Origin of the sequence: Bradyrhizobium centrolobii (assembly GCF_001641635.1) — a bacterium.
Taxonomy (GTDB): domain Bacteria; phylum Pseudomonadota; class Alphaproteobacteria; order Rhizobiales; family Xanthobacteraceae; genus Bradyrhizobium; species Bradyrhizobium centrolobii.
Map to the genome: position 1 here is coordinate 226,227 of NZ_LUUB01000054.1, position 57,671 is coordinate 283,897.

51 protein-coding genes (1 of these 51 only partly in view) are annotated in these 57,671 nt (G+C 62.2%); 22 read left to right on the forward strand and 29 right to left on the reverse strand.

The window, feature by feature from the left end; all coding sequences use genetic code 11:
• A partial coding sequence (locus AYJ54_RS50720) for a type 2 periplasmic-binding domain-containing protein (protein WP_488226332.1) occupies positions 1-369 on the forward strand: 369 nt, incomplete at its 5' end.
• Between the two features lie 301 nt (positions 370-670).
• Positions 671-1,972 carry a hypothetical protein gene (locus AYJ54_RS16825; protein WP_063700213.1) on the forward strand — a complete coding sequence of 434 codons (1,302 nt, stop codon included), beginning with the start codon at positions 671-673 and terminating at the stop codon, positions 1,970-1,972.
• Positions 1,973-3,062: 1,090 nt separating this feature from the next.
• Here AYJ54_RS16825 and AYJ54_RS16830 read toward each other — a convergent pair.
• Positions 3,063-4,874 carry an adenylate/guanylate cyclase domain-containing protein gene (locus tag AYJ54_RS16830; protein WP_063700548.1) on the reverse strand — a complete coding sequence of 604 codons (1,812 nt, stop codon included), beginning with the start codon at positions 4,872-4,874 and terminating at the stop codon, positions 3,063-3,065.
• Between the two features lie 489 nt (positions 4,875-5,363).
• Between AYJ54_RS16830 and AYJ54_RS16835 the strand changes: the two genes are divergently transcribed.
• On the forward strand, positions 5,364-5,789 hold the full coding sequence (locus AYJ54_RS16835) for a YybH family protein (protein ID WP_063700550.1): 426 nt from the start codon (positions 5,364-5,366) through the stop codon (positions 5,787-5,789).
• Positions 5,790-5,954: 165 nt separating this feature from the next.
• Here AYJ54_RS16835 and AYJ54_RS16840 read toward each other — a convergent pair whose 3' ends face one another.
• Positions 5,955-6,569: a 3-keto-disaccharide hydrolase gene (locus tag AYJ54_RS16840; RefSeq protein WP_245329041.1), complete on the reverse strand. Its 615-nt coding sequence runs from the start codon at positions 6,567-6,569 to the stop codon at positions 5,955-5,957.
• Between the two features lie 289 nt (positions 6,570-6,858).
• Here AYJ54_RS16840 and AYJ54_RS16845 point away from each other — a divergent pair, with 289 nt between their 5' ends.
• The 4 genes from AYJ54_RS16845 (at position 6,859) to AYJ54_RS16860 (ending at position 12,387) form a co-directional block, all read left to right on the forward strand.
• Positions 6,859-8,319, forward strand: a complete 1,461-nt coding sequence (locus AYJ54_RS16845; protein ID WP_245329042.1) for a hypothetical protein — start codon at positions 6,859-6,861, stop codon at positions 8,317-8,319.
• Positions 8,320-8,581: 262 nt separating this feature from the next.
• Complete coding sequence (locus AYJ54_RS16850; RefSeq protein WP_063700217.1) at positions 8,582-9,040, forward strand: hypothetical protein; 459 nt, start codon at positions 8,582-8,584, stop codon at positions 9,038-9,040.
• A 141-nt stretch (positions 9,041-9,181) separates the two neighbouring features.
• The gene (locus AYJ54_RS16855; protein WP_063700553.1) at positions 9,182-10,918 is read left to right on the forward strand and encodes a type I secretion system permease/ATPase; all 1,737 of its coding nucleotides are present in this window, start codon (positions 9,182-9,184) and stop codon (positions 10,916-10,918) included.
• A complete protein-coding gene (locus AYJ54_RS16860) occupies positions 10,915-12,387 on the forward strand; it encodes an HlyD family type I secretion periplasmic adaptor subunit (RefSeq protein ID WP_063700218.1) in 1,473 nt (490 codons plus the stop codon). The genes AYJ54_RS16855 and AYJ54_RS16860 overlap by 4 nt, the downstream gene beginning before the upstream one ends.
• Positions 12,388-12,393: 6 nt before the next feature.
• Here the strand turns inward: AYJ54_RS16860 and AYJ54_RS16865 are convergent, their stop codons facing one another.
• The 5 genes from AYJ54_RS16865 to AYJ54_RS16885 form a co-directional block, all read right to left on the reverse strand.
• The gene (locus tag AYJ54_RS16865) at positions 12,394-13,188 is read right to left on the reverse strand and encodes a helix-turn-helix transcriptional regulator (protein WP_063700221.1); all 795 of its coding nucleotides are present in this window, start codon (positions 13,186-13,188) and stop codon (positions 12,394-12,396) included.
• A gap of 212 nt (positions 13,189-13,400) precedes the next feature.
• Positions 13,401-13,985, reverse strand: coding sequence for a hypothetical protein (locus tag AYJ54_RS52395; RefSeq protein ID WP_245329044.1), 585 nt, complete (start codon positions 13,983-13,985; stop codon positions 13,401-13,403).
• 313 nt (positions 13,986-14,298) lie between these two features.
• Entirely contained in the window at positions 14,299-15,291 is a 993-nt protein-coding gene (locus tag AYJ54_RS16875) for an alpha/beta hydrolase family protein (RefSeq protein ID WP_063700224.1), read from the reverse strand.
• Between the two features lie 193 nt (positions 15,292-15,484).
• The gene (locus AYJ54_RS16880; RefSeq protein WP_063700225.1) at positions 15,485-16,330 is read right to left on the reverse strand and encodes a hypothetical protein; all 846 of its coding nucleotides are present in this window, start codon (positions 16,328-16,330) and stop codon (positions 15,485-15,487) included.
• 223 nt (positions 16,331-16,553) lie between these two features.
• Positions 16,554-17,156, reverse strand: a complete 603-nt coding sequence (locus tag AYJ54_RS16885) for a hypothetical protein (protein ID WP_245329045.1) — start codon at positions 17,154-17,156, stop codon at positions 16,554-16,556.
• Between the two features lie 794 nt (positions 17,157-17,950).
• On the opposite strand from AYJ54_RS16885, the gene AYJ54_RS16890 reads away from it, so the two are divergent.
• Both AYJ54_RS16890 and AYJ54_RS16895 read left to right on the forward strand, forming a co-directional pair.
• Positions 17,951-19,276, forward strand: a complete 1,326-nt coding sequence (locus AYJ54_RS16890) for an ABC transporter substrate-binding protein (RefSeq protein ID WP_245329046.1) — start codon at positions 17,951-17,953, stop codon at positions 19,274-19,276.
• Positions 19,277-19,541: 265 nt separating this feature from the next.
• Positions 19,542-20,945: an adenylate/guanylate cyclase domain-containing protein gene (locus tag AYJ54_RS16895; protein ID WP_063700228.1), complete on the forward strand. Its 1,404-nt coding sequence runs from the start codon at positions 19,542-19,544 to the stop codon at positions 20,943-20,945.
• Positions 20,946-21,319: 374 nt separating this feature from the next.
• On the opposite strand, the gene AYJ54_RS16900 is transcribed toward AYJ54_RS16895, so the two are convergent.
• The 3 genes from AYJ54_RS16900 to AYJ54_RS50725 all read right to left on the reverse strand — a co-directional run bounded on the left by AYJ54_RS16900 (position 21,320) and on the right by AYJ54_RS50725 (position 25,459).
• Complete coding sequence (locus AYJ54_RS16900; protein WP_063700229.1) at positions 21,320-22,684, reverse strand: SagB/ThcOx family dehydrogenase; 1,365 nt, start codon at positions 22,682-22,684, stop codon at positions 21,320-21,322.
• A 94-nt stretch (positions 22,685-22,778) separates the two neighbouring features.
• Positions 22,779-25,025: a TOMM precursor leader peptide-binding protein gene (locus tag AYJ54_RS16905; RefSeq protein WP_063700231.1), complete on the reverse strand. Its 2,247-nt coding sequence runs from the start codon at positions 25,023-25,025 to the stop codon at positions 22,779-22,781.
• A gap of 281 nt (positions 25,026-25,306) precedes the next feature.
• A complete protein-coding gene (locus tag AYJ54_RS50725) occupies positions 25,307-25,459 on the reverse strand; it encodes a hypothetical protein (RefSeq protein ID WP_161491871.1) in 153 nt (50 codons plus the stop codon).
• Positions 25,460-25,488: 29 nt separating this feature from the next.
• Between AYJ54_RS50725 and AYJ54_RS50730 the strand changes: the two genes are divergently transcribed.
• Together AYJ54_RS50730 and AYJ54_RS16910 are read left to right on the forward strand one after the other, a co-directional pair.
• Positions 25,489-25,887: a hypothetical protein gene (locus AYJ54_RS50730; RefSeq protein ID WP_161491872.1), complete on the forward strand. Its 399-nt coding sequence runs from the start codon at positions 25,489-25,491 to the stop codon at positions 25,885-25,887.
• Between the two features lie 42 nt (positions 25,888-25,929).
• Complete coding sequence (locus AYJ54_RS16910; RefSeq protein WP_082905686.1) at positions 25,930-26,799, forward strand: VOC family protein; 870 nt, start codon at positions 25,930-25,932, stop codon at positions 26,797-26,799.
• Here the strand turns inward: AYJ54_RS16910 and AYJ54_RS16915 are convergent.
• The gene (locus AYJ54_RS16915; RefSeq protein WP_082905687.1) at positions 26,796-28,088 is read right to left on the reverse strand and encodes an OpgC family protein; all 1,293 of its coding nucleotides are present in this window, start codon (positions 28,086-28,088) and stop codon (positions 26,796-26,798) included. The two genes, AYJ54_RS16910 and AYJ54_RS16915, sit on opposite strands and share 4 nt — an antisense overlap.
• Positions 28,089-28,213: 125 nt before the next feature.
• Complete coding sequence (locus tag AYJ54_RS16920) at positions 28,214-28,402, reverse strand: hypothetical protein (RefSeq protein WP_063700235.1); 189 nt, start codon at positions 28,400-28,402, stop codon at positions 28,214-28,216.
• Positions 28,403-28,969: 567 nt separating this feature from the next.
• Here AYJ54_RS16920 and AYJ54_RS16925 point away from each other — a divergent pair.
• A complete protein-coding gene (locus AYJ54_RS16925; protein WP_063700237.1) occupies positions 28,970-29,962 on the forward strand; it encodes an AraC family transcriptional regulator in 993 nt (330 codons plus the stop codon).
• Between the two features lie 152 nt (positions 29,963-30,114).
• Here the strand turns inward: AYJ54_RS16925 and AYJ54_RS16930 are convergent, their stop codons facing one another.
• From AYJ54_RS16930 to AYJ54_RS16940, 3 genes are all read right to left on the reverse strand, one after another.
• Positions 30,115-30,414 carry a hypothetical protein gene (locus tag AYJ54_RS16930; protein WP_063700239.1) on the reverse strand — a complete coding sequence of 100 codons (300 nt, stop codon included), beginning with the start codon at positions 30,412-30,414 and terminating at the stop codon, positions 30,115-30,117.
• A 422-nt stretch (positions 30,415-30,836) separates the two neighbouring features.
• The gene (locus AYJ54_RS16935; protein ID WP_063700241.1) at positions 30,837-32,396 is read right to left on the reverse strand and encodes an acyl-CoA carboxylase subunit beta; all 1,560 of its coding nucleotides are present in this window, start codon (positions 32,394-32,396) and stop codon (positions 30,837-30,839) included.
• On the reverse strand, positions 32,326-33,300 hold the full coding sequence (locus AYJ54_RS16940; RefSeq protein ID WP_063700243.1) for an IclR family transcriptional regulator: 975 nt from the start codon (positions 33,298-33,300) through the stop codon (positions 32,326-32,328). The genes AYJ54_RS16935 and AYJ54_RS16940 overlap by 71 nt, the downstream gene beginning before the upstream one ends.
• On the opposite strand from AYJ54_RS16940, the gene AYJ54_RS16945 reads away from it, so the two are divergent.
• From AYJ54_RS16945 to glsA, 4 genes are all read left to right on the forward strand, one after another.
• Positions 33,299-33,619, forward strand: coding sequence for an acyl-CoA carboxylase biotin carboxyl carrier protein subunit (locus AYJ54_RS16945; protein ID WP_136623741.1), 321 nt, complete (start codon positions 33,299-33,301; stop codon positions 33,617-33,619). The genes AYJ54_RS16940 and AYJ54_RS16945 overlap by 2 nt on opposite strands.
• Positions 33,620-33,766: 147 nt before the next feature.
• Positions 33,767-34,930: a TAXI family TRAP transporter solute-binding subunit gene (locus tag AYJ54_RS16950; protein WP_063700245.1), complete on the forward strand. Its 1,164-nt coding sequence runs from the start codon at positions 33,767-33,769 to the stop codon at positions 34,928-34,930.
• A 41-nt stretch (positions 34,931-34,971) separates the two neighbouring features.
• Complete coding sequence (locus tag AYJ54_RS16955; RefSeq protein ID WP_063700247.1) at positions 34,972-37,170, forward strand: TRAP transporter permease; 2,199 nt, start codon at positions 34,972-34,974, stop codon at positions 37,168-37,170.
• Positions 37,171-37,192: 22 nt separating this feature from the next.
• A complete protein-coding gene (glsA, locus tag AYJ54_RS16960; protein ID WP_063700249.1) occupies positions 37,193-39,040 on the forward strand; it encodes a glutaminase A in 1,848 nt (615 codons plus the stop codon).
• Between the two features lie 62 nt (positions 39,041-39,102).
• Here glsA and AYJ54_RS16965 read toward each other — a convergent pair whose 3' ends face one another.
• Together AYJ54_RS16965 and AYJ54_RS16970 are read right to left on the reverse strand one after the other, a co-directional pair.
• Complete coding sequence (locus AYJ54_RS16965; protein ID WP_063700251.1) at positions 39,103-39,405, reverse strand: nucleoside triphosphate pyrophosphohydrolase family protein; 303 nt, start codon at positions 39,403-39,405, stop codon at positions 39,103-39,105.
• Positions 39,406-39,434: 29 nt separating this feature from the next.
• The gene (locus AYJ54_RS16970; RefSeq protein ID WP_063700253.1) at positions 39,435-39,962 is read right to left on the reverse strand and encodes a carboxymuconolactone decarboxylase family protein; all 528 of its coding nucleotides are present in this window, start codon (positions 39,960-39,962) and stop codon (positions 39,435-39,437) included.
• Here AYJ54_RS16970 and AYJ54_RS49375 point away from each other — a divergent pair.
• Positions 39,948-40,217, forward strand: coding sequence for a hypothetical protein (locus AYJ54_RS49375; RefSeq protein WP_136623743.1), 270 nt, complete (start codon positions 39,948-39,950; stop codon positions 40,215-40,217). The genes AYJ54_RS16970 and AYJ54_RS49375 overlap by 15 nt on opposite strands.
• Before the next feature lie 246 nt (positions 40,218-40,463).
• On the opposite strand, the gene AYJ54_RS16975 is transcribed toward AYJ54_RS49375, so the two are convergent.
• The 12 genes from AYJ54_RS16975 to AYJ54_RS17030 all read right to left on the reverse strand — a co-directional run bounded on the left by AYJ54_RS16975 (position 40,464) and on the right by AYJ54_RS17030 (position 52,013).
• Entirely contained in the window at positions 40,464-40,829 is a 366-nt protein-coding gene (locus AYJ54_RS16975; protein WP_063700255.1) for a Zn-ribbon domain-containing OB-fold protein, read from the reverse strand.
• Positions 40,826-41,962, reverse strand: coding sequence for a thiolase family protein (locus tag AYJ54_RS16980; protein WP_063700257.1), 1,137 nt, complete (start codon positions 41,960-41,962; stop codon positions 40,826-40,828). The genes AYJ54_RS16975 and AYJ54_RS16980 overlap by 4 nt, the downstream gene beginning before the upstream one ends.
• Positions 41,963-42,087: 125 nt before the next feature.
• Complete coding sequence (locus tag AYJ54_RS16985) at positions 42,088-43,287, reverse strand: CaiB/BaiF CoA transferase family protein (protein ID WP_063700259.1); 1,200 nt, start codon at positions 43,285-43,287, stop codon at positions 42,088-42,090.
• A gap of 123 nt (positions 43,288-43,410) precedes the next feature.
• Positions 43,411-43,611: a hypothetical protein gene (locus AYJ54_RS16990; RefSeq protein WP_063700261.1), complete on the reverse strand. Its 201-nt coding sequence runs from the start codon at positions 43,609-43,611 to the stop codon at positions 43,411-43,413.
• Positions 43,612-43,735: 124 nt separating this feature from the next.
• Positions 43,736-44,905 carry an acetyl-CoA acetyltransferase gene (locus AYJ54_RS16995; protein ID WP_063700264.1) on the reverse strand — a complete coding sequence of 390 codons (1,170 nt, stop codon included), beginning with the start codon at positions 44,903-44,905 and terminating at the stop codon, positions 43,736-43,738.
• Between the two features lie 57 nt (positions 44,906-44,962).
• The gene (gene eda, locus AYJ54_RS17000; protein ID WP_063700266.1) at positions 44,963-45,613 is read right to left on the reverse strand and encodes a bifunctional 4-hydroxy-2-oxoglutarate aldolase/2-dehydro-3-deoxy-phosphogluconate aldolase; all 651 of its coding nucleotides are present in this window, start codon (positions 45,611-45,613) and stop codon (positions 44,963-44,965) included.
• 22 nt (positions 45,614-45,635) lie between these two features.
• Positions 45,636-46,604: a sugar kinase gene (locus AYJ54_RS17005; RefSeq protein ID WP_063700268.1), complete on the reverse strand. Its 969-nt coding sequence runs from the start codon at positions 46,602-46,604 to the stop codon at positions 45,636-45,638.
• A gap of 30 nt (positions 46,605-46,634) precedes the next feature.
• On the reverse strand, positions 46,635-47,621 hold the full coding sequence (gene denD / locus AYJ54_RS17010) for a D-erythronate dehydrogenase (protein WP_063700270.1): 987 nt from the start codon (positions 47,619-47,621) through the stop codon (positions 46,635-46,637).
• An 80-nt stretch (positions 47,622-47,701) separates the two neighbouring features.
• A complete protein-coding gene (locus tag AYJ54_RS17015) occupies positions 47,702-48,577 on the reverse strand; it encodes a carbohydrate ABC transporter permease (RefSeq protein WP_063700275.1) in 876 nt (291 codons plus the stop codon).
• 2 nt (positions 48,578-48,579) lie between these two features.
• Positions 48,580-49,524 carry a carbohydrate ABC transporter permease gene (locus tag AYJ54_RS17020; RefSeq protein ID WP_063700277.1) on the reverse strand — a complete coding sequence of 315 codons (945 nt, stop codon included), beginning with the start codon at positions 49,522-49,524 and terminating at the stop codon, positions 48,580-48,582.
• Positions 49,525-49,590: 66 nt separating this feature from the next.
• Positions 49,591-50,904, reverse strand: coding sequence for an ABC transporter substrate-binding protein (locus tag AYJ54_RS17025; protein WP_063700279.1), 1,314 nt, complete (start codon positions 50,902-50,904; stop codon positions 49,591-49,593).
• A 47-nt stretch (positions 50,905-50,951) separates the two neighbouring features.
• Entirely contained in the window at positions 50,952-52,013 is a 1,062-nt protein-coding gene (locus AYJ54_RS17030; RefSeq protein ID WP_063700280.1) for an ABC transporter ATP-binding protein, read from the reverse strand.
• A 202-nt stretch (positions 52,014-52,215) separates the two neighbouring features.
• Between AYJ54_RS17030 and gntR the strand changes: the two genes are divergently transcribed.
• From gntR to AYJ54_RS17055, 5 genes are all read left to right on the forward strand, one after another.
• A complete protein-coding gene (gene gntR / locus AYJ54_RS17035; protein ID WP_063700284.1) occupies positions 52,216-53,316 on the forward strand; it encodes an HTH-type transcriptional regulator GntR in 1,101 nt (366 codons plus the stop codon).
• A gap of 122 nt (positions 53,317-53,438) precedes the next feature.
• The gene (locus AYJ54_RS17040) at positions 53,439-55,268 is read left to right on the forward strand and encodes an IlvD/Edd family dehydratase (RefSeq protein ID WP_063700287.1); all 1,830 of its coding nucleotides are present in this window, start codon (positions 53,439-53,441) and stop codon (positions 55,266-55,268) included.
• Positions 55,269-55,490: 222 nt separating this feature from the next.
• Complete coding sequence (locus tag AYJ54_RS17045; RefSeq protein WP_063700289.1) at positions 55,491-56,222, forward strand: SDR family oxidoreductase; 732 nt, start codon at positions 55,491-55,493, stop codon at positions 56,220-56,222.
• Between the two features lie 122 nt (positions 56,223-56,344).
• Positions 56,345-57,091 carry an SDR family NAD(P)-dependent oxidoreductase gene (locus AYJ54_RS17050; protein WP_063700292.1) on the forward strand — a complete coding sequence of 249 codons (747 nt, stop codon included), beginning with the start codon at positions 56,345-56,347 and terminating at the stop codon, positions 57,089-57,091.
• Between the two features lie 38 nt (positions 57,092-57,129).
• Positions 57,130-57,671, forward strand: the beginning of a protein-coding gene (locus AYJ54_RS17055; RefSeq protein ID WP_063700293.1) for a serine hydrolase domain-containing protein. It continues 616 nt past the right edge of the window; 542 of the gene's 1,158 nt are visible here — the first part of the coding sequence; the start codon lies at positions 57,130-57,132; its stop codon lies beyond the right edge, outside the window.

Genomic DNA, 57,671 nt, shown 5'->3' on the forward strand with positions numbered 1-57,671 from the left:
CTCGTTTGGGTTGGCGCAAAAGGCGGCGATGCCCATAAGCGCGATCCATTGCCAATTGCGCTCGGGCAGGAAAGCTGCGGCTTCCGCGCTGCGGCCGTGCAGGCGTTGACGAAGGCAGGAATCGAATGGCGGGCGATATGTCAGGTGGGTAGCCTGGAGCCAGTCTTTGCCACACTTGAAGCGGATATGGCGATTGCGCCGTTTCTGTCGAAGACGGTCCCTGAACGACTTGCCGTGTTTACGGGTTCCCATCTGCCGAAGTTGCCATCGCAGTTCATCAACATGAGGCTCCCCTCAACGGGCATCAGTCCCCTCACAACGAAACTCGCGCGATATATTCACGAGGGTTTTCGCAAGCATCACAGCTGACATTCCGGTACGGCTGACGCTGAGCTCCGGTGAGGTTCTGGGTGCGCGTCAATGACTTCGCGCCTGGGAGGCGCAATTTGCGGCAACCGTCCGTTAACCACGCCTCTCATTCGGTTGCGGAATTTGAATTGCGCAACCAACATTTACTCGACCTTAGAGCTCACCCCTTAATCGCTGTGATCATACTTGGTGACCATTCTCGCAACGTGCGTGCGTGACGCTCATCCAGAGCGAGGGTTTTTCCATGGGCGAAAGAAGTTCCTGGACGCACTCGCTCGCCCGACGGCCATCCGGCATTTGGATGACATGCTTGATCGGTCTCGTCGCCGCATTGCTCTTTGGGAGCCTCGTCTCCGACGCCAAAACAGATGCAAAGTACGGCTGGGACACTCAGGTCAACTGCGCGGCCGTCGATGCGCATGTCGCAGGCCTGGATCCGTACTACGTCAAGAATCTAAAGGATACGAACTATTCCTATCCCTATCTGCCGGTGACGCTCGATGTCCTCCGACCGATCTGCGCAGGCGGCCTCCTTCTGCCTCACTACAGAGGACTGTTCCTCGCCATAGCGCTTCTCTGCGGCCTGCTCTTGCCGGGGATCGATGCAGGTCGTTCGACTCTTCGGGATGTGGCTTTGAGAGTCCTTTTCACTGTTGGCGGCTTCCTCGGCTTCGAATGGACATTGGCTTCCGGCAATTTCGTCATCTTCACCGGGCTCCTGACCGCGGTATCGCTTGCACTCCTCCTGCCCTCCGGACTTCCTGCAGCGCAGAACGAGCTCGCGTTCCCGCCCCGCATGATCGGCGCGGCGCTGCTGGGGTTGCTCTTGTCGTTCAAGCTCATCTTTTTTCCAATCGTGGCTTCCCTTTACCTGCTGCCGTTGCCTCGTCCCAGGAAGATCACCTTGATCGCGATTGCTGCGGCAATGTTCGCGCTTCCGATTCTTGTCTCCATGACCTTCTACGCTGATCTGTTCCATAGCTGGCTGAGCGCGATCTCGGGTCAAATAGCCGGGCAACACAGCGTTGCCTTCGACGAGAGGACTCCTTCCTTCTTCGTGCTGTCTTTGGATCTGGCGAAGCGTCTCGGGCCAGCCGATGCGCGCCCCCTCGCCTTCGCCCTCTACGCAGTCTGCGTATTGGGCATCCTCACACCTCTCATCATGACAGTGGTGCGATCGATGGGGGGATACGGGACGTCCTCCCGTATGTCGTTCCCGATGCGGCTCGATTGCTGGCTGATCGAACACCCGCGTGAGGCAACGCGGCTTACGGCGATCTCGATGTACGCCCTCTATTTATGTTCGCCACGCCTGAAGGAATACGCCTTCTTCGAACTGGCGATTTACGCCGCAGTGCTGATTGCCGGTCTTCGATCGGCGGCGATCGCGATTATTCTGGTCTGTGCCATCGGCCTTCCTGCGATAGCATCGATACTCGGAAACGCTTTCATGGATGGCTTCGGCCCCCTGAGTGCAGCCATCATCTTCTTCGGCACCGTGCTGCTTGATTTCGGCGCTCTCAAAAACCCGGGTTATGGCGACGAAGGTGAGCCGGCATCCCTGGTAGAACCGCACGACAAGGCCTGCCTCTCGCAAGGGTAGCCCGCGCATCCTGAGTGATTTCTACCCTCTCAGGCAGACGCATACGCGCGAAAAGGCTCGCCGCCACCGAAGGCAGGCGGCGAGCCCATCACTTCAAATCGACGTCCCGCGTGGGCTGACGACCGTGTAACCTCGCAATGAACGGGCGTGCATTCGTGTTGTGTGCCCGCCCGAGTTGGCGTCATAGGCCATCCAGATATCTCCTCCGAGGTGCTGCTCCAGGACGAAGACGTGCCCGCGTCGCGCCGCAACCATTCCCGGCGCTGGCGATGTACGGGGAAAACGTAGCCAGTTGGCCGCGAGATTTAGTTCGGGCACGACGCGACCAAACACGCGTAAGGCCGCGCCGCAACCGCAGAAGGACGACGGGCACCCGGCTGGTCGACCGCCGACGACCCGGGCGCCAGAGACATCCACCGCCGAGGCGGCGCTACCAACCGCGGCTACCGTGAGTTGTTTTGAGCGATACTTTTGTAACGAGTACCGCGAATCTCGCTCGCTGCGCGTTTGCGAATACGAGAAGTCGCAGGGCATGCTAACATTGCATTCCGGTGCTTGATTAATGCGGTAGGGTCGTGCTTCCGAAGTGATCGCGAAGGCTATCAAAAAAAGAGACGCCGAAAGGACTCTCTTGAGCATTGCAGGACTCCGAATGAATGGTCCTGCCCCGGGAAATGAGAAACCAATAACAGTTTGGCTGAAATGGGGCCTAAAGCACGGCCGAAAATGGCCGCGCTTGCGCGCCATTTCTCTTAAATGCTCACAAGCTTCACGTTGCGTCCGAATCTATTAACTTGCAGATACGAACACATGCCTTCAGCGCTCCCAGCACTTCAGACAAACGACCAAGTCCGCCTTGCGCCAACGGTCACTATGCGTGGCACAACCAAAAGTGTTGGCGGACATCAATCGTCCCAGGTTGTAGACGCGCTAAGATACAGGTCGGTTCGAGCCAGTCTTCAGCGACTCACGACAACAGAGCGTTACGGTCTACGTCTGAGGTCGCCTCACCTGTGCGACCTCCCGACCTCCTTAGATGCTGCACTCAAACGTCCGGCTGTTCGCTAAAGGCCGACGTCTCGACGAGGTCCTATTTCCGAACTTTGTGGACATCACCCTCTGGCACTCCCGCCAGAACCAGCCCCTGCACAAGGCGCTTGCTCCCGGCACGACAAATCGGGTCGTCAGAGAGCCAAACATTCTTGAAGCGACGGATGGCGAAAGTTGGATCAAGCGCGAGTCCCTCCATTGCAGCGGCCCGCGCTTCCTCCATTTTCCCCAGAAGCGCGAACGCCGCCGCGCATATGAAATGCGCCACGGGATAATTTGGGTTAGCCTTCAGACTTCGGGATAGCCACTCAATTGCTTCGGCATCGGCACCGAGGTGCAACTTGGCGAGGCCGACATAGCCCAACCAGCGATGCATGCCCTCATCGCGAGGCGACAAACGCAGCGCTTCTCTTACGTGAGCCTCGGTCTCTTCGGGGCGACCGAGCAGTAGTTTGGCGATGCCGAAGAGGGAATGGGCTTCGGCCATGTTTCGGTTCAAAGCCAGTGCGTGCTCGCATTCAGCAACTCCCTGCGCGACGCGTCTCGTGCACAATTGGACGACGCCCAGAGCCATGTGAGCAGCGGCGTTCTGCGGATCCAGGAAAAGCGCCTTGATGGAAGCAGCTTCGGCCGCCGCGAAATGCTTGTAGGGATCATCAGCGAACACGATGCTGCCGATGGCCGCATCGACCATCGCGATGGCGACCAGAGCTTCAACGTTGTCAGGTTCGAGCTCCAGGGCCCGCTCGAAGAAACTGCGTGCCTGGTTCATATGGACGGGAGTCCAGCTCTTGTTCCAGCGAGCCATTCCCTGGAAATACAGGTCCAACGCACTCGGGTCCGATGAGCGCTCTGCCCGCCTCGCCTCGGCGGCAATAAGCTGGGCGTTCAGCGTATTGGCCAATCGCGACACGATCTCATCCTGCATCTCAAAGAGATCAGAGATTGGTTTGTCAAAGCGGTCAGCCCAAAGGTGACTTCCTGTTTCGGTATCGATCAATTGCACGTTCACCCGAAAGCGGTTGCCGCCGCGCTGCACCGAACCCTCGAGCACATAGCAGACGTTCAAATCCTGCCCGACCCGCTTGAGATCAATCGCCTTGTCTCTGTAGCTGAATGCGGTGTGGCGACCGATCACGAACGAGCCCCTGATACGTGACAGGTCGGTGGTCAGGCTCTCAGTCACGCCGTCGACGAAGTAATCCTGCGCAGGGTCTCCGCTGAGATTGGCGAGGGGCAGCACGACAATGGAGAGACGGGGTCGATAGCGCGTGGACGTCCCGACGCCGCCGGCGCGTGTCGCCGGGCGATGACTGTTCGGGGACGCCGCATAGGCCCGGACCGGAAGAGCGATATTCTTGAGGTTCTGCTCTCCCAGATCGACGAACTCAATGCCGACCTTGTCACGGATATGGTCATAAGCGGATGAGGAGATGCAGATTCCGCCGGGCTCTGCGATGCTCTCAAGCCGTGCCGCAATATTCACGCTGTCGCCAAACACGTCATGCGGCTCCACGATAACATCGCCGACATTGATGCCGACGCGGAAGGCAATGCGCTGTTGATCCTCGTCGGCGGCTGTAAGCTCTTTCGTGCGGACTTGAAATTGCACAGCGGCCCGAACCGCCTCTATGGCGCTCGGAAATTCCGCCAGGAACCCGTCACCGGTATTCTTGACGATGCGGCCACCGTGTTCGGAGATCGCCGGCGCGACGCTGTTGGCGAGAAGAGATGTCAGCTTGGCATGCGTAGCCTCTTCGTCACGATGCATGAGCCGGGAATAACCCGCAACATCAGCGGCCAATATCGCCGCCAACCGACGTTCAATCCGGACTGGCCGCTCTTGCACCATGACGCCCGCCATCCACTCGGCGGATTTGTACGACGGATCGGGCGGCCACGCCAAACCCGCGATGGACGATGCTGATATCCATCATCGTTAGGTTGAAATGTCAGCACGACTGACCGGATTTGGATGGATTACGAGGAGATCTGGCATTAATCGCGGGCTCGCCGGCCTCAAAGCCCGATTTGCGAGATGGCTGGGACACTCTCCAAGCTTTCACTTTTAGCAATCGGCGAATCCGTTCGGGTCGCGGCTGAGACTTATTGCCTCAGGGGGCGAGGCCCAGGCACCGGCGACCACTCATCCGCCAACTTTGGCTTCGCGATGTACCTGGCCAGGTCGGCGCGTTGCTCAGCTTCGTCAATGTCGCTGACGGTAATTCCCCGGAATTGCTGTCGCACCTGCCCCGGTCTGGGATGCGGCTTTCAACGCATCCACTTCGAGTCAAGACCACCGCCACCGCATTCGCATCGTATATTGGGTCTGGAGATGATCATGCGCAGCATAGCATTGGTGATTGCAATCGTGATCTCGTTGAGCGCGCCGGCTTTGGCTCAGAAGGCCGAGATTGAAGCGATCAATGCGAAATGGATCGAGTTTTTCAACAAGGACGATTTCTCCGGCATTGCGTCCCTCTACAGCGCTGATGCGACCGCATTCCCGCCCGGTTCGGCGATGGTGCACGGCCGAGCAGCCATCGAGGCAATGTGGAAAAGCATGGCTGAACAAGTTACCGATCCGAAGCTCACAACGGTTGATGTCAGACCGCTTGGCTCTTCGGCGGCACGCGAGATCGGCACGTTCGTTCTGAAGACCAAGGGACCGGCACCGCAGGAAGTGGCTGGAAAGTATGTCGTTGTTTGGGAGAAGGTCGGAGATGAGTGGAAGCTCACCACCGACATATGGAACGACGGCAAGTAGCCGTCTTACGTTCGTAGGACCGCCTTGCGCCAATTGCTGCCTCCCACATCAACTCGCGCTTTAACCTGAAGGGGACTAAGCCGCTGATATGCGAATTGTCCCCTTCACGCGAGTGCGTCGCGCATCCGATTCGGAGAGCGACATATTGCTGGCGCGGAATCAATCTTATAGAGGCTTTATCTGCACCTTGCGGAATTTGATCGTTCCCGCCCCGTGTTGCAGGGCGATCGAGCCTTCATCGAACATTCCGTTCCGCAGTTCGGCGGTTTTCTCTCCGTTGAGCACGACTGTGATGTCGCGCCCCTTCGCCGTAATCTCGAAGGTGTTCCACTTGCCAGCGGCCTTCGGCATCGGATTGATCTCGACGTAACGCGTAATCGCGCCTGTGCCGTAACTCGGATCGGGACGTTGGTCAAAGATGTTTGCTTCATAGCAGGTACGGTCAGTGATCTTCTTGGCATCGAGGCAGCGGAAATAAATGCCGCTGTTTGCATCATCGCTCGGCCAGAATTCGACACGCACCACGAAGTCCTTGTATGGCTTCTTGCTGACAAGATACCCGGCCTCTTTGCCTTCCATCTTGTCGGCCGTCACCGCGCCGTCAGCCAGATGCCAGTTGGATTGGCCGACCTGATCCCATTGATCGAGGTCCTTGCCGTCGAACAGCGTGATCCAGCCGGCTTCCTCGGCTCTAGTCTGCTGCAGCATCTGGCTCACGGCGAAACCCGAGGCGACGAGAGCAAGAGCGAACTGCAAAGAACGTCTCAACGTCATTGGCATAATTAACTCCTCCTCCTCGTCTGGCCCTTGTTTCTCTGGGCAGTGACCTCAATCATAGGACCCCGCGCAAAATGTGGCTAGACACCTCGGTCTTGCGTGCGCTGCACTGCCGATCGCCAGCTTCCCGGCTCCGAGCATGGACCCGCGCAAAGTTACAAAGGCTGTAGCCGCATCCGAACGGATATAGCCGATGTTACGGCTATCCCACGAAGCGCTATATCCGAACTGACGACTGGGCTTTTGGCCTTCCCAGGATGACATTCGGTCCGGAGTGCAGGAACCCGTCCGATTGCGCGGCGCGATTGCGATGAGGGAGGCCAGGATGGATTTTTCGCGGATGTCGGATGGAATCCGGCTGCATCACGCCTCACATCGCCACGATGGGTACGATGGTGATGACGAGCCGGGTCCAGCACCGGGCGGCCTGTTGATGACGGATGCGGGCAGTGGTGGCGTCCCGATCCACGGCCCCGGCCCGTTTGCAGGCCCTGATGCACACCAATCGAGCGTAAATTCCCCGCCCCATGACTCCCGCCCAGCTCAATCCGAACATTCCGCCACATCGGAGTTCGGCACCGACGGCCACGTCGGCACCCACACCCCCGTAGGCGTGGCTCCCTCGGCCACCAAGCCCGCTTCCGGTGCATCCCATCCCGGGATCAACGTCGCTACCGTCGAGAGCGGGGCGAACACGGCCGGGAACGGCGGCGATGGCTATTTTTACGGAGGCATCATTCATGCGTCCCTGCTGATCTATGAACCGATCAATATCTCGGTGAGTTCGGGATACGGTTCGGTCGCCCTGGCGAGCCAGTCCAACGATCTGAATGTCGATCAATCCGGCTTTCAGATGGCCGGCGTCGGCGGACATGGCGGAAATGACAACATTGCATCGGGAGGGAGCGTCAGTACCTCCTCAGGCTTCGACATGATCGCGACCGGCGACAACAGCGCCGGAAATGGAGGCACCGGCTATTTCTCGGGTGCGTTGGTCAACGCTCCCGTGGTGATCTATCACCCGATCAATATTGCCATGGCGAGCTCAGGCGGCACTGCGCATGCAAGTCAATCGAACACGGTCGACATCGATCAATCCGCCACTCAGATCGCGGGCGTTGGCGGAAATGGCGGACATGGCAATGTGGCCGCCGGCGGCAGCATCATCACGCTCGACCCCAGTTGGGGATCAAGCAACGGAGCGAGCGCCTGGGACGTTCATACCGGCGGAAGCCAGGCCGGCAATGGCGGCGACGGCGCGTTCTACGGGGAACTCGTCCATACCTCGTTCGTACTATACGACCCGATCAACATCGCAGTCGCGGGCTATGGCTCCACCGTTTACGCGGTCCAGACGAATGACGCCTCCGTGGATCAATCCACTGTCCAGATCGCCGGCATTGGCGGGCACGGCGGGAACGGCAACGCCGCAGCGGGCGGCCACGCAAGCCTTCTCTCCCACGACGTTTGGGGCTCCGACACGATCGCGACCGGTTCGAACGGTGCAGGCAATGGCGGCAACGGCCATGTTGCGGGAAGCCTGATCGACGTCAGCGTCGCGATCTATGCTCCCATCAACATAGCGATCGCGGGTCCGCATTCGACGGCCGTGGCCGATCAGGTCAACAACGTGCACATCGACCAGAGTGCGGTCCAGATCGCCGGCGTTGGCGGGGACGGCGGCTACGGCAACCTCGCGCTGGGCGGCGATCTTTCCGCGCATCTTTTGCCAGACCTTCACCTGGTGGGATAGCGAAACGTCGCACCGCTCGCACGACGGCGGGCTCGCGCCGTCGACACTCCTCGCATGCATCCTCACGAAGGCGCCCTCCCCTGACGCTTGAGCTCTGATGTTGCGCGACGACTGTCGTACTTTCGTACGTAGGCCCACCATACCGGATGGTGTCCGATTTGACATCTATCGCCCTCGCGCCTGGGTGGATCAGACTTGCCGCGCGCGTCCGCCTGATTGGGACGGATGATGCACGACAGCCAACAAACGACGGAGGCCTCAAATGATGCCAAAGGCAAACAACATCGCGGATACGATCGCATTCAAATCGATCAACACCGGTGGTCAAAGTGCCGGAAATGGCGGCGACGGTACTTTCAAGGGAGCCATTATCAGCAAGCCGACAGTCAACTACGATCCAACCAACAAGGCAGACGGTGCCGACGTGCATGTGAAGACCGGCGATCACGTCAGTCAGACGGCAGATTGGGACGCCGGCGGCGCAAACGCGAAGGCCTCGTGGTTTTCGAAGGCCCACGGCGGCGACGCCGAGTCGAACGGAAGCCAGAAATCCTACAGCGGCTACGATACCTCCAAGGTATACGCCAATACGGATGCCACTCAGATCAACAAGGTCACGGTGGACCAGCACCAGGACGTCATGGCCGGCATCGGCGGGCATGGCGGAGACGGCAACTTCGCGTGGGGTGGCGGAGTGAGCTTCAATCTCGATACACTCTGACCAGTGTCTCGTCCGACTGGCGGGACCGACGGCTACTGCCGCCGGTCCCGGATTTCAACCGAATGACCAGCCGATGCCGTTACCGGATTGCATTGGCCGCCGGGCAAATGCGCCGGACCTCAATTTCAGGCGGTGACGATCATGCTGATGCCGCCCATTCGATGGCCCATCCTGCCGCAGATCCGGACGCCGCTGCACGCAGCCCTTTGGTGCTGTGCGGGACCACTTGGTCTCGTATTCGCGTATAGTTGCAGCTACAACCTGCTTCTGTTTGCGCCCTCCATCTACCTTCTTCAGATCTACGACAGGGTATTGTCGAGCCGGAGCGGCGACACGCTGCTCCTGCTCACGCTCATTGTCGCGACCACGGTCGTGGTCGGCGGCGTGTTCGATGCATTGCGGCGCGCCGTCCTGGGCCGCCTTGGCGCCTGGCTCGACGATCGGCTTCGTCCTTGCGTGCTTTCGGCCAGCCTGGAATCCGCGTTTCGCAGCGACTGGACGCGGGCGTCTGATGCATATCGGGATCTCACCGCTCTGCGCCAGTTCGTCGAGTCCGGCGCGTGTCCGATGCTGTTCGACGCGCTCTGGGCGCCCTTGTTCCTCCTCGTCCTCTTTCTCATCCATCCCCTGCTTGGCGTGGTGGGCGCCTGCTGCGTGGCCTCCCTGTTCGCTCTCACGGTTGTCGGAGATCTGGTCACGGAAGACGTTCTGCTCAAATCCGGCGCCGCACTGTCCAGAAGCTACGGCCGCCTTCAGGCTGCCGCAGGCAACATCCACATGATCCGCGCCATGGGAATGTCCGATAGCGCCGCGCGCATGATCTACCATGACGCGCAGGACGCACGCAGAGGGCACGATGTGGCACTCCGGCGAGGCGAGATCATCATGCTGGCCACCAAGCCGGTCCGCGCGCTGTCGCAAGTCCTGATCATGGGGGCAGCCGCTTGGCTTGTCCTCGATCACGGGAAGAGTCCGGCGATCATCTTTGCGTCCACACTGATGTTCAGCCGGGCGCTCGCGCCAGTCGAAAGCGCGATCGCAGGCTGGAAATCACTCGTGACGACCGTGAGCGCCTGTCAGCGGCTCGGTGCACTCCTCGCCGCATTCCCCGCCGCCGGACGCCAGGATACGGAGATTTCGCCGCAGCAAGCGCGGAGCGGTCTCGTCGTCGACAATGTTGGCGTGAGGTTACCGGGGAGCAACCATTTTCTGCTGAAAGGTGTCTCGTTCGAGCTCGCGCCCGGAGAGTGCCTTGGCATTATCGGTCCGTCCGGGTCTGGCAAGTCCTTGCTTGGCCAAGTGATCGCCGGGCTGTCGATGCCGACGCATGGCGGTGTCCTCCTCGACAGCACCGATGTCTCGCTGCTTCGCGAGGGGCGAAGCGGCCACCGTCTCGGATATCTCCCCCAGGACATCAACCTGCTCGGCGACACGATAAAGGACATCATCGCACGGCTTGACGATGCCGATCGGCGGAAGGTTGTCGAAGCCGCCAAGCTCGCCGGAATCCACGAGGCGATCATGCGCCTGCCGCTGGGGTACGACACGGTGGTTCACAGCGAAAACGCCTTCTCGCGCGGATATCGGCAGCGCCTCGGTCTTGCCCGGGCCTTTTTCGGCAGTCCTCGCCTCATTGTTCTCGACGAGCCGAACGCCAGCCTCGACTACGGAGGCGAGCGAATGCTGCTGGACGCCATCGAGCGCATGAAGCTCGCAAATGTCATCATGGTCGTCGTCACTCACCGGATGGGTCTCCTCGCCGCCACGGACAAGATTGCCATCATGGAAGACGGCGCGGTCGTCGCGTTCGGCGAAAGCGAGGAAATCTTTGAACAGCACCTGAGCCGGCCCCAGGTTACGTCGCAAGTTGCGCCATGATCCGAAATGTTCTCACCACCTGGAAGCTTCCCGCGGTCTCGCGACTTCCCATGATCTGGGACCAGATCACGCGAACGCCGGCAAGCCCCCCGCTCGCCGGGCGACTTGGAGGCGTGGTTACCGCAATCGACGATTTCGAGCCTCTCGAATTTTCATGGTGCTCGACCCCGACGCCGATCTCTCCGCGCACCAGGCTTCGCGGTGTCACGCTCGCGGGCAATCTGCTGGTACTTGGCTTCATGCTGGGGCTTGGCACATGGGCGAGCTTCGCACCTCTCGAGAGCGCCGCGATCGCTTCCGGCGTCGTGGAGTCGGAATCAAGCCGTAAGACGATTCAGCATCTGGAAGGCGGTATCGTCAGGAAGATCCTGGTTTCGGATGGTGATATCGTGCGAAGCGGACAAACGTTGATCGCGCTGGACGACACCCGGGCGGATTCGGAGGTGCAAAGCCTTCAAGGCCAGTTGTGGGATGCAATTGCTCGTGCCGCACGGCTTCAGGCCGAGCAGCAGCGATTTGAGAAGATCGCAATCCCGAGCACGCTCGAGCAGGACAGCGAGCAGAATGGAGTGGCCGCCGCTGCTGTATCGGCGCAGCAGTTCATTTTTCAGGCACGCCGGCAGGTTCACGAATCGCAGCTTGCGGTCATTCGCGAACGGAGGCACCAGGTCGAGAAGGAGATCGAAGGTCTCAAGGCTCAGGAGAGCGCCACCGGGCAGCGAAGCGACATCGTCCGGGAAGAGCTGGACATGGTCACCACCCTTGTCAACAAGGGACTGGAACGGCGGCCACGCCTTCTGAACCTGCAGCGCGAGCTGGCCGACGTCGAGGGTCGCCGCGGCGAGATCGCAGCGCAGATTTCCCGTGCCGGACAAGTCATCAACGAGTCGCAGGCCAACTTGTTCAAGCTCGAGAGCGACAGGCAGAACGAGATCGCACAGTCGCTTCGCGAAGCACAGAGCCAGGTATTCCAACTCCGCGAACGGTTGCTTGCGGCCAGGGATCAGCTATCCCGAACGGAGGTCAAGGCGCCCGAGGACGGCGTGATAACCGACCTGCGGATTCATACACCCGGCGGTGTGATCGGTGCGGGTGTTCCGCTCATGGACCTGGTGCCTCGGCAGGGCCGCCTTATCGTGACCGCGCGCCTGAGGCCCGAGGACATTGATGTGGTTCATCCCGGCCTCAATGCCGAGGTGCACCTCGTGCCGTACAATCAGCGTCGCGTGCCGCGCCTGAAGGGAACCGTCGTGCACGTATCCGCAGACCGGCTCCTCGACAAGCGTACCGACCAGCCTTACTACGCGACCAAAATCCGGCTCGACGACACGCAGGTCGTCGCAAACGACATCCAGATCGTCCCGGGTATGCCGGTTCAAGTGTTCATCACGACGGGGCGCGGCACCGTTGCGCTTTACGCGCTGAGGCCCCTGCTCGACAGCTTCCGCGGTGCATTCAGAGAGGATTGATCCTGGTCAGGGTGACTTGGTCTCGGACATTGGAGCGGCGCCGCCTGGGGCGTGATCGCGGCTCTGCGCCGGCAACCGGCCGCGCCAGCGGAGGACCGCTTCCGTGCGGTTGTGGGCATCACATTTCCTCATGATATGCTGAATGTGCATTTTGACAGTGCTTTCCGCGAGGTTCAGTTTCGCGGCAATCAGCTTGTTGGGCAGGCCAAGCTCCAATTCCGCCAGAACTTGCTGCTCTCGCGGCGTGAAATCGGACACACTCCTGTCGATAGCCGCCCGAGCTCGCTCGTTCATCAGGTATGCGGACGCGAACCCGCGCGCATCTGGCGGCTCGAAATCCGGCATCCTGCTCATCCCGGGGACGGGCAACGGCCTGTAAACGCCGCCGACAAGAACAAGGCGCAGGCCGGCTACCGCGACCTCGATTGGTAGCGAGGTGGGAAGAAAGCCGCGCACGCCCCGGCGCATCGCGGCCTGCGCAGTCGGCTCGTCGTCATGGTTTGAAAGGATCGCAACGGCGGCGCTGGGACAGCACTCCGCAACGAAGGCGAGGTCGTCCTCAACCGCTGGATCGCCGATGGGCTTGTCCGCGATGCTCAGCACCACCAGACGAACATCGAGGGCTGACGTGCAGTCCAGGCTCTGGACCGTTGCCATGTCGCGGATCTCGAACTCGGCTAATTCCCGCCTGAGGACGTTCAGAATACATGTGCGAGGCAACAGGAGCGGCTCGATAATCACCAGAACCGGCAAGTCAAGCGAGCCATTGAGCCGTTTTGAGGAGTTGGTTATGTCGTCCATGATTTCCTCGAGATGAAAAGAATTTCCGCGACAGTGCCATCGATCGGTATTGCGCATTCCCTGCTGCGGCATTCATCCTGAATGCATCATCAGCAACACAGCGCCAGCATCAGGGCCGTATCCACTGCGGGATAGCCTGGCGCCTGGATGGAAATTCTTTCCGCTCAAATCATCTGGGCGCACGCCGCGCCGCCGCGCGGCCGACGCATTCCCTAATTGCAGATATTTCGATACGCGGTTGACGCCGCCGACCATGTCTTGCCGTCGACGACATATGCTTCATCCTCCTTCACGAGATACAGAAACGGCCTCTCCCCAGTCTCTCCGCCTGACGCGATTCTTCCCTTCACACGCCCGCAAATCGTATCCACGGGGCGTCCAAGCATGTTCTTTCGCATTGCGCGCTTCATATCGCTGAACTCGACCGACCCTGGATCCTCCATCTTCGCTGCGACCGTGACCTTTGCCTTGTCGACGACAGGATCTGATATGTCCGCGGAAGGGTCGGTTGACGGGACGTTGATCCTCGTCGACGGGGGCGCCGCTTTGGCGAGGTCGGTCGATCCGCGCTTCTTCGGGGGTGATTTCTTGCCCGACCTTGCAGGGGGTGCAGAATTCGATTTGACGATCGCAGGCGCTGGCGCCAATGCCGCCGGCGTTGGCTCCGCGGGTCGGGCCACTGCAACCCTGTCGAAGCAGGGTCGTGACGCGCACCCAAGGAAATACCCTCGGGACGGCGCAAACCAGCCAAAGCCGATCAGGATTCCTGCCAGCACTCCAACAAAAAGCAGTCCCATCCGATTCCCCTCCCCGGGAGCTCGGTTCGCACTCGTGACTAGGACATTCCGCGCTGGTGATCTATCTGTTGCGCAAAAGCGTTAAACGCTCATTAAGCGCAGGCGTTTGCGCGGCATTGCCGCACGGCGCCAATCGATCATGGCCAAATAGGTCCGCTTCGGTCCACTGCTGACCTGCGCTCAGAACGCCGCAATGTCTGCTTCTGGGAGATGAGCCCGACCAACGTCATGCAGACTGCGAGATCAGCTTGTGGTCCAAGAAGAGACATCCGCACTTCAAATCCGCAAGACGGCCGCGGCCATTCAGGGCTGATCAGTTCTTGCCGAAATGCTTGCCGAAGAAGGCCAATACGGCGACGTCGAACTCCGCATGAAAGGCGGCCCGGTCGAACCCAGGTCGGTCGGTACATATTCTGGGAAGCTTATTCGCCAAATCCGGCGTGCAGGGCGCAAGGAAGGCAAAATGACCGGCACCCGGTACGAGATGGTAGTCGGGCTTGACCGGCAGGCCGCGACCAATTGCCGAAACGTAGTCCGGTGTGACCTCGCCGCCCGTTCTGTCTTCTCCACTCAGCTCCGACTCCCAAAGTTGAATCGGGATTTTGACGTTCTTCAATCCGTCCGGGTCGAACAATGGACCGAAGGCCGGATCGGCAATGACAAGCGCTTTTATGCGCTCGTTGTGGACGAATGTTTCTGTCGGCATCCCGTTTCTTCGCAGTTGCGCGCAGATGGGGTGCGGAGAACCTTCCGGGCAGAACGCGATGGCCTTTCGGAAATCGGGACTGCCGCCGGCGACAACCAAGCCTGCGTAGCCGCCCCTCGAAAAACCGAAGAACCCTATATTTTCGGGGTCGAGTTTCCCACGATCAGGCCATGCACTGAGCATGTAGTTGATCACTCTCGTGATGTCGGCCGGGCGCTCGGTCAGCGCGGCGAGGGTGTCCGCACGGCTCATATCGCTCCCCCCTGCGTCGACCGGATGATTGAGCGCGACAACAACGAACCCGCCATCCGCGAGTACCTCGGCCGTGTCATGGTGGCCGGCGAAAGATCCTCCATACCCATGCGAGATCACGATCAATGGCAGCTTCTCGCCGGACACAGCACAGTCCTGTGTCGCAGGCAGCGTGATCACACTAAGTTTGACCTCACCCACCGGTCCAGGACAAGGAGACCACACGGCTGCTCGGAGCATTGGAAAGCCGGCCTCGGCCGGCACCGTGATGAAACGAAAACCGGCCGCCTGGACGAGCGTTGCCACCGAGCAGAAGGCGGATACAAGTATGAACTTGAAGACGCGCATGTATGCTCCCATCAGGAAATCTTAATTTTGCCGTAGGCCCCCTCGTGGAACTGACCAGTGCGCACCCACCTATCAAAATGCAAGACGCGCTTTGCATACGTCCATTATTTGCTGCGGATGCGCCGCTCCGGGTCGTGATGCACTACCCTTGCCCGACAAGGCTCGCGTTCCTGAAATTCGAACGACAGCGCAGTCATGGCTGCGGTCCGGACAACCCCGGTTCGCGTTCAGCCCGAAAAACGTTGCTATAAAGGTTTGCTATCCATTGCCGCCCGCTCGAGGTGATATTGAGATAGCGTATGGCGCTCTGAATTTGCGGGGCGACATTGTTCCAATAGAACTGCGGGTACTTGTAAACGACGTCGGCAGGCGTTTCGTAGCCGAGCTTCTTGTTCAGCCCGATTTCCTCAAACTCGTAGAACAGTGCATTTGATTTTCGTAAGTAGTTGGGATCGCCAAGCTGACCAATAAGGTCCGCGGCGCGCAGTAACATACCTTCCTCTTCCATCAGTTCGTCGTTTGAAGAATCCGTATAAGGAAACCGCGTAAATTCTATGGCTCGGGCAATTCGGCTTGCGTCGACCTCTTCGACACCGTCGAAACGCTCGGAGGCAAACAGCTTTGAGCGGTCCACATGATAGGGGGCGAGCGAGGCGTCCGACGCCCCGCGTGGGAGACGAATTGTGCGGCCGGTCAAATCTACGACATAGGAGTCTTCGTTGTCGCCTTGAACGATCCCGCGCACGTATCCGATATCGTGGGTGAGGCAGGCCAGGATGAAATTTCCGTAGTCCGCGGCTGTCGTCGGCCGCAACAACATTCGTCCCATCAGGATATCGTGCCCCGCAAGAGTAACAAGCATGGTGTGCTCTATGTCGTGGTATAGAGCGTCGCTGTTACCGATACACTCCAATGTAAGCCTGGCTGCAAACGGAAGGACTTCGGTCAACCGGGCATGCGACGAACCAAACCTGTCTCGCGTATCAGACGTCAGGAACGACGATAAAGTCTGCGCCAACAGTTCTGGAATCGTGATCATCTGAACACCCGTTCGGTGCGTGAGCACAACAACGGCTCGCCGTCCGACAACCTAGGGCCCTGACTCTTGCTCGGAAAGCTTGACCTAAATCAAAGGTCGTCTCAGCTGTTCAGGTCGCCGCCGGAACCGATCCGAGACCTGCGGTTCAGGCCGCATGGCCGCCTTGCCTTACCACACCGCGGGTCGCATTTTGACCAGCGGCAGCCTCTGGCAAGTGGAACGATTACCTGAGCTGGTGCAGCAGCACGGCCCACGGAATGGTACGACACGCGCTTAGGACGGAGACAAGCCCCAGCGCCATCAGCAGCATGCCAAGCCAGGTCCAGCCCTGCCCGTCATCGCCCACCTCGGCGATGGGAAAGGCGCCCGGCGTCGTCGAAGGCGCGGAGGTGTTATCCACGTCACTGGCCGCCGGCGCAGCCGCCAGAAGCGCCTCCACATCGACCTGAGGCGGCGTGATGCGGTCGGGCGTGAGCCGGTCGTTCGCGCGGTTGGGAGGTCGCGCCGGCGACACGAGGGGCGCGCTCACGGTAGCGAGGACGGGACCGGCATCAGCCACCAGCGCGGGCGCGGGCGGGCCGGGCCGGGACGTATCCACCGGTGTGGAGCGCTGCAGCTCCGCGCGCGCATCCACCACCGCCTTCCGCTTGCGCGCTGCAGTCTTGTTCTCCTCGGCAGCGGCGGCACGATGTTTGGCGGCGCGACGCTGAACCAGCTTCTTCACCGTCGCGGTCCCTTCGGCTGCCTGGAACCAGCATTTGCGGCGGCCCTCCAACCGATAGACCCAGTGCTGGCCGTCGGCGACCGACTTGCCGGGTCGCGCCAAGCACTCCTCTTCCGCGGAAGTGGGCGCAGGGGCCGTTGCGGGAGCGGTATTGAACAAGCCGGCGAAAGGGTTCGAAGACGCAGGCGACGTCGAGAGGCCTGCAACAAGCACAAAAGCGGCGAAGCAAAATCGCAAATGACCGGACATGAAAAACCCCGGTGTTGCGCCCCCGTCCGGACATGACCTTTGGCCGCGACCTAGGTCGCAATGCGACTTAAATCAGGCAACGCGATGGATTCATTCTGGCCCCCGGCGAGATGCGGGCACGCATTCAGCGGCCCGAACCCGCTCGCGAATTTGCACGCTGTGTGTGGGCTTCTATCTGCCTACGCCGCTAACGTCCGCTTTGCGACCCGGAGGTGACATTGCGCTGCCTCTGAAGCTGTGATCCCGGTCCGGCCGAAGAGCGGGGACAGTATAGCTGCAACGTGGTATCATTTCCATTGGTTGGCAGCTCTGGGGCGGCCACGGTCGGACGGCGGGAATTGATAGGCGCTTGGCGCCGCCGTCACTTGGCCAGTGACCGCGCGGGCGCAGCAACCTATGCCAGAGGTCGGTGTTGTGCGTATCTCTCGGCGTAGGGAAAGCACGCACTCTGATGATGCATTTCGTCAAGGCCTGATGGAACCCGGCTACCTCGAAAATCAGAATGTCGTCATAGAATAGCGTTGGGCAGAAGGCCATTGCTGCCACTTGCGGCACGCCGAGACCACCCGTTGCAGGCGACCTTGCAGAGGCGGGAAGGTCCAAGGTGCTTCCTCATTGAAGTTTATCGGGCAGAGAGGGAGGGCGTCGTGGCGGGCATCAGTCGGCGAGGACTATTCAAGGTTTCCGGCGCTGGTCTTATGGAGGCAAGGTTCGGCGGGCTCGCGGCGATCCTGGCTTCGGGAGGCGCGCCCGCCTCCGCGCAGGCGACGACCGTCCATTGGCTTCGTGCGTCCAGTTTCGTGCCGGCGTCGGATGTTCTTTTAAAAGGTGAGATCACCAGAGAATGCCAGAAGGCACTTGGGATCAAACTCGCGGTCGAAACGATCAACGCGAATGACGTCCAGGCGCGCATCACTTCGTCGATCCAGTCGGGATCGGGCCCCGATATCGTAAACGTCGTCAATAACTGGGCGCATTTATATTCGGAGAGCTTGGCCGAAGTCGACGACGTGGCGGAGGAACTTGGCAACTCTCAAGGCGGCTTTTACGAGACCTCTCGCTTGGCTGCATACGACGGCAAGCACTGGCTCGCCGTTCCTTTCAATATCACTGGCATCCAAATAGCCTACCGGAAATCGTGGTTTGCCGAGGTCGGCTATGCGAAGTTCCCAGAAACGTGGGAGCAGTATCGCGAAGCCGGCAAGAAGCTCAAGGCTAAGGGCCGTCCCATCGGTCAGACGCTCGGTCACACCTTCGCTGACGCGCCGAATTTTGTGTATCCATATCTCTGGTCTTGGGGTGGCAAGGAGGTCGAGCCGGACGGCAAGACGGTCGCGCTCAATAGCAGGGAGACGATCGAAGCTGTCAAGTTCATGGCGGCGTTCTGGAAGGACGCCCACGAGGAAGGCGGACTTGCCTGGGACGACACGAGCAACAACCGCGCCTTCTTGGCTGGCACAATCTGCGCGACCAACAATGGCGCTTCCATTTACCTTGAAGCTTTACGCAAACCGCATGCGTATCAGACCGACGCCGGCGAGCCGATCAAGGACGACATCCTGCACGCCCCGCTGCCGGCAGGTCCAGCTGGGCAGTTCAGCTTCCATATCCCCACGTCCAACATCGTCCTGCGTTATTCGAACAATCAGAAGTCGACCAAAGAGTTCATCCGCTGGATGAGTTCCAAACCGATCTTTGAAAAGTACTTCGTTACGCTACAGGGCTTCAGTGTCGGCCCCACGACTGATTGGGAGAAGCATCCGCTGTGGGACAAGGATCCCGTCATGCTTCCGTTCCGGTCGGCGGCACGGACTGGGCGGCTAATGGGCTATGCGGGGCCATCCAGCCGCAAGGCTGCGGAGGTGCTGACCAAGCACATCATCGTCGATATGTTCGCGAAGGCCGTGCAAGGCATGCCAGCCGAGGATGCCGTGAAGTGGGCTGAAGCTGAGTGCCTGAAAGCGTATGCCTAGCCGTTGACTACGCTGCTGACCTGAAATGCCCCGCTTCTGGCCCTTGTCGGACTTGCGGTTTAGCCAAATTTCCGCTTTGCGCCCAAGAGCTGCCCTCCCCGCCAGGTCGCACCTTGACCCTGAGCGGTCGTTGATCCTTTCTTCTCAACGGCGCGCGATGCCAGCCCGAACTGATGACCTGAAACTCATGTATCACTAGACCGATTGTTGGTTGGCTGCTGATGCCCGTTACTGTGCTGCAACCGCCCACTCGAGGAGGCCGTCCGTGACCACCCTTGTCGAGCGCCTCGACTTGCCCGCCGCGTTGCTGCGCGCGCGCAGTCGGCGCGACACTGAAACTGAGACCGTTCAGTTTGCACAGGCCGCGCTCGCAGCGGCTAAGCAGGAGGGCCTGCAGCTGGCGGTGCGGGCGCGCTATGTCGCGCTCGCCGTAATCGCCTGCCTGTTGCCGATTATCAACCCGGCATGGGAGCAGCTATATTATGTGGCGCTGCTGGGCCTGTTCGCGCTGATCGGCTGGGCTCAGGCCAGAGTCGGGCGGGTCGGCGTGTCGAGGCCGGAGCTTGCGCTGCTGTTCTGCGACCTCGCGCTGCTGACGTTCGTCATCGTGGGGCCGAATCCCCTCGGCTCCGGGCACTGGCCGGCGGCGATGCAACTCCATTTCGGCAACTTCATCTATTTTTTTGTGCTCCTGTCGGGCGCGACGCTGGCCTATTCCTGGCGCACGGTCATCGCGGTCGGAACGTGGACCTCCACCCTCTGGATCATCGGCATTGCCTGGGTGTGGTGGCAGCCCGATCGCGATCCTGCGCTGACCGCCCGCATCGCAGCGGCGATCGGCAGCGATCACAGGCTCTTTCAACTGATCTCGCCCAACTCGATCGTGTTCGGCGAGCGCATTCAGGAGATCGTCGTGTTCATGATCGTCGCGGTGACGCTCGCCGTGGCGGTGCGCCGCAGCAATGATCTCCTGATCCGCCATGCCGCGGTCGAGCGCGAACGCGGCAATCTCGCGCGCTACTTCTCGCCGAACGTGGTCGAGGAATTGTCAGGGCATGACGAGCCACTGAAGCAGGTGCGCACGCAAAACGTCGCGGTGCTGTTCGTCGACATCGTCGGCTTCACGGCCTTTGCCGACGCGCGCACGCCAGACGAGGTCGTGCGCACCTTGCGCGAATTCCACGCGCTAATGGAGCAGGAGGTTTTCCGTCACAGCGGCACGCTAGACAAATATCTCGGCGACGGGCTGATGGCGACCTTCGGCACGCCGTTCGTCGGAAAGGCTGACGCCATTAACGCACTACGCTGTGCGCAGGCGATGATGGCGGCGGCGGATCGATGGAACAACCTGCGCAAAACGGCCGGCGAGACTCCGATCCGGGTCAGTTTCGGCTTGCACTATGGGCCGGTCGTGCTCGGCGACATCGGACTGACCTGTCTCGAATATGCGGTGATCGGTTCGACCGTGAACGCGGCAAGCCGGCTCGAAGCCTTGACCCGCGCGCTCGACTGCGCGCTGGTGGCGAGCGACGATCTCGTCAGGCAGGCCAGGACCGAACTCGACAGCGCAGAAGCGGTGTTTCGTCCCCTGATGGCCCAGGCCCCGCAGACCATCCGCGGGCTCGAGCAGCCGATCGCGGTCTGGACGCAGGCACGCGCGGAGGAGTGATAGATCGCGGTGATCGCAACAGGCTTGGCGCGTCCCGAGCCTCGGTCGCAGGAAGCCAGCCGACTATCCCAAAGCGCCGCTGGACGAAGGAGTAACAATGCAGTTCGATTTAATCTGTTTCGTAGAAGCAAGATCAATGATTGATCGGCAAACAGATGGCTGCTTCTGGCCCTTCTGAGGCAGCGCGTCCGGCCAAATGTCCGCTTTGCGCGATTAGCTGCCCTGCCCGCCCGAAGTCGAACCTTCACCTCGAAGCGGTCACGCGTGACGGTTGCGGTTCTGCCGCCATTCGATCTTGCTCTCCATTGCCTCTTCCGGGTGGAAGGAAAGTTGCGATTGACCTCAATGACGGCGCAACGAATGGAGCCAGGCCTCTAGCTTTCGGCCGGCAGTCTCCTGCCGCGTCCGAGCGCGAATTGACCGACCGGGCTCTCGACGTGAAATTCAAGCTCGGTGGTTTTTGCAAACAGATCGATGTTGGTGGTTCCGATGGCGCAGCCGCCAAGGCCCATATCAGTCGCCGTCAGGTAGAACGTCTGGATCATGGCGCCAACGTTCTTCAGGATCAGCGAATATGCGATTGAGCTGTATTTCCAGGACACCCGTCCAAAGCGCGCGGCGATCGTGATCAGGACCTGCGGCGGACCGGGCGCGTCCATGGCAAACTGCGCCGCGGCCGAGAACGCCTTAAGCTGCTGGGCCGAGGCGCCGATCGCGACCAGCGCGTGGCTGCCCGCATCATAGTGGTAAAGTCCGCGCGAAAGTCCCTCGCAGTTCGAAACCGCCAGGTACAATTCCAGCTCGTAGGCGCTGCCCGCCGACGGATAGGGCCTCGTGCTGTAGGTGATTTGAGGGCCAAAATTCGTGTCGCTGTTCCACTCCGACAATACCCGCGCGGATGTGTCGAGAAACTGCGCGAGCTCGGCGAGCGTGACCGGATGCTCGTCGTCGAAATCGCGTACCGAATGGCGTTCGCGCAACAACTTTGCGAAGGCCGAGGTCGGTTCGGAGGCGGAGACTTTGCGCAGGTCGATCTTCCTGCCGGGCCAAGCTGGACGCACCGCGGGCAGCGCTTGGACGGCGCCCGCATGGGTGAACGTGCCGCCAACTGGATTGGCGTGCCGGCCCTCCGTGCTCCGCGTGTGAAACACGAGATCGTGAAAATCCCAGAGAACGAGGTTGCCGTCGCCCTCATTCAACCGAAGACCGGCGCCGTCTTTCGCGCTGAGCTTGAGCAGGATCTGGCAGTCTAACAGTAATCCGAGCAGATCGATGAAGGACGCCGCCTCTCGGCCAAGCCTGCTGATCTTTTGCGGCCGCGACAGCGTCGCGAGTGTGGCAGCGATGACTGGATCGCCAATCCGAAACAGCGCTCCTGCGCGCGGCGATTCCAGCACCAACTCGTTGCCGCGCCGGCGCAGATAGGCGAAGCGCGATAGCACGACGGTATCGTTCTTGCCCAGCTTTGCGCGTTGCGGCCAGTACTCGGGGACCTGCGGCTCGATGATCACGAGATCCTGCTCGTCGCGCGAGTACAGGCGGTACTCGACAAGCCCGTGCTGCGCCAGTCGATGCACCAGGACGTCGACTTCCCTGGCGAGAGCGCTCTTGCCCGCAAAGGAAGCGAGTGGCAGGCCGGTGATGAGATGTCTCGCGCGGTCCAGTGCAGTCGCGCTGAATGATCCCAGATTGACCGAATAATCGCCCATGGATGCAGCGATGCTTCCATTGGCCTGCATCTGAAGGGAGAAATGACCGTTCAATCGGGCGGCAATGACTGGCACGATCTTCCTGGTCGGCTTTTTCCCGGGAGCGCGCACGAAAGATCAACCTTCAGGTATGTGGAAGGAACGGAGTGAGCTCGCTCTCCAGTCGCGGGCGATCCAACAACCCAAGCTTCACCGGAACATCGTAGAGCCGGCCCGGTGCGAAGCGGCGATAGAAATGCCGCAAGCCCGGAACGAGCACTCTGACGACGGGGACCTCGACGTCGGGTCGCGTCTGGTCGAGCACAAGGAAATCGTACCCCGCGCGGGTGGCGATCTCGACGCAGGCCTCGACCTGACCACGCGTATTGTCGTGAACCTTAAGGCTCGGTGCCGGCGGGATGATCGGATTGTCGCAAGGGATCAGGAACGGATAATCATCCAGGCGCAGCGGCGTGACGCCGTCGAGCGTCGGCTTCTCGCCGGTTGCGCCGCCCATCATGCCGATCGACATGAACTGGGTCAGCTCGGTGAGAGAACGGAGCAGAGCTATGCGGCGATCGAAATGTGCGCCGGAACCGAACTCGATATTCTCGTGTCCGTTCTGCATCCAGTGCGTGATCGCAACGTAAGCAGGAATGCCGAGATCGCTGGTGATGTCGAGCACCCAGAGTCTGCGACCGGCATCGGTCAACTGGGCTTGCAGATCCCGCACATAGAAATCATCGAACTGTTTGAGGTCGACCTCGTCACGCTGCAGCCGGTTGTACCACCAGATCGCATAGGCATCGCGTTCGACGAGTTCAAGGAAACCTTGAACGATGGCTTCTTCGCGGGTGTTGCCGGCCGCGCAACCATTGGAATCGGTGTGGAAGCCGCCATAGAAGAAGTACAGTAGGCCCGTCGGAAGATATCTGAAACGCTTGTCGCGCAAGGACCAGACCGGCGACCATTCGGTCTTGGTCGCGGCATCGAGCGGCTCAGGAACCGGATGTGATTCGTCCGGCTGCGGAGCAAGCCTGTCTTGAAACTGCGTTTCGCTGAAAAGCTGGACGTCGTTCGGATGAAGGGCCTCGCCCGGGGCGAAATCGATGAAGCGGCGCGCCATCCTGATCTCGTCGCCCTGGAAAATGCCGGAGTAGCGCTCGATCGCCTCCATGAGCGCGCTGGCCTCCCCCTGCTCGGCCGTGGAGCCCTTGCCGAAGCTGCCGCCGCTCAGCCCGGACCTGAGCTGGTCGACGCTTCCGGCCGGCGCAGAGAAATTGTGCTGGGCGAAGAAGTTGGTGTTCATCGGCAGATCGACCTCGATCCGCTCGAGCCGCGTAACCACGCCGGTCAGCGGGCTTACATGCTTGCGAAAACGCGCGACAGTGGCGCGAGACGTCACGGTGCGATATCCGCCGCTGGTCATGACGAGCCTTCTGCCCTCGGCAAGCTCGATCGGCGTCGACGCCCGGCGCGGACTCTGCAGCTTCCTGCTGCCGCAGGTGGGACATTGCGGGCGCCGCGCGACGTAGTGCTTGGCGATGACCGCACCGGTCAGGTCGAAGCTTGCAATGTGATCGCGCAGATCCGTGCGAAAGCCGGAAGCAATCGCTTTCGTGATTTCAACGGCGGCGAAGTGGATTGCGGTTTGCCCAATGGTGTCGTTGACCAGCGGCGACACGGCGATCGGATGCGCCGGTCCGCGGTCGAGAAAGCCCTTGATCTCACGATTGCGTATCATGCGATCGAACAGACAAGTCCAGCAGGCGCTCTCGCCCGGTTTGAACACGGGTCCGACCAGCGGAAACACGCCGGACGGCTGCACCAGCAGCCACGGCGTCTTGTCGCTGACGCGTTTGTTGTTCATCTCGGCCAACCGCCGGTCAAGGTAGTCGTTCACCAGCGTGATCGTGAGCGCGGGCGAACGCTTGGCGATCTGAATGCCGAGTTTGCTCAATGCCGCGGTAAGTTGCTTGGCGCCTTTGACATCGATCGATTCCACCCTCACGGGGCAGGCGCGAAGGTTCTGTTCTGCGACTTCGGGAGGCAGGCCGAGGCTCGCCCAGTATCCAGCGACGGCGCCTGTGAATGCCTGCGATGCCGCCGTAGTGGCATAGCGGCGCTCGACGAGCCGCCCGATCGCTTCCTCGATCTTGTCCGTCGGAAAGCTCTTCGAAAGCTGGCGGATGATTTCCGAAACCGCTTTTCCGTTGCTTCCGATCGCTGCGGCCAGCGCACAATAGAGCTCACCGTGCAGGAAGTACTTGCGATCCTCGGAATAGAGGCACACCGCATCGGGAGGAAGTGCGTAGGCGGTGTAATTCGGTGCGAACCGCAAAATATCCTTGCGGGCCTGTTTCGCAGTTCGGGTCTTGCGATTGGCTGTCATCGGGTCTGCACGCGGATCTTGTTGCTCATCATCTCAGATCGCCAGCGCGCGGTGAGTCGTTCGCTCGCCCGCTGGAAGCCTTCGATTGATTTGGAACACACCCGCTCGTCGCCGGCAAGCCGCCCACCACAGGTACGGCGGACGTTGCGACGAAAACAAGAAGATGGCCGGGTTGATTCCGAACCCGGCCAACAAAATCGAGGCTTGCCGATACACGATCGACCAGCGCGGAGCCTAACACCAGCGGCAGCGGCCCCACGATGCACAGCAGCCTGCGCAGCTCACGGCGCAACCAACCACAAATCCGAAACCGCATCCGCCGCATCCGCCACATCGGCAACCGACGCCGCATCGGCAACCTCTGCATCCGCAGCCTCTGCATCCGCAGCCTCTGCAGCCGCCGCATCCACGAAAAGCGACTTGCACGCCGCCATTGACGTCTTCCTTGTCGAAGAGATGGAACGTGGCAAGGCTGACGTCCGCCATCTCTTCTTCACCGAGCATGATCGCATGCCCCGGTGAAAAGTTCGGTCTTTGCTGGACGTCGCTTGTCGGTATCGCCGCTGCTGATGCGCTCCCCGCGAGCGAAAAAGTTAGCCCGGCAGCTCCCAACGCCGGCACGGCGGCCTTGGCTACACGCTTCTTTTTCGAAGCTTGCTTCACCCGCTGCATGGTCGCATCCTCCAAATGTTGCAAGAAGGATATCCGTCAGTGGAAAGTCTACGCCGAGCAGACAAGGCAGGCAAGATTCACGAACACACCAAAACGCGATAACGCCCGTTCAGATTGTATTCATCTTCATGAACGAATTCGCCTTTGGTGCTTCATCTCGCCGAACGCCGCGGGTTCCCTGCACGGCTGATGCAGTGCCGCAATCGAATCCAGCTTGATACGGAGAACTGGCTTGGTCGATCAACTCGGACACTTCGCCTGGTACGAGCTCATCACTACCGACGTCGCGGCGGCCGGCGCCTTCTATGGCAAGGTCGTCGGCTGGGACGTGAAGGATGCCTCGACTGCTGGATTGGCGTACACCCTGGTGACTGCCGGCGACGCTGCGGTCGGCGGACTTATGGACCTGCCGGACGAAGGGCGGCGATTGGGGGCGACACCGAGATGGGTCGGCTACGTCGCCGTCGATGATGTGGATGCGACGGCCGCACGGATCGGCCACCTCGGAGGCACCGTTCTCGTACCCCCGACCGACAGCAATATTGGTCGAATTTCAATCGTCGCCGATCCTCAAGAGGCTACGTTCGCGCTGGTCGCGGGACCGATATATGGCCAGCTGAAGCCAAGCGGGTTGGATGAACCCCGACGCGTGGGCTGGCACGAGTTACTGGCAGCCGACCGGAACGTGGTCTTTGATTTCTACCGGGAGCTTTTTGGCTGGCAGAAGGCCCATGCTGAAACCGATCCGGCAGACTTTTATCAACTGTTTGCGGCGCGCGGGCAGATCATCGGCGGCATGTTCACCAAACTTCCGAGCGTGTCGCAGCCGTTTTGGCTCTTTTATTTCAATGTCGACGACATCGGCGCGGCTGCGAAGCGCGTGAATGCCGGCGGGGGCAAGATCCTCCAAGGGCCGATCGAATTGCCTGACGGCTCCTGGATCGCGCGATGTGTCGATCCCCAAGGCGCTCTCTTTGCCCTCCAGGGCGCTCGGGGGCCGAAACACACCAACCGCCCCTCCGCCGCCGAAGTCGGCTGGTCCGCCAAGTGGGGGGACGTTGCATCCCGCGGCAGGATGGTGCTTCCCCGACCGAAGCGCTAAAAAACTGGACCGTTCGATCGTGGTCGCCTGGTCAGCGCGCCCGCCCCCTCAGGTGAGCTCGTCACCAGCTCCATTGCGAGCTTGTCGCCAAGAGCTGCCCTTCCCGCCAAGGCGCGGTTTGACGCGATTCGGACGTCGCCAGCGACAGCGTGCCGTCCGCGCTTGATGCTGATCGAGCTCAGCAGCGTCGCGACGGCGATCATCACCAGGATTCCAGCAAGACTGAGCGCGATCTGCATCGCAAGCCGATCCGAGATGTCGAGCAGGGTCAGGTGGCCGGCGAGCGCCAGGAGCACGCCGAGACAATAGATTGGCAGCGAATTCTCACCACAACGCCTGGCGCAGCGCATCACCGGCGTCGACAGCCCTCGCCAATCCTGGGGAACGAACCATAACGCCACAACCGCAAGGGCCAAAAAATGCAGCAACCGCAACGGACTGAGGTTCGATTTGTCCAACGGGTAAAGCAAGCTCGTCAAAGTTCGCGGGACCAGAGGCTCCAGCGGCTTGACGCGCACACTCAATGCGATGATCAGGCTCAAAGCCAGATAGAGAACGGCAAGGATAAGTGTCGTGCGCGACGTTACCAACGGCCGGAATTTCTCGCCCTCAACGACGCACCACGCGCCCAGCACGACCAAAAGCTGCCAAGCCAACGGATTGAAGAACCAGACGTTGTTGGGCCAGGCTGGAACGCTCCAACCGAAGACGTGCACGAGCGCATAAAGCGATAGCGAAACGCCAAGCGTCATGTTTGGTGCTCGCAGCAGGAGCCAGAGCAGCGGCGCGAACAAAACGTGGTAAATCACAAAAACCGGCAGGACGTCGGCGTTGACAGGACGGTATTGCAGGATTGCGGCGTGCGTGAGCGTTGCGCCCGGATGTTCGAACAGAATGCGCGTATTGCTCTCGTCGGCAAGGCGATCGGCGCCTGCGAGGTAGACCATGATCGCACAAGCGAGCGTGAGCAGCAGAAATGCGGCATAGATGTCCCATCCCCGTCGCAGCGAACGGCAGATCATGCCGCTCCAGCCCTCGCGCTCACGTGCCCTGCCGTAGGCCAGCGCACAGGTCACGCCCGAGATGAACATGAATACTTCGGCGGCATCGCTGAAGCCGTAGTTGCGCAGTGTCAGCCAGCTTCCGACGTTGTTGGGAACATGGTCAAGAAAGATCCACCACAGCGCAATCCCGCGACAGACATCGATCCGGAGGTCGCGCCCACCCGCCATGAACTCCGGCGGAGTTTCGCCGATCAATGGCTTCGAGGTGTGAGTTCGATCATGCATCTGTTGACCTGCCCGGCGTACGCGCACGCCCTCATCGGACATCGGCCGATGAGACGCTCGGCTGCTTCGGGACTGGGGGATGCCGAGCGGGTCTCCGACCAAGCGATGCGGGTTACGAGCCCCAGCTATCTGATGGTTGATGGTTCTTTCGTCGCCCAGCCGCTATCCTGATCACCGGGGTCGGAAGGCTCGCCGTCCTCCCAGAGCGCTTGCAGGCTTTCGTCGCTGACAACCGGTATCAAAAGCTGCTTTCGCATTTCGGCGAGGCGGGCACGGCAGTACTCACGGTAAAGCATGTCGACTATGATGGACATGATCGAACCCTCGCTTGATCATCACCGTTGACGTCCCACGTGGTAGATTTCGACCATTTCAGCCGGCAGCAAAAAACATACCGCGCCGGAGGCAGTTTGTGTCCGACGAACTCTGATGACGATGTGGCGGCCAAGGCACGACACGAAATCGGTATCAGAGGGACAGCCTGGTTCTACAGATTAGTCGTCGCCGCGGATCGTTGAGTTCGATCAATCGCGAACACCGTACAATTGGATTTGCGCTGGCACCTGCCAGAGATGTTTAAACTGGATCCGATGGCGGCAATTAGAAATAGAGCCATCACGACCGTCTCCTCTTAAAGGAGATTTTTGGCGCCACGACTTTCGCAATCACTATAGACGTAATTTTCTGGCCGCCACGTGAGCCAGTTCACATCAGCATCGATCACAGGTGAATGAGACTAGCAGGCCAATGGTGCAGCATCTTGGACTCAAGCGCACGGTTTGAAACAAAATCGGTGCGCGAACTGCAAAAGAAAATACAGATACCAAAAGTTGTTTGTCGCAGCATTTGATCCCGATGTCTTATCAAGGCTGGAGATCCCCATGTCTACGGACGCAGCCGAATTCGTATCGCATCGATTCTCGACGCGCGAGCTTCCGGAGCGGATGCGAGTCCCGCTTTGGCGCGAGACCTTCGGGCGAGGCATAGTCCATGCCGATATCGAGCCTCTATCGAACGTTCCGTTTCAGGCCGACGCAACGCTGCAAGCGATCCGGGGTTTGCGCAGGCTCGCACTGAAAGGCTCCCCCATGCGTTTCAAGCGATTGCAAGCGTGCATTGCCGATGGTGATGACTCGATCGGCGTCATCGCCTGCTCTTCCAGCAGAATTCAGCTGTCGCAGCGCGGCCAGGAGACCGAGCTTCGCGCCGGCAATGCAATCGCAATTCTGCATTCGGAACCCGCCACCGTCAGCTATGTCGGCGGATTACAATTCGGTCTGGCCGTGCCGCGCGACGCGCTTGCGCAGCGCGTGACGAACGTGGAAAGCCTCGCCATGCGGCCGATTTCCAACCGAACTGAAGCGCTCCGACTCCTCATGACTTATCTGAAGTCGGCATTCAACGAGAGTGTTCTGGCCGTCCCCAAGCTGCGTGATGCGGTCGTGGCTCACATCCATGATCTCGTGGCGCTCGCAATCGGCGAGTGCGCTCCATTGGGCGAGAGCAGTGCGAGCGCGGTCGTGGCTGCGCGCCACAGCGCCGCACTCGACTACATCGCGGCACACTTTCAGGAACCAGAGCTTAACGTCGAGATCGTAGCTCGTTGCCAAGGCATCTCACCTCGCTATCTGCAGCGCCTGATGGCGTCGTCGGGATCATCGTTCACCGGGCATGTGAATGAGCTACGTCTCCAACGGGCGCTCAAGCTGCTAACCGAGTCTCACGCCGGCACGCAGCGAATTTCCGACATCGCACTAGAGGTCGGCTTCTCGGATGTTTCGCATTTCAATCGATTGTTTCGGGCTCGCTTCGGCGATTCGCCGCGCGGCGTGCGCTGCGGCGGAAGGGATCCGAGCTGTGGGGCTTGCCCCTGATCAGCGCGTGCGTGAGATGCTGCCTCAAGCTTGATTTCGAGCCATCGAAACGCACCGGGCGTGAAGCAAAGCAGTTACGAGCGCAACGAAAAGGCCGCCGGTATATGTCCAGCGGCCTTCGCGCTTACCGTGGTTCGCTGGGCGGCGCCTGACTAGAGATCGACGCCAACAACGATGTTACGGCCCTGCAGTTCGGCAATCTTCATTCCGTCAGCCTGCACCTGCGCAAACTCCGGGTCCTTTGCCACGGCCTCCTGCACTTTGCCGTAAACTTCCCAACTGGCATAGCGTGTCGTGATCAGCCACTCTCCTGCCCACGCTCCGGTGTGGAAGCGGGACAGCCGAAGAAATTCGGCACCGTGTTTTTCAAAGATTGTCTTCGCCCGCCTGGTAATCTGCACCATTTCCTCGGCCTTGTCGGTTTTGAAACGAGTAAATTGCACGATCGGCATGGGGCTACCTCCATAGTGATGTAAAATATCCAAGAGGCATGTATCGAGCGACATTGAGGGGCACCTCAATGCAATCTCATGAAGGTTTGTCTTGGTCGACTTGGTCTTGGTTCAGGCTTCGCAAGCGACAACAACCCTGCCGTATGCTCGCGCCGTCACTGCTAGAGCGAGCAAATTGACATCAAGACATGAGTGCTGCCGATTTGATCGGACGCACCCGAGCCAATTAGCGCTCAGATGGGCGCGGAATCTCCCATCGCTCGAGGCGATCGATTGACGCCTGCCATTCGTGCTGGCCCAGCCAAATCATGAGGAGAACCAGCGCGCCGGCGAGAGCGCCGAGGCCGAAATATAGGTTCCTCATGCGCGTTGAATGCGGAGCGCCGGGAATCGTTCCTTGCATCGCGCGTTTCGCCGCGTAGCTACGGCCTGATCGTCATATTCCCCGGCGGCCCCGGCGTTCGCAGCGGCTCCGCCAGCCGCGCGAACTCGCAGAGCAAGGACCGCGTCGTGCGGGGGTCGATGATCTCCTCGACCCAAAACTTTTCGGCCGAGCGGAACGGCGAGCGCAGCTTGTTGAGGCGCTCCTCGATCTCCTTCAGCTTCGCCGCCTTATCCTCGGCCGCATCGATATCGGCGCGGTAGGCGGCCTCGATGCCGCCTTCGAGCGGCAGCGAACCCCAATAGGCCGAGGGCCAGGCGTAGCGGATCGAGAAGCGGTCGGCGGGCTGATGCACCACGCCGGCGACGCCGAAGGCATTGCGCAGGATCACCGTGCACCAGGGCACCGTGGTCTGGTTGACCGCGGCCATGGCGCGGACTCCGTGGCGGATAGTGGCCGCCTTCTCCGCATCGAGACCGATCATGAAGCCGGGACAGTCCATGAGATAGACGATCGGCAGGTGGAAGGTTTCCGCGAAGTCGACCCAGCGCACCACCTTCTGGCAGGCGTCCGCCGTCCATGAGCCGCCATAGTGAAAACTGTCGCTGGCGAGCAGCAGCACCGCCCTGCCCTCGAGCCGCGCGAGCCCGACGATGATCGGCTTGCCGAAGTTTTTCGCGACCTCGAAGAACGAGCCCTTGTCGACGACGGATTCGATGATCGGCCGCATCTTGTAGACCTGCTTGCGGTTGCGCGGCACCGCATTCATCAACGCTTCCTCGGTGCGCTCGGGATCATCGCTGCAGGGCAATGTCGGCGGCAGCTCGTAGACTGACGACGGCAGATAGGAGAGGAAGCGCCGCGCGCAGGCAAAGGCCTCCTCCTCGGTCTCGACGGCGTGGTCGATCGCGCCGGCGCGGGTCTGGATGTCGGCGCCGCCAAGATCCTCCTTCGACAGATCCTGTCCCAGCGCCTTCACCACCGGCGGTCCCGCGACGAACATCGCGGAGGACTTTGTCATGATGGAATAGTGGCTGGCGGCAAGGCGCGCCGCGCCGAGGCCCGCGACCGAGCCGAGGCCGAGCGCAACCACGGGCACCCGGGACAGGTTTTCCGTCGTGAAGCGATACCAGCGCGTGCCGCCGATGCCGCCCGGCAGATTGGCCGCGCCCTTGGTCTCGATCGTCTTGACCGAGCCGCCGCCGCCGGAGCCTTCGATGATGCGGATGATAGGCAGGCGGAAATCGTGCGCCATCTCCTCCGCCATCAGCGGCTTGGCAGAGATCGATGCATCGGCCGAGCCGCCGCGCACGGTAAAGTCGTCGCCGACCACGACCACGGTGCGGCCGTCGATCCGGGCGCGGCCGAACACGCAGTTCGCCGGCGTCACATGTTTCAGCTCGCCCTTTGGATCGTATTCGCCAATGCCAGAGACGGCACCGATCTCGTGAAAGCTGCCTCGGTCGATCAGACCGTCGATGCGCTCCCGAACAGTGAGCCGGCCCTGGTCGTGCTGTCGCTTGACCTTGTCAACGCCTCCCATCTCCCGCGCGAAGGCTTCGCGCCGGGCGAGCTCGTCGAGTTCCGGCTTCCAGTTCATTCACTCCCTCCGACGTGATGGGCTTGTTATTGTTTTGCACTGCCATCGCGATCGGTTTACGCGCGAGACGGTTGTTGAACACATCGCCTTCCGCGCCTCCGAGCAGGCTGGCCAGCGAGCGGCCGAGCTCGACCATCAGCGGCGCGACTTCCGCATGTAGCCGCTGCTCGTCATACATCGCGGACAGAAGGCCGATCGTGATGACCACAAAGGTCTGGTATTGCGGCGACCAGATCGGCACCGCGAGGCCGTTGATGTGCGGACTCCACAGGCCGCAGGCCACGACATAGCCGCGCTCGCGCAGCGACTGCCGGTTGGCCTCGATGCGGGGTTTTAGAATTCTCGCAGCCTCGGGCGCTTCCTTTTCCATTTCCGCGATCAAGGCATCGCCGACCTCCGGCGCCAGCGCCGCGGTGTAGGCCGCTCCCGCGGCGGTCGACGCCATCGAGATACGGCTGCCGGTGCCCTCGTGCAGGCCGAGCGCGGTCGCCGAGCGCGCGAACTGCAGATAGACGAGATGGAAACGATCGGGGACGACGAAGCCGACCGTGCCCGGCAGTTGCTCGGCGACTTCCTGGAGCCGCTGCCGAATCATGCTGCGCAACTGCGCGCCCTTCATCATCGAGGCGCTCATCGCCACGGCGCTAGGCCCGATGCGATATTTCTGGTCGCGCGGCAGATAGACGAGCTGCCCCATCCGCGTGAGCGTGTGCGTGAGCCGCGACACCGTCGAGCGCGGCAGACCGCAGCGATTTGAGATCTCGAGATTGCCGAGCCGGGCCTCGTGGCCCTCGAAGCATCGCAACACGTCGAACGCGCGCGAGACCACCTGGATGACATCACCTTCGCCGGCATCGCCGGCGAGCATTCCTTGCCTACTCAACCGCTCCGAACGTCGTCCCATGTTTCCTACCGTTATTGTTCCGCTCTGCGGAATTAAATTCCGCTTGCAGACGAAGCTACCTCAGGCATTTTGCGACGACAACAAAAAGGCGATTGGCATGCCAGATATTCGAATTGTCACGGAGGTCGCGGGACGCGTCTGCGCAATTCCCGTGCAGGTTGGAGGAAGCGTTGCGGATGGCGATGACGTTGCAATCGTCGAAGCGATGAAAATGGAGATACCGGTGCCCTCGCCCGCGGCCGGCACGATCAAATCGCTTCTCGTGAAACTCGATGACGTCGTCGCCGAGGGCCAGGCCATCGCGATCGTCGCGAGCTAAAGCGCGCATCGTCCGTAGCGTCCGCGACAATCTGTCAGCCCGACTCTTCGATCCGAGGTACGGCGTTGCCATCGCGGATTCCCGATGACATGATCCGATCCAAGCAAAAGAAGTCTTCGTGGCAAGCGAAGATAATTGGAGGGAAACATGTTTCGTGGGCTGCTCATGCTCGCGCCTGCCTTGGTTGCGGGCTTTTCTTTTGCGTCTACACGCTATGCGTTCGCCGAAGACATCAAGCTGCCGCCGACTCTGACCTTCACGGCCTATGACACGGGAACCGCCGGCTTCAACATTGCGGTCGGCGTCGGCAAGATGATGAAGGACAAATACGGCACCGACGTGCGCGTGCTGCCGGCCGGCAACGACGTCGCGCGCCTCGCGCCGCTGCGCGCCAAGCGCGCGGCCTCGGCGGCGATGGGATCGGGCACCTATTTCGCGCAGGAAGGCGTGTTCGAATTCGGCAGCAAGGAATGGGGCCCGCAGCCGCTTCGACTGATGCTTTCCACCGTCGACTGCAATTGCGGCTCGCTTGGCGTCGCGGCGGACGCCGGCGTGAAGGAGCTGAAAGATCTGAAGGGCAAGCGCGTCGGCTTCGTCGTGGGCTCGCCCGCACTGAACCAGAATTCGCTCGCGGTGCTCGCCTTCGCTGGCCTGACGCAGAAGGACGTCAAGGTCGTCGAGTTCGCAAGCTACGGCGCGATGTGGAAGGGTCTGATCAACAACGACACCGATGCCGCCTTCGGCACCACCATCACCGGCCCCGCCAAGGAAGCCGAGACCTCGCCGCGCGGCCTAGTCTGGCCGCCGCTGCCCGCCGGCGACAAGGAAGGCTGGGCGCGGATGCAGAAGGTCGGCTCGTTCTTCTTCCCGCAGCTTGCCACCTGCGGCGCCGGCATCTCGCCGGACAAGCCGATCGAGCTCGGCAACTACCCCTACCCGATCTTCGTCGCCTACGCCTCGCAACCGGCCGACCAGATCTATGCGATCACCAAGGCGATGATCGTGAACTACGACGCCTATAAGGACTCCGCGCCGGGCGCCGGCGGCCTCGCCGCCGAACGGCAGACCAAGAACTGGGTGGTGCCGGTGCATCCCGGCGCGGTGAAAGCTTTGAAGGAAGCCGGGCAATGGACCGACGCGCAGGAGGCCCACAACACCAAGCTGTTCAAGCGCCAGGAGGTGCTCGCGGCCGCCTGGGCTGATTACGGCAAGTCCAATCCGCCAGCGGACGACAAGGCATTCCTCGACGGCTGGATGAAGGCACGCGCGGCCGCACTCGCCAAGGCCGACATGCCGAACGGGTTTGACTGAGAGCCGATAGCCTGCCGCAACCAAGTTTGGGGAGACCGTCGATGTCCGAAAGCGCGGCGGCGCCGGCGAAGAAGGTCGAGTTCGAGGATCCGCATCTCGGCGCCGCAGCCGACCTGCAGGAAGCCGAGGTCACGCGCGTCCGCACGCTGAAGGGCGCGTGGCGCCGGGTGCTGATGGTCGCCACGGCGGCGACCATCCTGCTTTGCGTCAACCAGCAGTTCTCGCTGCGGTTCTTCATCGACTACACGCAGCTCAACACCGAATATTTCTACCTGCTGATCGCGTTGATGCTGCCGTTCACGTTCCTGATCTTCCCGGGATCGGAGACGGCGCCGCTCGACCGCATTCCCTGGTACGACCTCCTGCTGTTCGCGCTGACCTTCGGCTCGGCGATTTGGCTGATGCTCAACATCCGGAAAGCTGCGCAATTCGGCTGGGAATTCGACGGCGCGCCGACCAACGTCATCGCCGCCGGGCTCGTGATGTGGTTCGTGCTGATGGAGGCGCTGCGCCGCACCGGCGGCTGGAGCCTCTTGCTCAGCGTACTGCCCTTCACCTTCTATCCGATGTTTGCGGACGCCACCTGGCTCGGCCCGTTCCGCGGCACGCAATCGACGCTGCAGCAGACCACCTCCTATCACATGCTCTCGGGTGAAAGCCTGCTCGGCATTCCGATCCAGGCCTTTGCAGACACCGTGATCGGCTTTTTGGTGTTCGGCACCGCGCTGATGATGACCGGCGCCGGGAAATTCTTCATCAACATCGCCTTCGCGATGTGCGGCACGTTCCGGGGCGGCGCCGCAAAAGTCTGCGTGTTCGCCTCCGGCCTGCTCGGCACCGTCGGCGGCAGCATCGTCTCCAACGTGCTGACCGCCGGCACGATGACGATCCCCGCCATGAAGAAGACGGGCTTCACGCCGTCCTATTCCGGCGCGATCGAGGCGTGCGCCTCGACGGGCGCCGTGCTGGCGCCGCCCGTGCTCGGTGCCACCGCCTTCGTCATGGCGCAGTTCATGAACACGGGTTATGCCGACGTCGCACTCGCCGCAACCATTCCCTCGGTGCTCTATTATGTCGGCCTGTTCGCGCAGGTCGATGCCTATGCAGCCCGCCACAAGCTGAAAGGCCTTCCGCGCGCCGAGCTGCCGCGCTTCTGGGACGCCTTCAAGGACGGCTGGTACTATCTGTTCGTGATCGTCGTGCTCGTTGTGATGCTGCTCTACTTCAAGCGGGAGAGCCACGCGCCGTTCTATGCCTCCGTGCTGCTGGTGATCCTGCACCAATGGTCGGGACCGGCGCCCTGGAAGCTCGGCAACACGCTCGTGCTCGCGGTCTCGATCGCGGCAACAGTGGCGATGTTCTGGTTCGGCGTGCTCAATACCGCGCTCTGGGGCATGTGCCTGCTTGCAGCCCTCAACGAATTCTTTCCCGGCAAGAACTGGGGCGGCGCGCGCTGGCTGCAATTCCTCGAATTGAACGGCAAGACCTTCGTCGAGCTGATCGCGATCCTCGCCGGCTGCGGCCTGTTGATCGGCGCGTTCTCGCTGACCGGCGTGATCTCGAGCCTCGCCAACGATCTGCTCAGCATCGCCGGCGGCGACGCCTTCCTGCTGCTCATCATGTGCGCCGTAACCAGCCTGATCCTCGGGCTCGGGCTGACCACGACGTCCTGCTACATCTTCCTGGCCATCCTGGTGGCGCCGGCGCTGGAGAAGCTCGGGCTCAACAAGATGGCGGTGCACATGTTCATCTTCTACTGGGGCATGCTGTCCTCGATCACGCCGCCGGTCGCGATCGCCTCCTTCGCCGCGGCCGGCATCGCCGGCGCGCCCGCGATGAAGACCGGATGGGAAAGCATGTGGGTCGGCAGCATCATCTACTTCATCCCGTTCTTCTTCGTGCTCAATCCGGCGCTGCTGCTCCAGGGCAGCAATCCCTATCTCGAGGCTCTCGGGCTCACCGGGCTTGCCTGCTTCGGCATCGTCTTCATCTGCGGCGGCATCCAGGGCTACCAGGCCTTCGTCGGCGATCTCCGCAGCGCGGGCGTGCTCGAGTGGCCGATCCGTGTCCTGCTGGTGATCGGCGGCTTCGTGGTCGCCACCCCGGGCGGCGGGATCATGCCGTTGTCGCAGATGCAGATCACGCTGCTGGGGCTCGCCATCCTGGCGCCGACGGTATTGCTCGCGCGTCTGCTGGTCCGGCGGCAGGCCATGGTGCCGGACGGGTTGCGCGTGCCCTGATTGCGTTGCACAAAGAGAGGCGATGAAACCGCAATCGCCTCTCGCCTCCGCCTGGACCCGCTCGAAACCGCCCTTGCTGCGGTTTCTGGACAATTGCCTCAGCGAATTCTCCGCCGAGACCTCCGGCGGTGTAGCCGACTACATTCCCGAGCTCGGCAAGGCCGATCCTGCCTATTTCGGCATCAGCCTCGCGACGCTGGACGGCCATGTCTATGAAGTCGGCGACAGCCGGGTGCCCTTCACCATCCAGTCGATGTCAAAGCCGTTCGTGTTCGCGCTGGCGCTGGACCTTCTGGGCGCGGCACGGGTCGAAAGCACGATCGGCGTCGAGCCCTCGGGCGATCCCTTCAACTCGATCCGGCTCAATGCCGAAAACCATCCGTTCAACCCAATGGTCAATGCCGGCGCGATCGCCTGCACCGGCCTGATCCATGAGAGCAAGGGCGTTGAGGCCTTCGAGCAGATCCGCCAGGCGCTCGGCCGCTTCGCGGGACGCGATCTCGACGTCGACGAGGCCGTCTACACTTCCGAAAGCCAGACCGGCGACCGCAACCGCGCCATCGCCTACCTCCTGAAAACCAATGCGGTGATCGCGGACAACGTCGCAGCCGTGCTCGACGTCTATTTCCGGCAATGCGCCGTGTTGGTGACGGCGCGCGACATCGCAGTGATGGCGGCAACGCTCGCCAACCGCGGCGTCAATCCGGTCACGGGCGAGCAGGTGATGACGCCTTACGCGATCGCGCGGACGCTGTCGGTGATGACGTCCTCGGGCATGTACGACTATGCCGGCGAATGGATCTACCGGATCGGCATCCCCGCCAAGAGCGGCGTCGGCGGCGGCATCCTCGCAGCCCTCCCCGCCCGCCTCGGGCTCGGCAGCTATTCGCCGAGGCTCGACAAGCATGGCAACAGCGTGCGCGGCATCAAGGTCTGCGAGGCGCTGTCCTCGCATTATGACCTGCACATGCTCAACCGCAGCGACGACGCGCGCAACGCTGTTATCGCCGACTACGACATCGGCAAGAGCCCGTCGCGCCGCGTGCGCCGCCCGCAGGAACGTGAGATCCTGGCCGCCCATGAGCAGGAGGTGCGGGTCATCGAGCTGGTCGGAACGCTGTCGCTATCCGCCGTCGACTATGTCTCGCGGCGCCTCGCCGGGCGGCCACGGCCGCAAATCGTCGTGTTCGACCTGCACCGAGTCACCGCCACGACGCGTGCCGGTGCGCGGCTGATCGCGGAAGCCTTCGAAGAGCTGGCCGCGCTGAATGTCACGGTGGTCCTGTCCGGCGTCAGGCGCGCCTCGAAAGAATGGAACAGCTTGCGGGAATGGACCGCCGAGTTGAAGAACGTTCGCGATTTCTACCTGCTCGACACCGCGATCGAATGGGCGGAAGACCAGATCGTCTATCGCTATGGCGGCTCGATCGACTTCCACGAGACCACCGAGCTTGCCGAACAGCCGCTGCTTGCGGGCCTGAGCGACGAGGAGCTGACGGACCTGGCTTCGCTCTGCACGGTCCGGACCTATCAGTCGGGAGCACGGATCCTTACCACCGGCGATCCCGCCGACGCCCTGTTCTTCCTGCGCAGCGGCGCCGTCCACGTGACGCTGCGCGACGGCGTGCGGCTTGCGACGCTGACTGCCGGCATGGCGTTCGGCGAGATGGCGCTGCTGGAGCCGACCCGCTCCGCCGACGTGTTCGCCGACATGGCCGCGACCGCGTTCGAGGTGCCCCTGAAGGATTTTGAACGTTTCCGCAAGCAGCACCCGCGCGCCGGCGAACGCATCATGCGCAACCTGGCGCAGCTGCTCGCCGACCGCCTGATCGTGGCCAACGCCAAGGTGGATATCCTGACCTCGACGTGAGGCCGTCCGGCACCTCTCCCCGGCGGGGAGAGGTGATCCTCAGCTCGCATCGATCAGACGGATCAACGGCTCGCGGCCTCACTCAGCCGTCGGTTGATCCTGCCGGCGCTAGCCTTGAGCAATTCGGATGGCTTCTGGCCGGTCGCCGCGCACAGGCTGGCCCAGTAGTAGATGACATCGCCGAGCTCATCAACGAGACCCGCCTGATCGAGCCATCCATCGCGCAACAGCTTCTTGATGTGATCGGCGACTTCGCCGGCCTCGGCGGTGAGGCCAAGGCCGAGATAGGACAGCCGCTCGTTCGACGGATGCTCCTCGACTTTCGCAATCGTTGCGGCCCAGGCCGCATATTCATCGATCGTCATCGGCATCCCCTGTCAGGTGTGCTCCGCGCTCAGCCCACCACTTCCGTGACAGGCTGGAGGTCGATCTCGAACGTCTCGAGGAATTTCGAGGTCATGATGTAGAAGCCGACCGAGAGCTGCAGCTCGACCAGCGCCGCCGGCGTCAGCCTTGGGGCGATCGCCTTGAACGTTGCATCCGTCGGCTTTTTCAGCCTGACGATCTCGTCGGTGAAGGCGAGCGCGGCGCGCTGGGTCTCGTCGAAACAAGTCGCGGCCTGCCAGTTCGCGAGCGCCTCGTTCTGCTCGTCGGTGACGCCGACGTTCTTGCCGATGCGCTTGTGGGCCACGATCTCATACGGCGCCTCGCACAGAATCCCGGTGCGCGTGATCGCGAGTTCGCGCACGATCGGATCGAGCTCGCCCTTGTGCCGGATGGCGCCGCCGAGCCGGCAGTACTGTTCGAAATAGCTGGGCGAATGCGCCATCATGCGGAAGATGTTGGCGTGGCGGTTCTTGTCGAGGATCTCGCGGGTGCGGTCGGACGCCTTGGACGGATCGCTGTAGTGGATGCGGGCCATGATTTTCCTGAAGATTTTGCCCGCAGAATCTCCTTTAGGATTTTCCTTGGGCTTTCGATGTTTTTTATCGTTGTCGGCGAAAGTCCCCGGAAATTCTATTCTTGCGACGACGCAGGAGCAACATCATCGAGTCAAATTGCCGCCGCATTGCTGATCGACCTTGGCACACTCGATATTCGCCGCGTGGGGACAAATCGCGGCGAATACTCGAAGTGGGGTGTTCCGAGTAAAAAAACAGGACCGTCGGTTGCGTAGCGCGCGCCACGATGAGTCACGCCCAAGTCTAGGGAGAAAACGGCATGAAGGAAGCCACCAGGAGGGCGGCCTCGGGAGCGCTCGCGCATATGCTGGCGGTGACGGCGATGCTCGTCATCGCCAGCATATTGTTCTACGGGCGTTAGTAGAGTGTTTTCGTCATTCAGGGGTGGCTCTCGCACAAGCCAGACCCAGAATCCCGTTCCAGGTTCGGTCCGTTGGACCGCCCCCGAATGACGAATCCTACTACGCCTTCTTGGTGAAGAACGGCACGAGCTTGCCGGCAAAGGACTTAAAGCTCGCATCCACCTCGTCGCCGATGACAAGACCAGCCTCGCCATGCGCCATCATGCGGAAACCCTCGGCGCAATCGACCAGCAGGATGTTGTAGGGCACGTGTGCGCGCGTCTCGGGCGTGGCGGCGCGGCAGACCAGCGAGGTCGCATAGACCCTGCCCTTGCCGCTCGCGCGCTGCTGGCGCGGATCGGCTGCTCCGCAGGCCGCGCAGAAGGCGCGATGGAAATACTGCACCGCCCCGCATGAGCCGCAGCACTGATACGTGATGGCCTCTTCGCCCCTGGTCCAGTCGCCGATTCGCTCGTTGCCGCTCATCGCACCTTCTCCAGGAACATGCTGACATGCGAGGACAGCACCCCGCCATCGCCGTGCAGCAGCGCAATCGAGGCATCGCGCACCTGGCGATTCGCGGCGCGTTCCGTCATCTGCAGATGCGTCTCGACCAGATGTGCCATGGCGCCGCCGACGCCGCAATGACCATAGCTGAGCAGGCCGCCATGGGTGTTGAGCGGCATCGCACCATCGCGGCCAAAATGACCGGCGCGCACCCGCGCGGCCGCCTCGCCGCGCCCCGCAAGTCCGAGGTCTTCGAGCAGCATGGCGAGCGTGATGGTGAAGCTGTCATAGACCGCGGCGTAGCGCACGTCCGAGATCGCAAGGCCGGAAGCCTCCGTGGCACGCGCGATGGAAATCTCGGCACCGAGCTCGCTCAAGGCAGGTGCCGCCGTGACATGCTGGTGGGTATGCGCCTGGGCGCATCCGCGAATGCGCACGCCGGCCTCTGTGGTCCGCTCGCGGCTGATGACGAACGCCGCGCCACCGTCGGACACCGGACAGCAGTCGAGCAGCTTTAGCGGCATCGCTACCGGCTTCGACGCCATGACGTCGGTGACGGTAATCGGCTCCTGGAATTGCGCGCCGGGATGGGTGCAGGCGTGGCTACGCATCAGCACCGCGAACTCGGCGAGGTCTTCCTGGGTCACGCCATATTCGTGCATGTAGCGGGACGCGACGAGGCCGTAATAGGCGGGAATGGTCGGCCCCAGCGGCACCTCGTAGTCGGGATGACCGACCTGCGCCAGCGCCTGGATCGAGGCATCGCGGCTTTGTCCGGTCAGGCGGTTCTCGCCGGCGACGACCAGCACGTGCCGCGCGACGCCCGCCTCGACGAGGTGATGCGCGAGCATGGTCATCGCCAGCCCCGTAGCGCCGCCGACCTGGACGGCATGGGCGTAAGAAGGGCGGATGCCAAAGTGCTCCGCGAACACGGTCGCCAGCATGATGTGCGGCGAGACGGTCGAATAGCCGCAGAGGATGCCGTCGATCTCGACGCGCTTCAGCCCGGCGTCGTCGATCGCGAGCTGGGCGGCCTTGCTCATCAGGTCGAGCGAGGATGAACCTTCATGCTTGCCATAAGGCGTGAGACCGACGCCGGTGATGAAGCTCATGGGCACACCTTTCCACCGTCATTCCGGGGCGATGCGTCAGCATCGAACCCGGAATCTCGAGATTCCGGGTTCGGTCCTTCGAACCGCCCCGGAATGACGGATGAGAGAGTCATCGCGCTTCCTCCCTACTCCGGCGACGAACGGGTGACGCCATCGCGCACCATGGCCGCGATCTCGTCTGCGGAATACCCGGTCTCGCGAAGAATCTCCGCGCCGTGCTCGTTGAGTCGCGGCGCAAGGCGGACCGGTTCGGCTTCCGTCTCCGACCAGCTCGCCGTGACCTTCATGCTGCGGATCGGGCCTTCGGTCGGATGCTCGACAACGGGGAAAAAGCCGGTCGCCTCAAGATGCGGATCGTGCAGGATGGACCGGAGGTCGTGCATCGGCATCACCGGCACATCGGCTTTTGTGAGCAAGTCGATCCATTCAGCCGTCGTGCGCGTCTCAAAGATGCGGGCGAGCTCAGCATAGACGAAGTCGATGTTGGCGGCGCGGCCGGCGAAGGTCGCGAACCTGGGATCTGCGCGCAGATCATCGCGTTCCGTCGCCTTGAAGAAATTCTCCCACTGCTTGTCGTTGTAGACGATGACGCTGAGATAGCCGTCAGCGGTCTTGTAGGGCCGGCGGTCGCGCGAGAGGTGCCGCGCGTAGCCGCCCTTGTCGAGCGGCGGCTCATAGGTGAGCCCGCCCATGTGGTCGCCCATCACGAAGCCCGCCATGGTCTCGAACATCGGGATGTCGACGCGCTGGCCACGACCGGTGCGGTCGCGGTGCACGAGGCTCGCGCAGATCGCGCCGACCGCGGTGAGACCGACGATGCGGTCGACCAGCGCATTCGGCACATAGCGCGGCACGCCGTCACCTGTCTGCGCCATCAGTGCCGGCAGCGCGGTCGCGCCTTGAATCAGGTCGTCATAAGCGGGCTTCGCCGCATAGGGCCCGTCCTGGCCGAAGCCGAACACGCCGGCATAGACCAGGCGCGGATTGATCTCGGAGACGACGTCATAGCCAAGTTGCAGCCGCACCATGGCCTGCGGACGGACGTTGTAGACCAGCACGTCCGCGCCCTTGATCAGCCGCAGCACGGCCTCGCGGCCGGCGGGCTTCTTCAGGTCGAGGCAGATCGAGCGCTTGCTGCGGTTGGTGTTGAGGAACACCGGCCCCATGCCGGCATGACGCGTCGGGCCGATCAGGCGGGTGACATCGCCCTCAAGCGATTCCACCTTGATGACGTCGGCGCCGTAATCGCCGAGCATCTGGGTCGCATAGGGCCCCATCAGCACGGTCGTCATGTCGATGACCTTGATGCCCTTCAACGGCCCCATCGTTCACTCCCGATTGCGCGGGCTCAATTGCGGCCCACGATTTCGGTCCAGCTAACGGCAGCAGCTCAGCTCAAGCAAGCGCGACCCGCGTATGGCCGCATGCGCCATGCGGCGATACAGTTGCTATTTCTTCTGACGGGTTTCGCGGATCTTGAGCAGCCGGTCGAGCTCGTCGTTCTGCTGGTTGATGCGGTCGGCGATGCGCGCCTCGCTCTGTTCGCCCGAGGCCGCCGCGGCCTGCTCGATGAGCTGCCTGATATTGTCCTCAAGGATCGCGATGCGATCGTTGAGCTCGTCCAGCGACAGTGATGTTTCGTTGCTCATGATGCATTCCCCAGCAATCGATCAATCGTGAGGATAGGCGATGCCAAACGTGATCACCATGACATAAAACAAAGCAAGGCGGGCACGGCAAATGAGCGCCGTTGCCCACCTTCCGCGAGAATGGTTACTTCAGCGGCTCCAGCACGGAGACGTAGTTAGCGACCGCGGCGCCGCCCATGTTGAAGATACCGCCGAGCTTGGCGTTCTTTAGCTGCATGCCCTCGGGCGCCTGGCCCGCAAGCTGCATCGCGGTCATCACATGCATCGAGACGCCGGTTGCGCCGATCGGATGGCCCTTGGCCTTCAATCCGCCGGACGGATTGACCGGCAGCTTGCCGTCCTTGAGCGTCCAGCCCTCCTTGATGGCGCGGGCACCCTGACCCTTCGGCGTCAGGCCCATCGCTTCGTATTCGATCAGCTCGGCGACAGTGAAGCAGTCATGGGTCTCGATGAAGGAGAGATCGGTGAGTGCGACGCCGGCCTTCTCCAGCGCGCGCTGCCAGGCGACGGTGCAGCCCTCGAACTGAAGGATATCGCGCTTGCTCATCGGCAGGAAGTCCTGGGCGTGCGCAGTGGCGCGGAAGCCGATCGACTTGCTCATGCCCTTGGCGGTCTCGGCATCGGCCAGCACCAGCGCCGCGGCGCCGTCGGAGACGAGCGAGCAGTCGGTTCGCTTCAGGGGTCCCGCGACATACGGATTCTTCTCGCTCTCGGCGCGGCAGAACTCGAAGCCGAAATCCTTGCGCATCTGGGCGAAGGGATTGGCGACGCCGTTCTTGTGGTTCTTGGCCGCGATCAGCGCCAGCGCGTCCGACTGGTCGCCGTACTTCTGGAAATATGAGCTGGCGATCTTGCCGAACACCCCGGCGAAGCCGCCGACCGTGTCGCCGTCCTCAGGCAGATAGGACGCCTTCAGGAGGTTCTTGCCGATCTCAGGACCCGGCGTCCGCGTCATCTGCTCGACGCCGACGACCAGCACGATCCTGGCCGCCCCTGCCGCGATCGCACGCAGGCCCTGGTGCACTGCGGCGGACCCGGTCGCGCAGGCGTTCTCGACGCGGGTCGCCGGCTTGAAGCGCAGCTGCGGGTCGGCCTGGAGCACCAGCGAGGCGGTAAAATCCTGCGGCGAGAAGCCGGCGTTGAAATGACCGAGCACGATCTCATCGACGTCGGAGGCGGCAATGCCGGCATCGGCCAGCGCCTCATTGGCGACGCGGGTGACGAGGCTTTCGACGGTCTCGGTGTCGAACTTGCCGAACGGCGTGTGCGCCCATCCGACGATGCTGGCGGTCATGGTCATTCTCCCTAGGGTCTTACCTGACCTAAGTCTTAGCCCATCGATGGCAAGACTTCACGCGGCTTTCAGGGCCTTGAGGGTGCGCTGGCAGATGGCAGTTATGCCGGCCCAGTTCCCGGCCCTGACCTCCGCCGTCGGGCACAGCCAGGACCCGCCCACCGCGACCACGTTGGGCTCGGCGAGCCAGGTCGCCGCATTGGCCTCGCCGACGCCGCCGGTGGGGCAGAACCGCACGTTCGGGAACGGCCCGCCAAGCGCCCGCAGGCCCTTGATACCGCCCGCCTGCTCGGCCGGAAAGAATTTTGCGAGGTCAAAACCCTGCGCCAGCGCCATCATCAGCTCGGACGCGGTCGCAATGCCCGGCGCGAAGGGCAAGGCGCTGTCAGTCGCGGCCTTCAGCAGGTCCGGCGTCAAACCCGGGCTGATGCCGAACTTGACGCCGAGCTTTTCCGCACGCGCGAGGTCGTTGGGGTTGAGGATCGTCCCGATACCAACGATCGCGTCAGGCACCTCGGCCATCATCGCCCTCGCCGCCTCGATCGCAACCGAGGTGCGCAGCGTCACCTCCAGCGTGCGGACGCCGCCGGCGACAAGCGATCGGGCGAGCGGCACGGCGTCTTCCAGGCGCTCGATGGTGAGGACGGGAATGACGGTCGCAGCCTTGAACAGCGCGGTGAGTTGGTCCTGTTTGGCAGTCGCGGTCATCTCGAGGGTCTTGGCTTTCGTTTCACTTGGTCGCTTGGCGTGAGGTCGCCGGCCGGTGCCGCTTCTTCGGCGGCATGGCATAGCCCGGAATGATGGCGCCGGGATAGCAGATCACGAGGCTGGCGAGGCGATGCCCGGCCCGGGCGGCCTCGACCGGATCGGAACCGGCGAGCCGGGCGGCGATATAGGCCGCGGCGAAGCTGTCGCCTGCCGCGGTGGTGTCGACCACCGGCTTGGTCATCGGCTCGGCACGCACCTCGCTGGTTCCCCCGGAAAAGCGCAGGAGGCTGACGGGTTCGGTGAGTCGGAACACTAGCTCGGGGCTCGGAATGCGCGCCATCAGGTCGGCGTGACTCTCGCCGGGATAGAGCGCGAGCAGGTCCTCCGTCGACGTCAGCACGATGTCGGCGGTCGCGAAGGCCGCGGTGAAGACCTCGCGGGCGACATCGCGATCGGGCCAGCCGCGGGCGCGAAAATTGGTGTCGAACACGAAGCGGGTGCCGAGCAGGCGCGCGCGCTTTATCGCCCCGAACAGGCGCTCGCGCCCGGCCGCATCGTAGATCGAGAGCGTGATGGCGGAGAGATAGATGATGTCGTAGCTCATCAGCGAGTTGAGGATCTCGTCCGTCTCCGGCAGATCCATCAGCCGCCGCGCCGCCGCGCTGTCGCGCCAGTGGAAGAACTGGCGCTCGCCCTTGGCGTCGGTCTGGATCATGTAGAGGCCCGGCAGCTTGCCCGGCAGGCGCAACACGCGCCTGGTGCCGACGCCCTCCGCAGCCCAGGCCGCAACCATCTCCTCGCTTAAGGCGTCATCGCCAAGCGCGGTGAAATAGTCGACCTTGACCTCTAACCGCGCCAGATAGACCGCGGTGTTGAGGGTATCGCCACCGAAGCCGCGCGAATAGAGGCCGCCGCCCTGCCCGGCAGATTGTCTACCCTGGGCCTGCCTGAGCTCGACCATGCATTCGCCGATGCAAGCAACGCTCGCCATCTCTCGACCCACACTGTTCACCGGTTTACGTCAGGCGACGAAGTTGCCGCCGAGCTCATCTTCGATGTGAATGCGGATGATGTCGTCGAAGGTCTTTTCAGCCGTGGTGAAGCCGAGCTCGCGCGAGCGCCTTGCATCGAAATTGCGCGGCCAGCCGCCGACGATGCCGACGATGAAGGGATCCGGCTCCCGCTTGATGCGCGCGGCGACCTTCTCGCCCGCGACCCGCTTCAAGGCAGCGATCTGCTCGCCGACCGTTGCGGACAGTCCGGGCATGGTGAGGTTGCGTCGCGGGCCGACCGTCGCGAGATCCATCGTGCCGGCATGGAGCAGGAAGCCGACGGCGGAGCGCGGCGTGGCGTGCCAGTGGCGGACGTCCTCGGAGACCGGAAGGATCGCCTCCTTGCCGGAGAGCGGCTCGCGCAGGATGTTGGAGAAGAAGCCGGAAGCCGCCTTATTGGGCAGGCCGGGCCGGATGCAGATGGTCGGCAGGCGGATGCCGATGCCGTCGACGAAGCCGCGGCGCGAATAGTCAGCGAGCAGCAATTCGCCGATCGCCTTCTGCGTGCCGTAGCTCAGCAGCGGCGTATGGAAGAACTCGTCGCCGATCGCGTCCGGGAACGGCGCGCCGAACACCGCGATCGAGGACGTGAAGACCACGCGCGGCTTGTAGCCGCCGCCCGCGAGGCGGATGGCGTCGAGCAGCATCCGCGTGCCGTCGAGGTTGATGCGATAGCCCTTGTCGAAATCGAGCTCGGCTTCGCCGGAGACGATCGCGGCGAGATGGAAGATCACGTCCGGCCGCCCGGCGATCAGCTTCTCGGCCGCGCCCGGCACGGCGAAATCGCCCGATACGGTCTCGACGGGAAAACCGGCCTTTTCCGGCTTCTTGGGTTCGACCACGTCATGCATGGTCAGCTTGGTGACGTCGCTCTTGCCGAGCCGGCCGTCGCGCAGCAGCCGTTCACACAGTTTGCGGCCGACCATGCCGGCGGCGCCCAGAACCAGAATGTGCAAGAGCCTACTCCTTCCTTATTGGTCGGAACGCGCCGCCCTTGGTACGTTCCCCTGGCGCGCTCTCATGGCAGGCCCGCGGGTCACTCCTTCACGGCGCCGGTCATCGCCGACACATAATACTCCACGAAGAAGGAATAAAGGATAACTACGGGCACCGAGCCGGTCAGCGCGGCCGCCATCAGCGCGCCCCAATGATAGACGTCGCCATTGACGAGCTCGGTGATCGCGCCGACGGGAATCGTCTTGTTCTCCGACGAGGAGATGAAGGTCAGGGCGTAGATGAACTCGTTCCACGACAACGTAAAGGCGAAGATGCCGGCCGAGATCAGTCCCGGAAGCGACAGCGGCAGCGTGATCTTGGTGAGGATCTGGAGCCGCGTGGCCCCGTCGATCAGCGCGCACTCCTCGAGCTCGTACGGGATGGTGCGGAAATAGCCCATCAGGAGCCAGGTGCAGAACGGGATCAGGAAGGTCGGATAGGTCAGGATCAGCGCCAGATTGCCGTCGAACAGCCCGAGCTGGAACACGATCGCCGCGAGCGGAATGAACAGGATCGACGGCGGCACGAGATAGCCGAGGAAGATCGCGAGGCCTACATAGCGCGAGCCCTTGTAGCGAAGCCGCTCGATCGCGTAGGCGGCGCAGACGCTCGCGAACAGCGAGATGAAGGTCGAGGACACCGAAACGATGACGGTATTCCACATCCACAGCGGATAGTCTGTCTCGAAGAACAGCTTGTTGATGTGCTCCAGAGTCGGATGCACGATCCAGAACGGATTGTACTTCTCATAGTCGTACATCTCCGCGTCCGGCTTGAACGTCGCGACCGCCATCCAATAGAACGGAAACAGCAGGAAGAACACGATCAGGCCGAGCGGAAGGTAGACGCGGAGAAACTTCCGCGGGAAGCTCTCCAGGTAGGACATTCCGACGCTTTGGTCATCCACGGTGGTCATGGTCAGTCCCTCCCACCCTGCTGCCAGCGAGAGCGCTGAAGTCCGAAGAAGCTGAGCAGGATCGCCGCGACCAGGAATGGGATCATCGCGTTCGAGATCGCGGCGCCCTCGCCGAGATTGCCGCCTGTGATCGCGCGCTGGAACGACAGCGTCGCCATCAGGTGCGTGGCATTGATCGGCCCGCCCCGCGTGATGGTGTAGATGAGTTGGAAGTCGGTGAAGGTCATCAGCACCGAGAACGTCATCACCACGGCGATGATCGGCGACAGCATCGGCAGCGTGATGTGGCGGAAGCGCTGCAAGTTGGTGGCGCCGTCGAGATTGGCCGCCTCATAGAGTGAGGGCGAGATGGTCTGAAGTCCCGCGAGCAGCGTGATCGCAACGAAAGGCACACCGCGCCAGATATTGGCGACTACCACCGACCAGCGCGCATTCCAGGGATCTCCGAGGAAATCGATGTATCGCGTGATCAGGCCGGCCTTGATCAGCACCCAGGAGATGATCGAGAACTGGCTGTCGTAGATCCACCAGAACGCGATGGCGGAGAGCACCGTCGGCACCACGAAGGGCAAGAGAACGATGGCCCGGATCATCGACTTGAACGGCAACCGTTCGTTGAGCAGCAGCGCCAGATAAAGTCCGATGGCGAATTTCACGATGCTGGCGGTCACCGTATAGAAGATGGTGTTGAACACCGACAGCCAGAACACCGAGTCCTTCGCGAGCGAAACGAAGTTCTCGAAACCGATATAGCGCCCGGCCCCGCCGATCTTGGTATCGGTCATGCCGAGCCAAAAACCCAGCGCCAGAGGGTAAGCCAAAAATAGGATGAGGGTGGCGATGGCCGGCACCATGAACATCGCGCCCAGAAAATTTCGACTTTCGAACGCTCTCGACCACAGGCTGCTGCGCGTCACCTCTGCGACGGGCTCGGCCAGAACTGCCATGTCTAACTCCCCTGACAGAATAGCCGCGGCGTCCGGCGAACCGGACGCCGCGCGGATGTGAGCGGATCAGACCTGGTAGTAGCGCTTCGCGCGCTCGGCGGCGCGTGCCGCCGCTTGTTGCGGTGTGGCCGAGCCGGAGGCGGCTTCCGCGAACATGTCGACTACGACGAAGTCGCCCATGACGGCGGCGGAGGCGTAGCCGAGATCGCCGGCATAGCCGTTGTCGCGGCAGCGCTTCAGACAGTCGCGATACGGCGTGATCTTGGGATCGGAGGTCCAGACCGGATTGTCGTTGTAGGCCGGCAGCGGCGGCGAGACGTAGCCGTTGGAAGCGACCTCCCACGCGTCGTAGTTCTCCTTGTCCCACATGAACTTGATGTATTCCTTCACCGCCTTGGGATACTTCGAGTGCTTGTAGCCGTAGGCGACCAGCACGTTCTGCTGCTCGGTCGGCACACCGACCGGCCCGATCGGCATCGGCGCGTGGTCCATATCCTTGGCGATCTCCTGCTGCTTGGGATCAGAGGAGGTCTTGCCCACGGTCCAGATCGAGATGCCGTTCAGCGTCAGGCTGAGTTCGCCGTTCAGGAAGGCCTTGTTGTTGTTGCTATCATTCCACGACAGCACGCCGGGAATGAACGTCGCGTAGAGCTGCTTGACGTATTCGAGTGCTGCGATCGTCTCGGGCGAGTCGATCACGACCTCGTTCTTCTCGTTGACGACCTTGCCGCCGAACGCCCACAGCGCCCACTGGCACCAGCCGTTGGCATCGCCCGTGGCGTGGCCCAGCGCGAAGCCGGCCGGCGTGTTGTTCTTCTTCAACGCCTGGCACAGCTTGAGGAAGCCGGCGGTGTCCTTGGGGAATTCCTCGAAACCCGCGGCCTTCATGTGGCTGACGCGATAGTTGAGGCAGCCGCCGGTCGCGCCTTGCGGAATGGCGATCCAGCCATTGCCCTTCTTGCCGTAGCGCTCAGCGACCGGATACCAGCCACCATATTTCGAGCCGAGATAGTCGGCGACGTCGGTGACGTCGATCAGCTTATCGGGGAATTTGTGGGGATCATCGAGCGTGCCGATGATGAGGTCGGGACCGGCGCCGACATTGGCGGCGACCGCGGCCTTCGGCCGGATGTCTTCCCAGCTCTCGGCCTCGAGCTTCACCTTGACGCCGGTCTTCTCGGAGAACTTCTTGGTCTGCTCGGCGAACTTGTCGAACTCCGCCTGGATGAACTGCTTCCAGCGCAGCACGCGGATGGAGGCGTTCGGCTCCGGCACATTGGTCCACTCCGCCGCGCGGACCGGCACGATTCCCGGGCCGGCCAGCACGGCTGCGCCGCCCAGGCCGGCTTTGAGCAAATCGCGCCTGTTGAAATCACTCATCGTTCTCTCCCTGAATTTTATATTTGTGTTTGGTAGTTCTTACGTCGCTACATGCGTTTGCCGGTCGCCTCGTCAAACAAGTGAACCAGGGCCGGATCCGGCTTCAGCCGGACCTTGTCGCCCGGATTGAACTGGTGCCGCTCGCGGAAGACCGCGACGACCTGCTCGCCGCCGACCTTCGCGAACACCTGCGTCTCGGAGCCGGTCGGCTCGACGACGATGATCTCGGCCTCGGCGCCGTCATCGGCGATCGTGAAGTGCTCGGGCCGCACGCCATAGACCGCAGGGCGGCCGTCGGAAGCGGTCGGCGCGGTCTTGAGCGGCAGCTTGACGCCGTTCGGCCCCTCGAAGGTCGCAACGCCGTTCGAGCGCACATGGCCTTTCAGGAAGTTCATCGCCGGCGAGCCGATGAAGCCGGCGACGAACTGATTGTCCGGCTTGTCGTAGAGCTCGAGCGGCGTGCCCATCTGCTCGACGATGCCGTCATGCATGACGACGATCTTGTCGGCCATGGTCATGGCCTCGATCTGGTCGTGGGTAACGTAGACGGTGGTCGTCTTCAGCCGCTGGTGCAGCTCCTTGATCTCGGTGCGCATGGCGACGCGCAGCTTGGCATCGAGGTTCGACAGCGGTTCGTCGAACAGGAACACCTGCGGATCGCGCACGATGGCGCGGCCCATGGCGACGCGCTGGCGCTGGCCGCCGGAGAGCTGCCGCGGATAGCGCTCGAGCAGCGGCGACAGCGCGAGAATCTCGGCGGCGCGCTTCACACGCTTGTTGATCTCGTCGGTGCTCGCCCCGCGCAGCTTCAGCGAGAAGCCCATATTGTCCGCAACCGTCATGTGCGGATAGAGCGCGTAGTTCTGGAACACCATCGCAATGTCCCGCTCCTTGGGCTGGACATTGTTGACGACGCGATCGCCGATCGAGATCGTTCCGGAAGTGATGTTTTCGAGGCCGGCGAGCATGCGCAGAAGCGTCGACTTGCCGCAGCCGGAGGGGCCAACGAGGACGACGAACTGACCGTCCTCGATCGGAATCGTCACGCCGTGCAGGACTTCAAAATTGCCGAACGATTTCCGCACGTCGCGGATTTGCACAGACGACATCTAGCTCCCTCCTCACGAGTCCACGACGCCTCTTGCGCCGCGACCGTCTTGTTCTTTCAGGCTTTACCGACCGAAGCCCCAGCTTATCGGGCGACATTGTCAGCAGTTTGTGCGGTTTTGGCAATTTGTCTTTGGTTAGTATTTGCTGGTAGCGCTGTCAACGTTCCTTTGTTTGCGGGAGTGCCTGTGCTAAGAGCAGCAAATGGGTCGAAAGCGCACCAAGTCTGGCAAAATCCGGCTCGCGGAAGTCGCCGAGCTCGCCGGAGTCAGCCCGATCACGGCCTCCCGCTTCTTCCGCAATCCCGCGGCATTGTCGATCGCCAAGCGGGCCCGGGTCGAAAGCGCCGCCAAGGAGCTCGGCTATGTGCCGAACCTTGCGGCACGCGCGCTGGCGTCGCAGCGCACCGAGGTGATCGGTGTCTTGATTCCGTCACTGACCAACAACGTGTTCTCCGATGTGCTGCGCGGCATCTATGACGCGTCCGAAGGCAGCCGCTACTCGATCCAGTTGTCGAACACCCGCTACAGCATCCTCCAGGAGGAAAAGCTGCTGCGTCTGTTTCTGGCGCAGAAGCCGGCCGGACTGATCGTGACCGGGATCGACCAGACCACGGAATCGCAGGCCATGCTCGAGGCCAGCGACTGCCCGATCGTGCAGATCATGGAAATCGGGCCCAATCCCGTCGACATGATGATTGGCTTTTCGCACTATGATGCGGCGCGCGCGGCGATCGGCCATCTGTTCGACCAGGGCTACAACCGGATCGGCTTCGTCGGCGCGCGCATGGACCCAAGAGTGCAGCGGCGGCTCGACGGCTACCAGGCGGCGATGAAGGATGCCGGCCTGTTCGATTCGCGCCTGATCGTCGCCACCGCGACGCCGACCTCCGTCACGCTGGGCGGGGCATTGTTCACCGATCTGCTTTCGAAGGCGCCCGACATCGAGGCGGTGTTCTGTGCCAATGACGACCTCGCGCTCGGTGTGCTCTTTGAATGCCGGCGCCGCGAGATCGCGGTCCCCGAGCAGATCGCGATCATCGGCTTCAACGATCTCGAATTCATGGCCTCCGCCGTCCCTACCCTCACCAGCGTGCGCACCAATCGCTACGAGATGGGCAGGACCGCCGCCACGATGCTTATCGACGCTATCGAAGGACGGCGTCCGGAGCAGCCTGTGCTCGATCTCGGGTATCGCGTGATGGAGCGGCAGAGCTCGCTGGCCCGGCGTTCCGACAGCAGGCCGGCGCTTTCCGGTGAGGCTGCGGCGAACAAAATGGTAGCGTTACCAAGTGGCCATGATTAATATCGAACTTGTGAGGAAACGGCCCGCCAGCGGGGCGGCGATTCATCGTTCGCGCCGCTGGGCATCGCACAAGCCGACACCATGAAACGGACGCCAGTGCGTTTGCATTGCAGGAGAAACCAATGACAAAAAAACCAACCAACGGGCACGCGCCCGCCAGCAACGGCAGCCGCCGGCACCTTCGCTCCCAGGAATGGTTCAACAACCCGCATAATCCGGGCATGACCGCGCTCTATATGGAGCGCTACCTCAATTACGGCCTCACCCGCGCCGAGCTGCAGTCCGGCAAGCCCATCATCGGCATCGCCCAGACCGGCAACGACCTCTCGCCCTGCAACCGCCACCATATCGAGCTCGCCCACCGCGTCCGCGAGGGCATCCGCGAGGCCGGCGGCATTGCGATGGAATTCCCCACCCATCCGATCCAGGAGACCGGTAAGCGCCCGACCGCGGCGCTCGATCGCAACCTCGCCTATCTTGGCCTGGTGGAGATCCTCTACGGTTACCCGCTCGACGGCGTGGTGCTCACCACCGGCTGCGACAAGACCACGCCGGCCTGCATGATGGCCGCCGCCACAGTGAACCTGCCTGCGATCGTGCTGTCCGGCGGCCCGATGCTCAACGGCTGGCACGATGGCGAGCGCACCGGCTCCGGCACCATCGTCTGGAAGTCGCGCGAGCGGCTTGCTGCCGGCGAGATCGACTATGAGGAGTTCATGGAGATCGTGGCATCGTCGGCGCCCTCGGTCGGCCATTGCAACACCATGGGCACCGCCTCGACCATGAACTCGCTCGCCGAAGCACTCGGCATGTCGCTGCCGGGCTGCGCGGCGATCCCGGCGCCCTACCGCGAGCGCGGCCAGATCGCCTATGAGACCGGCAAGCGCATCGTCGAGATGGTCTGGGAGGATCTGAAGCCCTCGGACATCCTGACCCGGAAGGCGTTCGAGAACTGTATCGTGATCAATTCGGCGATCGGCGGCTCGACCAACGCGCCGATCCACATCAATGCGCTGGCGCGCCACATCGGCGTGGAGCTGTCGATCGACGACTGGCAGAAGTTTGGCCACGACGTGCCGTTGCTCGTGAACATGCAACCCGCCGGCTTCTATCTCGGCGAGGAGTTTCACCGCGCGGGCGGCGTGCCAGCCGTGGTGCGCGAGCTGATGCAGCACAAGCGCATTCATGAGGACGCGATCACCGTCAACGGCCGTCCGATCGGCGAGAACTGCAAGAATGCATCCAAGCCCGACGGCGATGTGGTCTGGAATTACGACAAGCCGCTGGTGAAGGATGCAGGCTTCCTGGTGCTGAAGGGTAACCTGTTTGATTCAGCCATCATGAAGACCAGCGTGATCTCCAAGGAGTTTCGCGATCGCTATCTCAGCAACCCGAAGGACCTCAACGCCTTCGAGGGCCGCGCCATCGTGTTCGAGGGACCCGAGGACTATCACGAGCGGATCGACGATCCCTCCCTCGACATCGACGAGCGCTGCGTGCTGTTCATCCGCGGCACCGGGCCGATCGGCTATCCCGGCGGCGCCGAGGTCGTGAACATGCAGCCGCCGGCGGCGCTGATCAAACGCGGCATCCTGTCCCTGCCCTGCATCGGCGACGGCCGCCAGTCCGGTACCTCGGGCTCGCCGTCGATCCTGAATGCCTCGCCGGAAGCCGCGGCCAACGGGGGCCTTGCGATCCTCAAGACCGGCGACAAGGTGCGCATCGACCTCAACAAGGGCAGCGCCAACATCCTGATCTCCGACGACGAGGTGAAGAAGCGCCACGCCGAGCTGAAGGCCAATGGCGGCTTCAAGCATCCGCCGAACCAGACGCCCTGGCAGGAGATCTATCGCAACACCGTCGGCCAGCAGTCGACCGGCGCCTGCATGGAGCTCGCCACGCGCTATCAGAACGTCGCCGGCACGTTCGGCGTGGCGCGGGATAACCACTAGCGAAGATCGTCATTCCGGGGCGCGACGCAGTCGCGAGCCCGGAATCCATAGCCACGCCCGCGCTTGCGGCTTGCCGCATTCGCGGTAAAACCAAAAACAGAGCGTCTGCTCATATCGTTTGCGCGAATGGCCCAAGGGCCACGCGCGCCGGGAGATGGATTCCGGGGCTGTGCCTTACGGCGCATCCCGGAATGACGCCAGCATTCAGAGGAGAAGAACAAAATGGCAGACCGCCTCAAGGGAAAGCGCGCCGTTGTCACCGCCGCAGCGGCGGGCATCGGGCGCGCATGCGCGATCGCATTCGCGCGTGAAGGCGCGACCGTGATCGCCACCGACATCAATGAGAGTGGCATCGCCACGCTTGGCAATGAAGGCGTCGCCGAGACGGCAAAGCTCGACGTTCGCAACACCGCCGACGTCAACGCCTTCTCCAAGCGCATCGGCAAGGTCGACATCCTGCTCAACGCGGCGGGCTTCGTGCATCACGGAACCATTTTGGACTGCTCGGAGGAGGACTGGGACTTCTCGTTCGACCTCAACGTCAAGTCCATGCACCGGACCATCAAGGCGTTTCTGCCGGCGATGCTGGCAGGTGGAGGCGGCAGCATCGTCAACATCTCGTCTTGCGCGGCGCTGCGGCCACCGGCCAACCGTTATGTCTACAGCGCGTCCAAGGCGGCGGTGTCGTTGCTGACTCGCGCGGTTGCGCTCGACTTCATCACGCAAGGCATTCGCTGCAACAGCATCTGCCCCGGCACCGTCGAGACACCGTCGATGCTTGATCGCGCTGCCGCCCAGGGACCGCAGGGCAAGGAGATGTTCATCTCCCGCCAGAAGATGGGCCGGCTCGGCACCGCTGAGGAAATCGCGGCCATGGCCGTCTATCTCGGCAGTGACGAAAGCGCATTCACCACCGGCGTCGACCTCGTCGTCGATGGCGGCTACATGCTCTGATCACTCCTCATCCCGAGGAGGCGCAATCAGCGCAGTCTCGAGGGATGGGCCACGGGCTTCATGGTTCGAGACGCGCGCAAGTGCGCGCTCCTCACCATGAGGGATAGCGAGGGATTTCCCGCATGAACAAGATTGATCTCAACGGGCACGTCGCTATCGTCACCGGCGGCGCGCAGGGCTTTGGCCGCGCCATTGCCGAGCGTTTCGTCGCTTCCGGCGCCAAGGTCGCGATCTGGGATTTTGACGCTGGCCTGGCCGAGAAGACGGCGACGGACATCGGCGGCGACGTCCGCGTCTTCAAGGTCGACGTCACCGATACCGCAGCAGTTGAGACCGCCCGCGATGCCACGCTGGCCGCCTTCGGCAGGATCGACATCCTCGTCAACAATGCCGGCATTGCCGGCATCAACAAGAGCGTCTGGGAGACCGACCTCGAGGAGTGGCGGAAAGTCCTGCGCATCAATCTCGACGGCCCCTTCATCTGCTGCAAGGCGATCGTGCCCGCCATGCTCAGGCAGAAATACGGGCGGATCGTGAACATCGCCTCGATCGCCGGCAAGGAAGGCAATCCGAACGCGGCGCATTACTCGGCCTCCAAGGCCGGCCTGATCGCGCTGACCAAATCGCTCGGCAAGGAGCTCGCCGCGCATGACATCTTGGTGAATGCGGTGACGCCTGCCGCGGCCAAGACCGCGATCTTCGACCAGATGACGCAGCAACACATCGATTTCATGCTGTCGAAGATCCCGAAAGGCCGCTTCGTGCTGGTGGAAGAGCTCGCCGCGATGGTGGCCTGGCTCGCATCCGAAGATTGTGCCTTCTCCACCGGCGCGGTGTTTGATATCTCCGGCGGCCGGGCGACCTACTGAGAACCTGCTGAGACATGGGCCGCCCGAGGGGGCGGACCATGCAGCTTGGGCGTCGGGGTTTTGTGAAGTTCGCAGCGGGCGCAGGCGCGCTGCCGCTGCTGTCGCGCGGTGCGCTCGCGCAACTCGCGCCCAACCCGCCGAGCATCCGCCCGCCCTCGCCGGCCGAGCGCGGCGCCATGGCACGCCTCGCGCACAGCTTCATGGACAAGTACGGCGCGCCGGCACTGTCCGTTGCTATCGGCTATGCCGGCACGATCGTCCATGAGGACGCCTTCGGTCTTGCCGATATCGAGCGGAACGAGGCCGTGACGCCGCAGCATCTGTTCCGGATCGCCAGCGTCAGCAAGATGATCACCTCGGTCACGATCTTCCGCCTGATCGAGGAGAACCGCCTCAAGCTGACGGATCGCGTGTTCGGCCCGGGCGCGCTGCTCGGCACCGATTACGGACAGCCGCCCTACTCTGCCGGCATCGACCAGATCACGCTCGAGCATCTGCTGACCCACACAGCCGGTGGCTGGAGCAATGACAACCGCGATCCCATGTTCACGCATCCGCGGATGGATAATGCCCAGCTCAT

Excerpts from the sequence above, each read along its gene's own strand:
- AYJ54_RS16825 (WP_063700213.1), top strand. The coding sequence starts at position 671 with ATGACATGCTTGATCGGTCTCGTCGCCGCATTGCTCTTTGGGAGCCTC.
- AYJ54_RS16830 (WP_063700548.1), bottom strand. The coding sequence starts at position 4,874 with ATGGTGCAAGAGCGGCCAGTCCGGATTGAACGTCGGTTGGCGGCGATA.
- AYJ54_RS16835 (WP_063700550.1), top strand. The coding sequence starts at position 5,364 with ATGCGCAGCATAGCATTGGTGATTGCAATCGTGATCTCGTTGAGCGCG.
- AYJ54_RS16840 (WP_245329041.1), bottom strand. The coding sequence starts at position 6,569 with ATGCCAATGACGTTGAGACGTTCTTTGCAGTTCGCTCTTGCTCTCGTC.
- AYJ54_RS16850 (WP_063700217.1), top strand. The coding sequence starts at position 8,582 with ATGATGCCAAAGGCAAACAACATCGCGGATACGATCGCATTCAAATCG.
- AYJ54_RS16855 (WP_063700553.1), top strand. The coding sequence starts at position 9,182 with ATGCTGATGCCGCCCATTCGATGGCCCATCCTGCCGCAGATCCGGACG.
- AYJ54_RS16860 (WP_063700218.1), top strand. The coding sequence starts at position 10,915 with ATGATCCGAAATGTTCTCACCACCTGGAAGCTTCCCGCGGTCTCGCGA.
- AYJ54_RS16865 (WP_063700221.1), bottom strand. The coding sequence starts at position 13,188 with ATGGACGACATAACCAACTCCTCAAAACGGCTCAATGGCTCGCTTGAC.
- AYJ54_RS52395 (WP_245329044.1), bottom strand. The coding sequence starts at position 13,985 with ATGGGACTGCTTTTTGTTGGAGTGCTGGCAGGAATCCTGATCGGCTTT.
- AYJ54_RS16875 (WP_063700224.1), bottom strand. The coding sequence starts at position 15,291 with ATGCGCGTCTTCAAGTTCATACTTGTATCCGCCTTCTGCTCGGTGGCA.
- AYJ54_RS16880 (WP_063700225.1), bottom strand. The coding sequence starts at position 16,330 with ATGATCACGATTCCAGAACTGTTGGCGCAGACTTTATCGTCGTTCCTG.
- AYJ54_RS16900 (WP_063700229.1), bottom strand. The coding sequence starts at position 22,684 with ATGCAGGCCAATGGAAGCATCGCTGCATCCATGGGCGATTATTCGGTC.
- AYJ54_RS16905 (WP_063700231.1), bottom strand. The coding sequence starts at position 25,025 with ATGACAGCCAATCGCAAGACCCGAACTGCGAAACAGGCCCGCAAGGAT.
- AYJ54_RS50725 (WP_161491871.1), bottom strand. The coding sequence starts at position 25,459 with ATGGCGGCGTGCAAGTCGCTTTTCGTGGATGCGGCGGCTGCAGAGGCT.
- AYJ54_RS16915 (WP_082905687.1), bottom strand. The coding sequence starts at position 28,088 with ATGCATGATCGAACTCACACCTCGAAGCCATTGATCGGCGAAACTCCG.
- AYJ54_RS16920 (WP_063700235.1), bottom strand. The coding sequence starts at position 28,402 with ATGTCCATCATAGTCGACATGCTTTACCGTGAGTACTGCCGTGCCCGC.
- AYJ54_RS16925 (WP_063700237.1), top strand. The coding sequence starts at position 28,970 with ATGTCTACGGACGCAGCCGAATTCGTATCGCATCGATTCTCGACGCGC.
- AYJ54_RS16930 (WP_063700239.1), bottom strand. The coding sequence starts at position 30,414 with ATGCCGATCGTGCAATTTACTCGTTTCAAAACCGACAAGGCCGAGGAA.
- AYJ54_RS16935 (WP_063700241.1), bottom strand. The coding sequence starts at position 32,396 with ATGAACTGGAAGCCGGAACTCGACGAGCTCGCCCGGCGCGAAGCCTTC.
- AYJ54_RS16945 (WP_136623741.1), top strand. The coding sequence starts at position 33,299 with ATGTTTCCTACCGTTATTGTTCCGCTCTGCGGAATTAAATTCCGCTTG.
- AYJ54_RS16940 (WP_063700243.1), bottom strand. The coding sequence starts at position 33,300 with ATGGGACGACGTTCGGAGCGGTTGAGTAGGCAAGGAATGCTCGCCGGC.
- AYJ54_RS16950 (WP_063700245.1), top strand. The coding sequence starts at position 33,767 with ATGTTTCGTGGGCTGCTCATGCTCGCGCCTGCCTTGGTTGCGGGCTTT.
- AYJ54_RS16955 (WP_063700247.1), top strand. The coding sequence starts at position 34,972 with ATGTCCGAAAGCGCGGCGGCGCCGGCGAAGAAGGTCGAGTTCGAGGAT.
- glsA (WP_063700249.1), top strand. The coding sequence starts at position 37,193 with ATGAAACCGCAATCGCCTCTCGCCTCCGCCTGGACCCGCTCGAAACCG.
- AYJ54_RS16965 (WP_063700251.1), bottom strand. The coding sequence starts at position 39,405 with ATGACGATCGATGAATATGCGGCCTGGGCCGCAACGATTGCGAAAGTC.
- AYJ54_RS16970 (WP_063700253.1), bottom strand. The coding sequence starts at position 39,962 with ATGGCCCGCATCCACTACAGCGATCCGTCCAAGGCGTCCGACCGCACC.
- AYJ54_RS16975 (WP_063700255.1), bottom strand. The coding sequence starts at position 40,829 with ATGAGCGGCAACGAGCGAATCGGCGACTGGACCAGGGGCGAAGAGGCC.
- AYJ54_RS16980 (WP_063700257.1), bottom strand. The coding sequence starts at position 41,962 with ATGAGCTTCATCACCGGCGTCGGTCTCACGCCTTATGGCAAGCATGAA.
- AYJ54_RS16985 (WP_063700259.1), bottom strand. The coding sequence starts at position 43,287 with ATGGGGCCGTTGAAGGGCATCAAGGTCATCGACATGACGACCGTGCTG.
- AYJ54_RS16990 (WP_063700261.1), bottom strand. The coding sequence starts at position 43,611 with ATGAGCAACGAAACATCACTGTCGCTGGACGAGCTCAACGATCGCATC.
- AYJ54_RS16995 (WP_063700264.1), bottom strand. The coding sequence starts at position 44,905 with ATGACCGCCAGCATCGTCGGATGGGCGCACACGCCGTTCGGCAAGTTC.
- eda (WP_063700266.1), bottom strand. The coding sequence starts at position 45,613 with ATGACCGCGACTGCCAAACAGGACCAACTCACCGCGCTGTTCAAGGCT.
- AYJ54_RS17005 (WP_063700268.1), bottom strand. The coding sequence starts at position 46,604 with ATGGCGAGCGTTGCTTGCATCGGCGAATGCATGGTCGAGCTCAGGCAG.
- AYJ54_RS17015 (WP_063700275.1), bottom strand. The coding sequence starts at position 48,577 with ATGACCACCGTGGATGACCAAAGCGTCGGAATGTCCTACCTGGAGAGC.
- AYJ54_RS17020 (WP_063700277.1), bottom strand. The coding sequence starts at position 49,524 with ATGGCAGTTCTGGCCGAGCCCGTCGCAGAGGTGACGCGCAGCAGCCTG.
- AYJ54_RS17025 (WP_063700279.1), bottom strand. The coding sequence starts at position 50,904 with ATGAGTGATTTCAACAGGCGCGATTTGCTCAAAGCCGGCCTGGGCGGC.
- AYJ54_RS17030 (WP_063700280.1), bottom strand. The coding sequence starts at position 52,013 with ATGTCGTCTGTGCAAATCCGCGACGTGCGGAAATCGTTCGGCAATTTT.
- gntR (WP_063700284.1), top strand. The coding sequence starts at position 52,216 with ATGGGTCGAAAGCGCACCAAGTCTGGCAAAATCCGGCTCGCGGAAGTC.
- AYJ54_RS17040 (WP_063700287.1), top strand. The coding sequence starts at position 53,439 with ATGACAAAAAAACCAACCAACGGGCACGCGCCCGCCAGCAACGGCAGC.
- AYJ54_RS17045 (WP_063700289.1), top strand. The coding sequence starts at position 55,491 with ATGGCAGACCGCCTCAAGGGAAAGCGCGCCGTTGTCACCGCCGCAGCG.
- AYJ54_RS17050 (WP_063700292.1), top strand. The coding sequence starts at position 56,345 with ATGAACAAGATTGATCTCAACGGGCACGTCGCTATCGTCACCGGCGGC.